Annotated in this window: 51 protein-coding genes, 1 tRNA gene and 1 pseudogene (1 of these 53 running past the window's edge); 28 read left to right on the forward strand and 25 right to left on the reverse strand. The window is 67.5% G+C overall.

Going from position 1 to position 56,189, the window contains the following annotated elements:
• Positions 1-195: pseudogene (locus tag IB269_RS08380) on the reverse strand (efflux transporter periplasmic adaptor subunit); the annotation flags it as partial.
• A gap of 421 nt (positions 196-616) precedes the next feature.
• Here IB269_RS08380 and IB269_RS08385 point away from each other — a divergent pair.
• Complete coding sequence (locus IB269_RS08385; RefSeq protein WP_192366936.1) at positions 617-1,003, forward strand: nuclear transport factor 2 family protein; 387 nt, start codon at positions 617-619, stop codon at positions 1,001-1,003.
• On the opposite strand, the gene IB269_RS08390 is transcribed toward IB269_RS08385, so the two are convergent.
• The 7 genes from IB269_RS08390 to IB269_RS08420 all read right to left on the reverse strand — a co-directional run bounded on the left by IB269_RS08390 (position 1,000) and on the right by IB269_RS08420 (position 8,877).
• Complete coding sequence (locus IB269_RS08390; protein WP_063326869.1) at positions 1,000-2,070, reverse strand: XdhC family protein; 1,071 nt, start codon at positions 2,068-2,070, stop codon at positions 1,000-1,002. The genes IB269_RS08385 and IB269_RS08390 overlap by 4 nt on opposite strands.
• Positions 2,071-2,199: 129 nt before the next feature.
• Entirely contained in the window at positions 2,200-2,931 is a 732-nt protein-coding gene (locus IB269_RS08395) for a CoxG family protein (protein WP_192366937.1), read from the reverse strand.
• Between the two features lie 38 nt (positions 2,932-2,969).
• On the reverse strand, positions 2,970-4,235 hold the full coding sequence (locus tag IB269_RS08400) for a vWA domain-containing protein (RefSeq protein ID WP_192366938.1): 1,266 nt from the start codon (positions 4,233-4,235) through the stop codon (positions 2,970-2,972).
• The gene (locus tag IB269_RS08405) at positions 4,232-5,170 is read right to left on the reverse strand and encodes an AAA family ATPase (RefSeq protein ID WP_192366939.1); all 939 of its coding nucleotides are present in this window, start codon (positions 5,168-5,170) and stop codon (positions 4,232-4,234) included. The genes IB269_RS08400 and IB269_RS08405 overlap by 4 nt, the downstream gene beginning before the upstream one ends.
• 8 nt (positions 5,171-5,178) lie before the next feature.
• Positions 5,179-5,970, reverse strand: coding sequence for an FAD binding domain-containing protein (locus tag IB269_RS08410; RefSeq protein ID WP_192366940.1), 792 nt, complete (start codon positions 5,968-5,970; stop codon positions 5,179-5,181).
• 10 nt (positions 5,971-5,980) lie between these two features.
• Positions 5,981-8,371 (reverse strand): xanthine dehydrogenase family protein molybdopterin-binding subunit, encoded by a 2,391-nt coding sequence (locus IB269_RS08415; protein ID WP_192366941.1) that lies wholly within the window; start codon positions 8,369-8,371, stop codon positions 5,981-5,983.
• Between the two features lie 29 nt (positions 8,372-8,400).
• Positions 8,401-8,877: a (2Fe-2S)-binding protein gene (locus IB269_RS08420; protein ID WP_013803615.1), complete on the reverse strand. Its 477-nt coding sequence runs from the start codon at positions 8,875-8,877 to the stop codon at positions 8,401-8,403.
• Positions 8,878-9,157: 280 nt separating this feature from the next.
• Here IB269_RS08420 and IB269_RS08425 point away from each other — a divergent pair, with 280 nt between their 5' ends.
• The 4 genes from IB269_RS08425 to IB269_RS08440 all read left to right on the forward strand — a co-directional run bounded on the left by IB269_RS08425 (position 9,158) and on the right by IB269_RS08440 (position 13,249).
• A complete protein-coding gene (locus IB269_RS08425; RefSeq protein WP_192366942.1) occupies positions 9,158-10,324 on the forward strand; it encodes a helix-turn-helix domain-containing protein in 1,167 nt (388 codons plus the stop codon).
• A gap of 322 nt (positions 10,325-10,646) precedes the next feature.
• Entirely contained in the window at positions 10,647-11,186 is a 540-nt protein-coding gene (locus IB269_RS08430; RefSeq protein ID WP_013803617.1) for a TRAP transporter small permease subunit, read from the forward strand.
• A 42-nt stretch (positions 11,187-11,228) separates the two neighbouring features.
• Positions 11,229-12,791 carry a TRAP transporter large permease gene (locus IB269_RS08435; protein WP_013803618.1) on the forward strand — a complete coding sequence of 521 codons (1,563 nt, stop codon included), beginning with the start codon at positions 11,229-11,231 and terminating at the stop codon, positions 12,789-12,791.
• Positions 12,788-13,249 carry a hypothetical protein gene (locus IB269_RS08440; protein ID WP_013803619.1) on the forward strand — a complete coding sequence of 154 codons (462 nt, stop codon included), beginning with the start codon at positions 12,788-12,790 and terminating at the stop codon, positions 13,247-13,249. Before IB269_RS08435 ends, IB269_RS08440 begins: the two co-directional genes overlap by 4 nt.
• Before the next feature lie 83 nt (positions 13,250-13,332).
• Here IB269_RS08440 and IB269_RS08445 read toward each other — a convergent pair whose 3' ends face one another.
• The 5 genes from IB269_RS08445 to xseB form a co-directional block, all read right to left on the reverse strand.
• A complete protein-coding gene (locus IB269_RS08445) occupies positions 13,333-14,412 on the reverse strand; it encodes a TRAP transporter substrate-binding protein (RefSeq protein WP_013803620.1) in 1,080 nt (359 codons plus the stop codon).
• A gap of 159 nt (positions 14,413-14,571) precedes the next feature.
• Positions 14,572-15,666 (reverse strand): TRAP transporter substrate-binding protein DctP, encoded by a 1,095-nt coding sequence (gene dctP / locus IB269_RS08450; protein ID WP_192366943.1) that lies wholly within the window; start codon positions 15,664-15,666, stop codon positions 14,572-14,574.
• A gap of 190 nt (positions 15,667-15,856) precedes the next feature.
• Complete coding sequence (gene dxs, locus IB269_RS08455) at positions 15,857-17,737, reverse strand: 1-deoxy-D-xylulose-5-phosphate synthase (protein ID WP_034391284.1); 1,881 nt, start codon at positions 17,735-17,737, stop codon at positions 15,857-15,859.
• 39 nt (positions 17,738-17,776) lie between these two features.
• On the reverse strand, positions 17,777-18,727 hold the full coding sequence (locus IB269_RS08460) for a polyprenyl synthetase family protein (RefSeq protein WP_012204164.1): 951 nt from the start codon (positions 18,725-18,727) through the stop codon (positions 17,777-17,779).
• Positions 18,728-18,735: 8 nt separating this feature from the next.
• Positions 18,736-18,972, reverse strand: coding sequence for an exodeoxyribonuclease VII small subunit (xseB, locus tag IB269_RS08465; RefSeq protein ID WP_012204163.1), 237 nt, complete (start codon positions 18,970-18,972; stop codon positions 18,736-18,738).
• Positions 18,973-19,312: 340 nt separating this feature from the next.
• Between xseB and IB269_RS08470 the strand changes: the two genes are divergently transcribed.
• From IB269_RS08470 to flhC, 5 genes are all read left to right on the forward strand, one after another.
• Positions 19,313-20,452, forward strand: a complete 1,140-nt coding sequence (locus tag IB269_RS08470) for an aromatic ring-hydroxylating oxygenase subunit alpha (RefSeq protein WP_192366944.1) — start codon at positions 19,313-19,315, stop codon at positions 20,450-20,452.
• A gap of 309 nt (positions 20,453-20,761) precedes the next feature.
• Positions 20,762-21,667: a DMT family transporter gene (locus IB269_RS08475; protein ID WP_034391274.1), complete on the forward strand. Its 906-nt coding sequence runs from the start codon at positions 20,762-20,764 to the stop codon at positions 21,665-21,667.
• Between the two features lie 94 nt (positions 21,668-21,761).
• Positions 21,762-22,667 (forward strand): sulfurtransferase, encoded by a 906-nt coding sequence (locus IB269_RS08480; RefSeq protein WP_192366945.1) that lies wholly within the window; start codon positions 21,762-21,764, stop codon positions 22,665-22,667.
• Positions 22,668-22,987: 320 nt separating this feature from the next.
• Positions 22,988-23,314: a flagellar transcriptional regulator FlhD gene (gene flhD, locus IB269_RS08485; RefSeq protein WP_012204159.1), complete on the forward strand. Its 327-nt coding sequence runs from the start codon at positions 22,988-22,990 to the stop codon at positions 23,312-23,314.
• Positions 23,315-23,341: 27 nt separating this feature from the next.
• On the forward strand, positions 23,342-23,884 hold the full coding sequence (flhC, locus tag IB269_RS08490) for a flagellar transcriptional regulator FlhC (protein ID WP_012204158.1): 543 nt from the start codon (positions 23,342-23,344) through the stop codon (positions 23,882-23,884).
• A gap of 51 nt (positions 23,885-23,935) precedes the next feature.
• Here the strand turns inward: flhC and IB269_RS08495 are convergent, their stop codons facing one another.
• Entirely contained in the window at positions 23,936-26,044 is a 2,109-nt protein-coding gene (locus tag IB269_RS08495) for a PTS sugar transporter subunit IIC/EAL domain-containing protein (protein WP_141829457.1), read from the reverse strand.
• A 102-nt stretch (positions 26,045-26,146) separates the two neighbouring features.
• Positions 26,147-28,996 carry a phosphoenolpyruvate carboxylase gene (gene ppc / locus IB269_RS08500; protein ID WP_013803627.1) on the reverse strand — a complete coding sequence of 950 codons (2,850 nt, stop codon included), beginning with the start codon at positions 28,994-28,996 and terminating at the stop codon, positions 26,147-26,149.
• A 112-nt stretch (positions 28,997-29,108) separates the two neighbouring features.
• Between ppc and hemC the strand changes: the two genes are divergently transcribed.
• From hemC to IB269_RS08535, 7 genes are all read left to right on the forward strand, one after another.
• Positions 29,109-30,047 (forward strand): hydroxymethylbilane synthase, encoded by a 939-nt coding sequence (gene hemC / locus IB269_RS08505; protein WP_013803628.1) that lies wholly within the window; start codon positions 29,109-29,111, stop codon positions 30,045-30,047.
• A gap of 13 nt (positions 30,048-30,060) precedes the next feature.
• A complete protein-coding gene (locus IB269_RS08510) occupies positions 30,061-30,870 on the forward strand; it encodes a uroporphyrinogen-III synthase (protein WP_192366946.1) in 810 nt (269 codons plus the stop codon).
• Positions 30,867-32,009 carry a uroporphyrinogen-III C-methyltransferase gene (locus IB269_RS08515; protein WP_192366947.1) on the forward strand — a complete coding sequence of 381 codons (1,143 nt, stop codon included), beginning with the start codon at positions 30,867-30,869 and terminating at the stop codon, positions 32,007-32,009. Before IB269_RS08510 ends, IB269_RS08515 begins: the two co-directional genes overlap by 4 nt.
• A 19-nt stretch (positions 32,010-32,028) precedes the next feature.
• A complete protein-coding gene (locus tag IB269_RS08520; protein ID WP_012204152.1) occupies positions 32,029-33,336 on the forward strand; it encodes a heme biosynthesis HemY N-terminal domain-containing protein in 1,308 nt (435 codons plus the stop codon).
• 228 nt (positions 33,337-33,564) lie between these two features.
• Entirely contained in the window at positions 33,565-34,158 is a 594-nt protein-coding gene (locus IB269_RS08525; protein ID WP_192366948.1) for a cytochrome b, read from the forward strand.
• A 92-nt stretch (positions 34,159-34,250) separates the two neighbouring features.
• Positions 34,251-34,823, forward strand: a complete 573-nt coding sequence (locus IB269_RS08530; protein WP_192366949.1) for a YceI family protein — start codon at positions 34,251-34,253, stop codon at positions 34,821-34,823.
• A 69-nt stretch (positions 34,824-34,892) separates the two neighbouring features.
• Entirely contained in the window at positions 34,893-35,471 is a 579-nt protein-coding gene (locus IB269_RS08535) for a YceI family protein (RefSeq protein WP_012204149.1), read from the forward strand.
• Here IB269_RS08535 and IB269_RS08540 read toward each other — a convergent pair.
• The gene (locus IB269_RS08540) at positions 35,458-35,691 is read right to left on the reverse strand and encodes a hypothetical protein (protein WP_192366950.1); all 234 of its coding nucleotides are present in this window, start codon (positions 35,689-35,691) and stop codon (positions 35,458-35,460) included. The two genes, IB269_RS08535 and IB269_RS08540, sit on opposite strands and share 14 nt — an antisense overlap.
• Positions 35,692-35,782: 91 nt before the next feature.
• On the opposite strand from IB269_RS08540, the gene IB269_RS08545 reads away from it, so the two are divergent.
• Complete coding sequence (locus tag IB269_RS08545) at positions 35,783-39,973, forward strand: midcut-by-XrtH protein (RefSeq protein WP_192366951.1); 4,191 nt, start codon at positions 35,783-35,785, stop codon at positions 39,971-39,973.
• Between the two features lie 30 nt (positions 39,974-40,003).
• On the opposite strand, the gene IB269_RS08550 is transcribed toward IB269_RS08545, so the two are convergent.
• On the reverse strand, positions 40,004-41,524 hold the full coding sequence (locus IB269_RS08550) for a PLP-dependent aminotransferase family protein (RefSeq protein WP_225614066.1): 1,521 nt from the start codon (positions 41,522-41,524) through the stop codon (positions 40,004-40,006).
• Between the two features lie 101 nt (positions 41,525-41,625).
• Between IB269_RS08550 and IB269_RS08555 the strand changes: the two genes are divergently transcribed.
• Genes IB269_RS08555 through IB269_RS08565 form a run of 3 tightly spaced genes read left to right on the forward strand, consistent with a single transcriptional unit; the run spans position 41,626 to position 43,065 of the window.
• Complete coding sequence (locus IB269_RS08555) at positions 41,626-42,255, forward strand: FMN-binding negative transcriptional regulator (RefSeq protein WP_034391253.1); 630 nt, start codon at positions 41,626-41,628, stop codon at positions 42,253-42,255.
• A gap of 34 nt (positions 42,256-42,289) precedes the next feature.
• Complete coding sequence (locus tag IB269_RS08560; protein WP_065346822.1) at positions 42,290-42,637, forward strand: antibiotic biosynthesis monooxygenase family protein; 348 nt, start codon at positions 42,290-42,292, stop codon at positions 42,635-42,637.
• A 20-nt stretch (positions 42,638-42,657) separates the two neighbouring features.
• A complete protein-coding gene (locus IB269_RS08565) occupies positions 42,658-43,065 on the forward strand; it encodes a DUF2809 domain-containing protein (protein ID WP_013803637.1) in 408 nt (135 codons plus the stop codon).
• A gap of 15 nt (positions 43,066-43,080) precedes the next feature.
• Here the strand turns inward: IB269_RS08565 and IB269_RS08570 are convergent, their stop codons facing one another.
• The 3 genes from IB269_RS08570 to IB269_RS08580 are packed head-to-tail and all read right to left on the reverse strand — an operon-like array spanning position 43,081 to position 44,633.
• Positions 43,081-43,434, reverse strand: a complete 354-nt coding sequence (locus IB269_RS08570) for a hypothetical protein (protein WP_012204143.1) — start codon at positions 43,432-43,434, stop codon at positions 43,081-43,083.
• Positions 43,435-43,453: 19 nt separating this feature from the next.
• Positions 43,454-43,702, reverse strand: coding sequence for a DUF1272 domain-containing protein (locus IB269_RS08575; RefSeq protein WP_012204142.1), 249 nt, complete (start codon positions 43,700-43,702; stop codon positions 43,454-43,456).
• 37 nt (positions 43,703-43,739) lie between these two features.
• Positions 43,740-44,633 carry a cation diffusion facilitator family transporter gene (locus tag IB269_RS08580; RefSeq protein ID WP_192366953.1) on the reverse strand — a complete coding sequence of 298 codons (894 nt, stop codon included), beginning with the start codon at positions 44,631-44,633 and terminating at the stop codon, positions 43,740-43,742.
• A 246-nt stretch (positions 44,634-44,879) separates the two neighbouring features.
• Here IB269_RS08580 and IB269_RS08585 point away from each other — a divergent pair, with 246 nt between their 5' ends.
• The 3 genes from IB269_RS08585 (at position 44,880) to galU (ending at position 49,502) form a co-directional block, all read left to right on the forward strand.
• Positions 44,880-45,506: a VOC family protein gene (locus IB269_RS08585; RefSeq protein ID WP_034391240.1), complete on the forward strand. Its 627-nt coding sequence runs from the start codon at positions 44,880-44,882 to the stop codon at positions 45,504-45,506.
• A 184-nt stretch (positions 45,507-45,690) separates the two neighbouring features.
• A complete protein-coding gene (locus IB269_RS08590; protein ID WP_012204139.1) occupies positions 45,691-48,603 on the forward strand; it encodes a valine--tRNA ligase in 2,913 nt (970 codons plus the stop codon).
• A gap of 11 nt (positions 48,604-48,614) precedes the next feature.
• Positions 48,615-49,502 carry a UTP--glucose-1-phosphate uridylyltransferase GalU gene (galU, locus tag IB269_RS08595; protein ID WP_063326888.1) on the forward strand — a complete coding sequence of 296 codons (888 nt, stop codon included), beginning with the start codon at positions 48,615-48,617 and terminating at the stop codon, positions 49,500-49,502.
• An 85-nt stretch (positions 49,503-49,587) separates the two neighbouring features.
• Here galU and IB269_RS08600 read toward each other — a convergent pair whose 3' ends face one another.
• The 3 genes from IB269_RS08600 to cysM all read right to left on the reverse strand — a co-directional run bounded on the left by IB269_RS08600 (position 49,588) and on the right by cysM (position 51,427).
• On the reverse strand, positions 49,588-49,815 hold the full coding sequence (locus IB269_RS08600) for a sulfurtransferase TusA family protein (RefSeq protein ID WP_012204137.1): 228 nt from the start codon (positions 49,813-49,815) through the stop codon (positions 49,588-49,590).
• A gap of 26 nt (positions 49,816-49,841) precedes the next feature.
• Positions 49,842-50,444: an NUDIX hydrolase gene (locus IB269_RS08605; protein ID WP_141829477.1), complete on the reverse strand. Its 603-nt coding sequence runs from the start codon at positions 50,442-50,444 to the stop codon at positions 49,842-49,844.
• Between the two features lie 77 nt (positions 50,445-50,521).
• Positions 50,522-51,427, reverse strand: coding sequence for a cysteine synthase CysM (cysM, locus tag IB269_RS08610; RefSeq protein ID WP_017407070.1), 906 nt, complete (start codon positions 51,425-51,427; stop codon positions 50,522-50,524).
• 39 nt (positions 51,428-51,466) lie between these two features.
• Between cysM and IB269_RS08615 the strand changes: the two genes are divergently transcribed.
• A tRNA-Leu gene (locus tag IB269_RS08615) sits at positions 51,467-51,551 on the forward strand.
• 644 nt (positions 51,552-52,195) lie between these two features.
• Here IB269_RS08615 and IB269_RS08620 read toward each other — a convergent pair.
• Positions 52,196-52,417, reverse strand: coding sequence for a hypothetical protein (locus IB269_RS08620; RefSeq protein WP_012204134.1), 222 nt, complete (start codon positions 52,415-52,417; stop codon positions 52,196-52,198).
• Between the two features lie 255 nt (positions 52,418-52,672).
• Between IB269_RS08620 and IB269_RS08625 the strand changes: the two genes are divergently transcribed.
• Positions 52,673-53,050 (forward strand): CidA/LrgA family protein, encoded by a 378-nt coding sequence (locus IB269_RS08625; protein WP_192366954.1) that lies wholly within the window; start codon positions 52,673-52,675, stop codon positions 53,048-53,050.
• The gene (locus tag IB269_RS08630; protein WP_192366955.1) at positions 53,047-53,793 is read left to right on the forward strand and encodes an LrgB family protein; all 747 of its coding nucleotides are present in this window, start codon (positions 53,047-53,049) and stop codon (positions 53,791-53,793) included. Before IB269_RS08625 ends, IB269_RS08630 begins: the two co-directional genes overlap by 4 nt.
• 120 nt (positions 53,794-53,913) lie before the next feature.
• Here IB269_RS08630 and IB269_RS08635 read toward each other — a convergent pair whose 3' ends face one another.
• The gene (locus IB269_RS08635) at positions 53,914-54,861 is read right to left on the reverse strand and encodes a LysR substrate-binding domain-containing protein (protein WP_012204131.1); all 948 of its coding nucleotides are present in this window, start codon (positions 54,859-54,861) and stop codon (positions 53,914-53,916) included.
• 240 nt (positions 54,862-55,101) lie between these two features.
• Here IB269_RS08635 and IB269_RS08640 point away from each other — a divergent pair, with 240 nt between their 5' ends.
• Positions 55,102-56,189, forward strand: partial view of an acyl-CoA dehydrogenase gene (locus IB269_RS08640; protein WP_034391229.1) — the 5' portion only. Its footprint extends 109 nt past the window's final position; only the first 1,088 of its 1,197 coding nucleotides appear in the window; the start codon lies at positions 55,102-55,104; its stop codon lies off the right edge, out of view.

The raw sequence follows: 56,189 nt of genomic DNA on the forward strand, positions 1-56,189 counted from the left end.
CCCGCCACCCGGGCCGGGCGCACCGGCCGAGGCCTGCTCGCCCTGCGCCGGCGCCCGCTTGTTCCACCACCACAGCCCGCCCCCCGCCACCAGGGCCAGTGCCACCACGCCCCACATCAGGGCGGGCCGTACCCGGCCGCGCTGGCGTACGCCGTGGGCATCTGCAACAAAGGGGCTGCTTGACAGGCGTTTCATGGTCACTGCGGGAAGTCGTGGGAGGAAACCGTGGGTCCGGCCCCGGAACAGGGAACGGCGGCGGATGCGGCTATGGTAGCCAGTCCCATGCTCTCCAAAACGAGGCAGATCGCCGTTTTACGCAGGCATTACCCCCGCTTTACCCCGGCTTTACCCGCTCTGACATGGTCGTTTTCGGAACAGGTCGAGCACCCGTCGGCAGGGTCTCAGACAGGGCATGGCGCTCAAAACACTGTTGACCCAGGCACGGCCAATGCCGGGCGCATCGGCCGAAAAGTCCATTGAAAACAAGGCATTGCACCGCACCCCGGCGCGGGCCGCGCCTCGCCCCCGGTTGGACTGCCCCCCGCGCTTGTGGCTACGATGCGCGGCCGCCGGCCTGCAAGCGCAGGCCGCCATCCATCCGTCCCAGGAGAACACCATGACGACTGCCAACCCACGCCTGACCGACCACCCCGAAGAAGCCGCCGTGCGCTTGCCGCTGGAGCTGTACATGCGCGGCCATGCCGAGGACAACAGCGCCCACATGCGCGCCGCCTTCATGCCCACCGCCCGCATCGAAAGCGTGCGAGAAGGCCCGCTGACCTCCTGGGACATCGACACCTATTGCGCCCGCTTCAAGGGCCAGCCCGCCGCCGACGAGGCCACGCGCCGCCGCAGCATCGACGCCATCGACATCGGCGGTACGGCGGCCAGCGCCAAGATCACCCTGGTGCACGGTGCCATCACCTTCATCGACTACTTCGTGCTGCTCAAGACGGAAGCGGGCTGGAAGATTGCCAACAAGGCCTTCCATGCGGTGGTCTAACCCACCCCGCACACCAGCGGCGTGATGCCCTCGGGCCCGTCATCCTCCAGCGGCTGCGGGGGCTGGGCTGCGGCGAGCTTGCCTTCTTCCACGGTCATGCCGCGCGGCAGGGCCACGCCGTTCTTGGCGGCCAGGACCTCGGCCATGATGCTGACGGCGATTTCGGGAGGCGTCTTGCTGCCTATGTACAGGCCGATGGGGCCGCGCAGGCGCGCCAGTTGCGCGTCGCCCAGGCCGAAGTGCTCGCTCAGGCGCTGCAGGCGCAGCGCGGTGTTGCGGCGCGAGCCGATGGCGCCGACGTAGAAGGCCGGGGATTCCAGGGCTTCCATGAGGGCCAGGTCGTCGAGCTTGGGGTCGTGCGTGAGGCCGATGATGCAGGTGCGCGCATCGGCGCGCATGGTGCGCACGAGGTCGTCGGGCATCTCGCGCGACAGCTGCACGCCGGCCACGCTCCAGTGGCGGCTGTATTCCTCGCGCGGGTCGCAGACGGTGACCGCAAAGCCGTTGAACAGCGCCATGGTGGCCAGGTATTCGGACAGCTGGCCTGCGCCGATGAGCAGCATGCGGTACTCGGGCCCGAAGCTGTTGGCGACCTGCTGTCCGTCATGCACCAGCGGCTCGGGCGCATCGCTGACCTGCTGGGCGACCTGGCCGGTGGCCTTGTCCACGGTGCGCCGCACCATGCGGCCTTCGTCCAGCCATTGGACGAGTTGCTGCAGCGCAGCAGCGTCGGGATTGAATTCGAGCAGCAGCTCCAGCGTGCCGCCGCAGGGCAGGCCGAAGCGGTGGGCCTCGTCGGCGCTGACGCCGTAGCGCAGCAGCCGGGGCGCGCCGTCGCGCAGGGCGTCGGCGTCCGAGGCGTGGCTGTAGCGGGCGATCAGGTCGTCCTCGATGCAGCCGCCGGACACGGAGCCGACCACGGCGCCCGAAGCCCCCAGCGCCATGATGGAGCCGATGGGCCGGGGCGACGAGCCCCAGGTACGCACCACCGTGGCCAGCAGCGCGCGCTCGCCCTGAGCGCGCCATTGCGCGAGGTGGCGCAGAACATGAACATCCAGGTTTTCCATTGCAAATCTCCACGCCGGCACCTGGCTTGCCTGTGCAGCTGGGCGCCTGGCGTTTTTCGGCGGCTATTGTGCTGCGCCAGCGCGCATCGTTCAGGGTGGGTGGAAAAAGCCGTGGGTCGGCGCAAGGACTCAGTACCGCGAGAGCAGCCAGCCGGCGCCCAAAACGACGACGATGGCCAGCCCCCAGCACCACAGCGGGATGGCGCGGCGCGAGCGTTCCTCGGCCTCGGTGGCCGGTGCGGCATCCAGCGGCGTGGCCACGCCGGCTGCGGCGTCGTGCTCCCAGGCCTGGGCGTCCACGGTGGGCTCGATGTGACCGGTTTCATCGGCCAGGCCGGCAGGCAGGTGGGACAGGTCGGCGGTGTCGCCTGCATCGGCAGGCGCTGCCGGCGCGCGCGGGTGGCGCTGCTGCATCAGCGTGTCGAAGCGCGCGAAGAAGTCGTCGGCCATGTTGCGGGCGGCGCCGTCGATCAGCCGCTGGCCCAGCTGGGCGATCTTGCCGCCGACCTGGGCCCGCACGCTGTAGCTGAGCAGGCAACGCGGCTGGCCTGCGGCGTCAGCGGGCTCGGGGGTGAGGGTGACGTCGGCCTCGCCCTTGCCGAAGCCGGCCACGCCGCCCTGGCCTTCAAAGGCGATGCGGTAGCGCTCGGGCGGCGTGATGTCGGACAGCGTGACCTTGCCGCTGAACTTGGCCGATACCGGCCCCACCTTGACCGCCATGCCCACGGCGTACTGGTCATCGCCCAAGGGTTCGAAGCGGTCGCAGCCGGCCAGGCAGGCCTTGAGCGTTTCTGGATCGTTGAGCGCCTCCCAGGCCTGCTGCTGGCTGACGGCAAGGGAACGGCTGGCTTGCATTTCCATGGCAATTCCTTTCTGCGATGGGGGTGGCCGCAAGCGGCTCAGCGGCCTGGCGCCGCCAGCAGCCGCGCCAGGTGACCGGCCAGCTGCTGCAGCGATTCCAGGTTGTGTACCGCAAGCATGGCATGGGCATGACGATGCAGCACGGCCGCCCCCTGGGCCAGTGGGGCATACCCGTCAAAGCGCAGCAGCGGGTTGAGCCACAGCAGCCGCGCGCTGTGGCGGCGCAGCCAGGCCAGTTCGCGGTCCAGCTCGGCGGCATCGCCGGTGTCCAGGCCGTCACTGATGATGAGCACCAGGGTGCGCCGGCCCACCAGGCATGAAACCCGGTGGCGCGCATGCAGGCGGCGCAGTTCGCCCAGGCTGCTGCCCAGGCGGGTGCCGCCGCCAAAGTCGGCAATGGCGGCGTTGGCGCGCTCGAGCATGGCGTCGGTATCGGCCTGGGCAAAGGCCGGGCCCAGGTCGCGCAGCTCGGTGCCGAAGCTGAAGACCTGGCGGCGCAGGCCCGCATGGCGCTGCGTGCCGGTGGCCGCGTGCAGAAAGGCCAGCAACAGCCGCGCATAGCGCTCCATGGAGCCCGAGACATCGACCAGGGCCAGCCAGGGCAGCGGCAGGCGCCGGCGTTCGCGCCGCAGCAGCTGCAGCATTTCGCCGCCATGGTGCGATGCCGCACGCAGGCTGGCAGCCCAGTCGGGCACCGCGCCGCGCTGGCCGGTGCGCGTGCGGCGGCTGCGGTAGCGGGGCAAGGGAAGGGCAATGTCCCTGGCCAGGCGCTGCACCAGCAGGTATTCGCTGGCGCTGAGCTGGTTGAAGTCGGCATGGCGCAGGCGGTGGCGCTCGCTGGCCGTCATGGCGGCGTCCAGCTTCAGCTCTTCATCGACGGCGGCCCTACCCTCGCCTGCCTGGCGGGGCGACAGGGCTTCCTGCACGCGCGGGCGGTGGCGCGGCGCGGACGGCCGGGGCGCCTGCGGCAGCAACTGGGCCAGCAGTTGCCGGGCCACGTCGGGATTGCGGAAGTAGGCGTCGAACAGTTCGCGGAACACGGCGCGGTCCTGGGCGTTGCTCACAAATACGGCCTCCAGCGCTGCGGCCATGTCCTCGCGCGCCAGGCCGACAAGGGACAGGGCCTGCTGGGCCAGCGCCATGCGCCCGCCATCCACGGGCACGCCCGCGCGGCGCAGCGCACGCGCAAAGCCGACCAAGTTGCCGGCGAGCTTGCCGCTGCGCGCATCGCCCAGCCAGCTGGTGCGCTCGCCCCCATCGGCGGCACCGGCGGCACCGGCGGCACCGGCTGCACCAGCCGTCACGGCGCGGGCTCCGGCGCCAGCAGTTGCTGCAGCCGCTCGGGCGTGAGCGCGGCCACGTCCTCGCGCTGCTTGAAGAGGATGCCGGCCGTGTCGTGCACGACTTCGGGATCGACCACCAGGGTGTCCAGCGCCACCAGGGCCTTGGCCCATTCCACGCTTTCGGCAATGCCGGGCACCCGCTGGAAGGCGTCGGCAAAGGGCTGGCTGCGAAGCCGTCCCACGAAGCTCGCCACCTGGGCGGTCAGGGCCTGCCCGGCCCCGGGCACCAGGGCGCGCACGATGGCCAGCTCGCGCTCGCGCCCGGGATAGTCCAGCCAGTGGTAGAGGCAGCGGCGCTTGACGGCGTCGTGCAGGTCGCGCGTACGGTTGCTGGTGAGCACGGTCACGGGCGGCACGCGCGCCGCCACCGTGCCCAGCTCGGGAATGCTGACCTGGTACTCGCCCAGGTATTCGAGCAGGAAGGCCTCGAAGGGCTCGTCGGCGCGGTCGATCTCGTCGATCAGCAGCACGGCGCCGGGCTCGGGCTGCTGCAGGGCCTGCAGCAGCGGGCGGCTTACCAGATAGCGCTCCTGGTACACCTCCTGCTCGGCGCGCTGCAGTCGGTCCTGCTGCGGTGCGGCCGCGGGCTGCGTCGAGGCCAGCTCGGCCGCGCGCAGGTGCAGCAGCTGGGCCGCGTAGTTCCATTCATACAGCGCCTCGCGCTGCTCCATGCCGTCATAGCACTGCAGCCGGATCAGGCGGCGCGCCAGCACGCGTGCCAGCGCCTGGGCCAGCGCGGTCTTGCCAACGCCGGGCTCGCCCTCCAGCAGCAACGGCCGCTGCAGCCGCAGGGCCAGGAAGACGGCCGTGGCCAGGCGCCGGTCGGCGAAATAGCCTTCGGCCTGCAGCGCGGCGACCAGGGCGTCTATGGAGGCAATGGCTTGCTCGGAAGGCATCCGCCGTGTCACCCCAGCATCTGCGATACCGCACGCTGCGCCTGCACGCTGATCAACTGCGCCCGGTAGCGCGCGCTGGCATGCAGGTCGCTGTTGAGGTCGGCATGGTCGATCAGCACCTGGGCGGCCGCGTCGGGCGTGAAGCTCTGGTTGAGCGCGGCCTCCAGCCCCGCATGGCGGAACACGCTGAGCCCGGCGCCCGTGATGGCCACGCGCACGCCGCTGTCGGTCTGGGCGACGAAGACGCCCACCAGGGCGAAGCGCGAGGCGGGCTGCTTGAACTTGAGGTAGGCGGCCTTCCTCGGCACGGGAAAGCGCACGGCCGTGATCAGCTCGCCGCTGCCCAGCGCCGTGGTGTACATGCCCTGGAAGAAGTCGTCGGCCGCGATCTCGCGCCGGTCGGTGACGACGGTGGCGCCCAGGCCCAGCACGGCGCTGGGGTAGCAGGCAGCGGGGTCGTTGTTGGCCAGCGAGCCGCCGATGGTGCCGCGCGCGCGCACCTGGCGGTCGCCGATGCCGCCTGCCAGCTCGGCCAGGGCCGGGATGGCGGCCTGGACCTGCGGGTTGGCGGCCACGTCGGCATGGCGCGTCATGGCGCGGATTTCCACGGTCTGGCCGTTGACGGCGATGCCGGCCAGGCCCTGGACGCGGTTCAGGTCCACGATCTGTTCGGGCCGCGCCAGGCGCAGGCGCATCGATGGCAGCAGGCTCTGGCCGCCGGCCAGGTACTGGCCTCCCTGCGCGGCCAGCGCGGCAGCGTCGGCCGTGGTGCCCGGGGCTTCATAGGTGAATGCGTACATGGCGCTCTCCTCAGGAGGTGGCTGCGGCGTCGATGGCCGACCAGACACGGTGCGGGCTGGCCGGCATGTCCAGGTCCCTGACACCCAGGGGATGCAGTGCGTCAAGCACGGCATTGATGACGGCGGGCGGCGAGCCGATGGCCCCCGCCTCGCCGCAGCCCTTGGTGCCCAGCGGGTTGTGCGTGCAGGGCGTGCAGACGGTGCCGAGCTTGAATTCGGGGAAGTCGTCGGCGCGCGGCATGGCGTAGTCCATGAAGCTGCCGGTGAGCAGCTGGCCGGTCTCGCGGTCGTAGACGCAGTTTTCCAGCAGCGCCTGGCCTATGCCCTGGGCCACGCCGCCGTGCACCTGGCCCTCGACGATCATGGGATTGATGATGGTGCCGAAGTCGTCCACGGCGCTGAAGCGGTCCACGCGCACCACGCCCGTGGCCGGGTCCACCTCGACCTCGCAGATGTAGGTGCCTGCGGGAAAGGTGAAGTTGGTGGGGTCGTAGAAGGCGGTTTCGTTGAGGCCGGGCTCCAGCTTGTCCAGCGGATAGTTGTGCGGCACATAGGCGGTGAGCGCGATCTGGGCGAAGGGGATTTTCTTGTCCGTGCCACGCACCGTGAACTCGCCGCCCGCGAAGTCGATGTCGGCGTCGCTGGCCTCCATCAGGTGGGCCGCGATCTTCTTGGCCTTGGCCTCGATCTTGTCCAGCGCCTTCATGATGGCCGCGCCGCCCACGCTGATGGAGCGCGATCCGTAAGTGCCCATGCCGAAGGGCACGCGGCCCGTGTCGCCGTGGACGATGTCCACGTTCTCCACGGGTATTCCCAGGCGCGCGGCCACCACCTGGGCAAAGGTGGTCTCGTGCCCCTGGCCGTGGCTGTGCGAGCCCGTGAACACGGTGACGCTGCCCGTGGGGTGCACGCGCACCTCGCCGCATTCGAACAGGCCGGCCCGCGCGCCCAGGGCGCCCGCGATGTTGCTGGGCGCCAGGCCGCAGGCTTCGATGTAGCTGCTGTAGCCCAGGCCGCGCCTGAGGCCCCGCGCCTCGCTGTCGGCACGGCGCGCGGCAAAGCCGGCCACGTCGGCCAGGGCCTCGGCCTTGTCCATGCAGGCGCCATAGTCGCCCACGTCGTACTGCAGGGCCACGGGCGTCTGGTAGGGGAAGCTGGTGACGAAGTTGCGCCGCCGGATCTCGGCCTGCGACAGGTTCAGCTGCCAGGCGCAGCGGCTGACCAGGCGCTCCAGCAGGTAGGTGGCCTCGGGCCGGCCCGCGCCCCGGTAGGCATCGACGGGTGCGGTGTGGGTGAACCAGGCATCGACCTCCACATAGACCTGGGGCGTGGCGTACTGGCCCGCCAGCAAGGTGGCATAGAGGATGGTGGGCACGGCGCTGGCGAAGGTGCTCAGGTAGGCGCCCAGGTTGGCATCCGTGTGCACGCGCATGGCCAGGAACTTGCCGCTGGCGTCCATGGCCATCTCGGCATGGCTGACGTGGTCGCGGCCATGCGCGTCGGTGAGGAAGGACTCGCTGCGGTCGGCCGTCCACTTGATGTTGCGGTTGAGCTTTCGCGCACCCCAGGTCAGGCAGACATCCTCGGCATACAGGAAGATCTTGGAGCCGAAGCCGCCGCCCACGTCGGGCGCGATCACGCGCACCTTGTGCTCGGGCAGGCCCATGACGAAGGCCGTCATCAGCAGCCGCTCGACGTGCGGGTTCTGGTTGGCCACGTACAGCGTGTACTCGTCATTGGCGCGGCTGTAGCTGCCGATGGCCGCGCGCGGCTCCATGGCATTGGGGATCAGCCGGTTGTTGACCAGGTCCAGCTGGGCGACGTGGGCGGCACCGGCGAACACGGCATCCACGGCGGCCTTGTCGCCGATGGCCCATTTGTAGCAGTGGTTGTCGGGGGCGATGTCATGCACCACCGCGCCGGGCACGCTGCCGGCCGCCGCGTCGGCCACCAGCACCACGGCGGGCAGCGGGTCGTAGTCCACCTCCACCAGCTCGGCCGCGTCGCGCGCCTGCTCAAGCGTCTCGGCCACGACCATGGCGACCTGGTCGCCCACGTAGCGCACGGTGTCCAGCGCCAGGATGGGATGCGGCGGCTCCTTCATGGGCTCGCCGTTGGTGCTGGTGATCAGCCAGCCGCAGGGCAGGCCGTTGATCTTGTCGGCCGCCACGTCGGCGCCCGTGAGCACGCCGATGACGCCGGGCGCGGCCTTGGCCGCATCGGTGGAAACGGAGCGCACACGCGCATGCGCGTGCGGCGAGCGCACGAACACCGCATGGGCCTGGGCGGCCAGCGCGATGTCGTCGGTGTACTGGCCCGCGCCCGTGAGGAAGCGGTAGTCCTCCTTGCGCTTGACGGGCTCGCCGATGTGGGGGAGCTTGGAAAAGTCGGATGCACCCATGGCTGTCTCCTTGTGGTGACCTGCGGCGCTCAGGCCGCAGGCCCTGCCATGGCCTGGCTGCCCTTTTTCACGGCGGCCACGATGTTCTGGTAGCCCGTGCAGCGGCACAGATTGCCCTCCAGCGCCTCGCGGATCTCGCGATCGCCCGCGCACGGCTGGCGCTGGCACAGGTCCACGGCGCTCATGACCATGCCTGGCGTGCAAAAGCCGCATTGCAGGCCGTGGCACTCCTTGAAGGCGGCCTGCATGGGGTGCAGGCCGCCGTCGATATCCGCCAGCCCTTCGATGGTGCGCACCTCGCAGCCCTCAGCCTGCACGGCCAGCATGGCGCAGGACTTGACGGCGTGGCCGTCGACGATGACGGTGCAGGCCCCGCACTGGCTGGTGTCGCAGCCCACATGCGTGCCGGTCAGGCGCAGGTGCTCGCGCAGCGCATGCACGAGCAAGGTGTTGGGCGGAACGTCGATGCGCTGCGCGCGCCCGTTGACGGTGAGCTGGACATTCATCGTGCTGTCTCCTGCCTGTGATCGGCGGTGATCTGGAACGTGGGGGAACGCCGGGAACCTCGCCTGCCATGGTCGCCCTGCCCGCAGGCGCCCGTTCTAGGGTTGACCCGCAAGCCCGGGCCGGGCGGCGCGGATATTCTCAAAATGACACAGTTGCCTGCGCAGCCTCCGTCATCAGCGGCCGGGTCTTCGCCTGCGCCCGCTTCTGCGCCCCGCTTCTGCACCCGCCTGCCAGCCCGTTCGCAATCCCTTGCCAGCCAGCCACAGGAGTTCCCGTCCCATGTTCTCCCTGAGCCCCGACGCCGCGCAGCCCTGCCCCGCCGATCCGCGCCACCAGCAGGTCGCCCGGGCCCGCAGCCTGGTTTTCGGCGATCAGGCGCTGGCCGGTTCACCGCCCGGCATCGCACCCTGGCTGTGGCGCTCCTGGCAGCGCTGCCTGGCGGCAGGCCGCCGCCCGGACGAGCGCGTGGTCTACGAAGCATTGGGGCCGCATGCGCTGCGCCAGACCCGTGATGGCCATGAGGTGCTGCTGCAGGCCGCGCGCCCCGTGATGGCCCAACTGGTGGGCGCCGTGGGCGCCATGCACTACTTCAGCCTGCTGACCGATGCACGCGGCACGGTGCTGGAGGTGCAGGGGCCGCTGGAGCGCAGCGACATCCGCGTGCAGGCCATCGCCCGCGTGGGCGTGGACCTGTCCGAGCAGGGCGTGGGCACCACGGCCATTGGCGCGGCCCTGGCCGAGCACAGCCCCGTCTGGCTGCACCGGGCCGAGCATTTCTTCGAGGCCAACCGCCACTACAGCTGCGCGGGTGCGCCGCTGTCCGGCCCGGACGGCCGCTGCCTGGGCATGCTGGACATCACGGGCGTGGATGTGCCGGAGCGGCCCGAACTCATGCACCTGGCGCTGCGCTGCGCCCGCGCCATCGAGGACCGCCTGCTGCGCGCCCTGCCCCATGCCCTGCTGCTGCACCTGAACTGGCCCGGCGGGCCGCTGGGCCAGGAGGGCGAAGGCCTGCTGGCCGTGGACGCCGAAGGGCATGTGGCGGGCAGCAATACCCTGGCCCGCCAGCTCGTGCCCCAGCCGCTGTCGCTGCCGGGCCAGCCACTGCACTGCAGCGAACTGCTGGCCATGCCCTGGACGGCGCTGGTGGACCATGCGCGCCAGCGCCCCAACGAGCCGCTGCGCCTGCCGCTGTGGTCGGGCCTGCGGCTGCAGGCCCTGGTGCAGCCCGGCCCCCAGCTGCGCCAGCTGCTGCCTGCGCTGGGCACGGCAGCGCTGGCCGCCGCCGCCCAGCCCAGCCCGCTGCGCGCCAGCGAGGGCGTGCTGATCGAGCAGGCCCTGCAGGACGCCCAGGGCAATGTGACCCGGGCCGCCCGCGCGCTGGGCATCAGCCGCGCCACGCTGTACCGCAAACTGGGGGCCCGCAAGCCGGTTTCACCGCCCTGAAGGCCGGTGTACTGGGGTTCCTACCGATTTCTTAGGGGGTGGATACGGCCGCGAACCCTGGCGGGTCTTCGTAAAATCCAGGCTTTCCGGTCCAGGCGCCGACAAGAGCGCAGCGCACAGGCCTACAGGCCGCCGCTTGAAGGACCCCACAGCCTATCCTTTGGAGACACCATGCAGGCTCTATGCACAACACCCCAGTCCCACGGCGCAAGCCAGGCACCGGCACGCCCGGCACGTTCCACCGCTCCCGCGGGCGCAAGCCTCTCCATCTAGCCATCGGCCCCAGCGGGCCTATTTTTTTGTTCATACAAGGAGAGCAAGCGTGTCAGGACTCCTCAAATTCGCCATGGGCATGGACTGGGTATCCACCAAACTCAGCAAGGTCGCGGGCTGGGCCGTGCTCGCTGCCGCACTGATCTCCGCAGGCAATGCGGTCACGCGCTACGGGCTGGACATGAGCTCCAACGCCTGGCTGGAGATCCAGTGGTACCTGTTCGGCACCACGGTGATGCTGGGCGCGCCGCTGGTGCTCAAGCTCAACGAGCATGTGCGCGTGGACATCATCTACGGCAAGCTGCGCGGCAAGGGGCCGGTCTTCGTGGACCTGTTCGGCCTGATCTTCTTCCTGCTGCCGGTGATGGGCCTGCTCACCTGGCTGACCTGGCCCTTCTTCTGGAACATGTTCGTGACCAAGGAGATGTCCGGAAACATCGGCGGTCTGATCCGCTGGCCCGCCGGCCTGCTGCTACCCCTGGGCTTTGGCGCCATGTTCCTGCAGGGCGTGGCCGAGATCATCAAGCGCGTTGCCTATCTCAACGGCAGCTACGCGATGACGACGCACTACGAGAAGCCGGTTCAGTAACCCCGGCCCCGCTCCCACCGACTTCTCCAGGACGACACCAGAATGCACATGGAAAACTTTGCCCCGATCATGTTCACGGGGCTGATCGTGATCATGCTGATCGGCTTCCCCGTCGCGTTTTCGCTCGCGGCGCTGGGCCTGTTCAGCGGCTTCTTCGCCATCGAAATGGGTTGGTTCCCCGCCAACTTCATGTCCACCCTGCCGATCAACATGTTCGGCATCCTCTCCAATGACCTGCTGCTGGCCATCCCCTTCTTCACACTGATGGGCGCGGTGCTGGAGAAATGCGGCCTGGCCGAGGACATGCTCGACTCCATGGGTCAGCTGTTCGGCCCCGTGCGCGGCGGCCTGGGCTACTCGGTCATCATCGTGGGCTTCATCCTGGGCGCCATCACGGGCACCGTGGCCGGCCAGGTGATCGCCATGGCCATGATCTCGCTGCCGGTGATGATGCGCTATGGCTACAACATGCGCTACGCAACGGGCGTGCTGGCGGCCTCGGGCACCATCACGCAGCTGGTGCCGCCCTCGCTGGTGCTGATCGTCATGGCCGACCAGCTCGGCCGCTCGGTGGGTGACATGTACAAGGGCGCCTGGGGCCCGGCCATCCTGCAGGTGCTGATCTTCGCCATCTACACCTTCATCCTGGGCCGCATCCGCCCCGAGTACGTGCCCGGCCTGCCCCGCACGGCACGCACGCTGCACGGCTGGGCGCTGTGGGGCAAGTGCCTGCGCGGCATCATTCCCTCGGCCATCCTGATCTTTGCGGTGCTGGGCTCCATGGGCGGCCTGCCCTTCATGGACCATGCCATCGCCACGCCCACCGAAGCCGGCGCCATGGGCGCTGTGGGCTCGTTGATCCTGGCGGCCATCCACAAGCGCCTGAACTGGCAGCTGCTCAAGGAGGCCATGGACGGCACCATGCGCCTGACGGCCATGGTGGTCTTCATCCTGATCGGCTCGCGCGTGTTCTCGCTGGTGTTCCAGGGCGTGGACGGCGCCATCTGGATCGAGCACATGCTCACCGACCTGCCGGGCGGCCAGATCGGCTTCCTGATCGTGGTGAACATCTTCATCTTCTTCCTGGCGTTCTTCCTGGACTTCTTCGAGATCGCCTTCATCATCTTGCCCCTGCTGGGCCCGGTGGCGCACAAGCTGGGGATCGATCTGGTCTGGTTCGGCGTGCTGCTGTGCGTGAACATGCAGACCTCGTTCATGCACCCGCCCTTCGGCTTTGCGCTGTTCTACCTGCGCGGCATCTCGGACACGCTGTTCAAGGAAAAGCGCATTGACCGGCCCGTCAAGTCCAGCGACATCTACATGGGTTCCATTCCCTGGGTGGTGATGCAGCTGATCCTGGTGGCCATCGTGATCTTCTTCCCGCAGACCGTGACCGTCTTCCTCGACAAGGAGGTGGTCGTGGACCTGGACAAGGTCCAGCTGGAGATGCCGGCCGACATGCAGCCGCAGGGCGGCAGCATCGACCTGGACAATCCGTTCGGCGCGTCCGCAGATACACCGCCCGCCGATACGCCACCCGCTGACACGCCCGCAGCGCCCGATGCTGCACCGGCTCCGGCTGAACCGGCAGCGCCCGCGCAATGACGCAGGAGCCGTCCACTGCGGCGCTGGAAAGCGCCGCCTACCCTCCGCTGGTGCGCGTGATGGCCGTGGCCATCGTGCTTGCACTGGCGGCCTTCGCTGCCTGGTCGGCGCCCGCATTGAGCGATGCGCAATGGTCGTTCGCCAGCCTGAGCACCTATGCGCTGGCCGCCGTGCTCATCGCCTGGGTGGGCTGGTGGATGGTCTTCAGCCGCACCCGATACCAGGACGGCGAGCTGACCCAGACCTGGCTCTGGGACAAGCGCGTGCAGGCGCGCGAGGTGGCCACCTTCAAGATCGTGCACTGGCCCTGGCTGCAGGGCTTGGTGGCGCCGCGCATGCTGGTGCGAAGGCGCAACGGCTCCATCGCCTGGATGCATTCGGCCGACCCGCGCCTGCTGGTCGCCTTCGGCGAAGCCGTAGTGCAGCAAGGCATGCAGCCCGCAGCGGCACAAACCTGAAGCCGCGCCAAAGAAAAAGCCCCGCTGGTATTGCGCCAGCGGGGCTTTTTTGTCGCGCAGCAGGCCTTGCGGCCTGCCTGCGCTCACAGCTTCTGTTGCTGCATGAAGCGGTCGAAGGTGCCTTCGGTGAAGCGGAACCAGGCGTTCTGGTCGGCCAGGAACTTGGCGTAGTCGGTGTAGACCTTCTTCCACTCGGGATTGGTGTTGTTCAGGTCGGCATAGATCTGCTGGGCCGACTTGAAGGCGGCCGTCATCACGTCCTGCGTGAACGGGCGCAGCTTGGTGCCCGAGCCCACCAGCTGCTTGATGGCAACGGGGTTCTTGGCGTCGTACTTGGCCAGCATGGTCACGTGGGCGTGCGAGGCGGCAGCCTCCACCACGGCCTTGTATTCGGCCGGCAGGCCTTCCCAGGCCTTGGTGTTGATGTAGAAGTCCAGCTGCGGACCGCCTTCCCACCAGCCGGGGTAGTAGTAGAAGGGCGCGACCTTGTTGAAGCCCAGCTTCTGGTCGTCATAGGGACCCACCCATTCCAGCGCGTCGATCGTGCCCTTTTCCAGCGCGGGATAGAGGTCGGCGCCGGGGATGGACTGGGGGATCACACCGAAGGGCTCCAGCACCTTGCCCGCAAACGGGTTGGTGCGGAACTTCAGGCCCTTGAGGTCGGCGACCGACTTGATTTCCTTGCGGAACCAGCCGCCCATCTGCGCGCCCGTGTTGCCGCCGGGCAGGTTGATGATGTTGTACTTGGCGTAGAACTCGCGCATGAGCTTGAGGCCGTTGCCCTCGTACATCCATGCGTTCATCTGGCGGGCGTTCAGGCCGAAGGGAACAGCGCAGCCCAGGCAGAAGGTAGGGTCCTTGCCGTAGAAGTAGTAGGGAGCGGTGTGGGCCATTTCCACGGCCGCGCTCTGCACGCCGTCCACCACGCCGAAGGCCGGCATCAGTTCGCCGCCTGCGTGCACCGAGATCTGGAACTTGCCGCTGGTGGCTTCACTGACCTTCTTGGAGAAGACTTCCGCCGTGCCGTAGATGGTGTCCAGGGACTTGGGGAAGCTCGATGCCAGGCGCCAGCGGATCGCCGCTTGCGCATGCACGGCGGGGGCTGCACCAGCAGCCAGGATGCCGGCGATACCGGCGTTTTTGAGGATGGAACGACGATCCACTTCACTCTCCTTGATGAACGGAATTTCTGGGCGGGCTGCCAATCTGTGTCAGCTTGTATGACCGCCTGAAAATGTACATGAGGAGAGGGCAGGCACCGCCCCCAAATGGGCTGTGCCTTCTAGGAACTTCTACCTACGAAACGCCCGCAACTCTCGCGCTCACAGCCGCACCACGCTCATGTAGCTGCTGTAGCGGAATTCGGAAAAACGGTCCCACAGCAGCTGGTCGCGCTGGAAGCTGCGCAGGCTGTGGTGGATCTTCTTGAACTGGGGTGACTTGGCGTCGTTCTCGGCCAGCACTTCCATGGAGGCCTTGAAGCCCGCATCCATGAAATCCTTGGGAAAGGCGCGCAGCTGGACCTTGTCGCCCAGCAGCTTCTTGAGGGCCCCAGGATTCAGCGCCACATAGCGCGAGGTCATCTCGCGCGCGGCCACGGCGGCAGCGGCATCGACCATGGCGCGGAACTCGGGCAGCAGCGACGCATAGGCCTTGGTGCTGATGAAGAAGGACAGCTCGGCGCCACCCTCCCACCAGCCCGGGTAGTAGTAGTAGGGGGCGACCTTGCTGAAGCCCAGCTTCTGGTCATCGTAGGGGCCGACGAATTCGGCCGCGTCCAGTGTGCCCTTCTCCAGTGCCTGGTAGGTGTCGCCCACGGGAATGTTGTGGGCGACCACGCCTAGCTTGTGCATGGTGTCGCCAAACAGGCCGCCGCCTAGGCGCATGCGCAGGCCCTTGAGATCGGACAGGGTCTTGATCTCCTTGCGGAACCAGCCGCCCATCTGCGTGCCGGTGTTGCCCGCGCTCAGGCTCTTGATGCCGTACTGGGCATAGAAGTCGTCCATGAGCTTGCGGCCGCCGCCGTGCTCCATCCAGGCGTCCATCTGGCGCGCGGTCAGGCCGAAGGGAATGGCGCAGCCCAGCGCGAAGATGTAGTCCTTGTCGGTGAAGTAGTAGGGTGCCGTCAGCGCCATCTCCACGGTGCCGTTCTGTATGCCATCGACGACGCCGAAGGCCGGCATCAGCTCGCCGGCCGGGTGCACGCTGACCTCGAACCGCCCGGCAGACAAGGCCTTGAGCGTGCGCGCAAAGGTCTCGGCCGAGCCCAGGATGGTGTCCAGCGACTTGGGAAAGCTCGCAGCCAGCCGCCAGCGCACCGTGCCTGCCGCCGCATCCTGCGCGTGGACTGCGGGTACGGCCGCCGCTGCCAGCACGCCGGCCATGCCTGCATGTTTGATGAGTGAGCGACGGTCCATGGATGGCTCTCCCTGATGGCCTTTTTCAGCAAAAAAAACGCACGTCTGCACGTGCGTTCGCTACTGTAGCAGGCGCCAGCCCTGCCAACGGTCCCGCAGCGCGCCTGAAGAGGCTCCCGCAGGCCGCCCGGCGCCAGCTGGCGCGGCCTGCGGCGCATCTGACGGAAAGCTTGCGGGGCGCCAGCCCTGCTCAGGCTACCGCGCGCTCGGGTGCCAGATGGGCGCGCACCGAGGCCTCGATGCCCGCCGCATCCAGGCCCTGCAGGGCCAGCAGCTTGGCGGGATCGCCGTGCTCGATGAACTCGTCGGGCAGGCCCAGCTGCAGCAGCTGGCGCGTGATGCCGGCGGCCTGCAGCGACTCGGCCACGGCGCTGCCTGCGCCGCCCATGATGCAGCCCTCTTCCACGGTGACGATGAGCTCGTGCGTGGAGGCCACCTGGCGCAGCAGTTCCTCGTCCAGCGGCTTGGCCCAGCGCATGTTGACCACGGTGGCGTCCAGCGCCTCGGCTGCGGCCAGGGCCGGGTACAGCAGGGTGCCGAAGGCCAGGATGGCGACCTGCTTCTTGGCAGACTCGCGGCGCACCTCGCCTTTGCCGAAGGGCAGGCCCTCCAGGCTCTCCAGCGGGGCCACACCCACGCCCGCGCCACGCGGGTAGCGCACGGCCACGGGATGGTCCTGCTCGTAGGCGGTGGTGAGCAGCTGGCGGCATTCGCGCTCGTCGGCCGGGCAGGCCATGCTCATGTGCGGAATGCAGCGCACGAAGGCGATGTCATACGCACCTGCGTGCGTGGCGCCATCGGCGCCGACCAGGCCCGCGCGGTCCAGCGCAAAGACCACGGGCAGCTTTTGCAGCGCCACGTCGTGGATCAACTGGTCGTAGCCGCGCTGCAGGAAGGTCGAATAGATGGCGACCACGGGCTTGAGGCCCTCGCAGGCCATGCCGGCCGCGAAGGTGACCGCATGCTGCTCGGCAATGCCCACGTCGTAGTAGCGGCCCGGAAAGCGCTTGTGGAATTCCACCATGCCCGAGCCCTCGCGCATGGCGGGGGTGATGCCCACCAGGCGCTGGTCCTTGTCCGCCATGTCGCACAGCCAATGGCCGAAGACCTGGGTGAAGGTCTGCTTCGGGGGCGTGGCCGGCTTGACCAGGCCCACGCTGGGATCGAACTTGCCGGGGCCGTGGTAGGCCACGGGATCGGCCTCGGCCAGCTTGTAGCCCTGGCCCTTCTTGGTGACCACGTGCAGGAACTGCGGGCCCTTGAGGCTCTTGATGTTCTCCAGCGTGGGGATCAGCGAATCGAGGTCATGCCCGTCGATGGGGCCGATGTAGTTGAAGCCGAAGTTCTCGAACAGCGTGGCCGGCACGACCATGCCCTTGGCCTGCTGCTCCAGCCGCTTGGCCAGCTCCAGCAGCGGCGGCACCTGCTTGAGCACGCTCTTGCCCATGTCGCGTGCCTTGGCGTAGAACTGCCCGCTCATGAGCTGGGCCAGGTAGCGGTTGAGCGCGCCCACGGGCGGGCTGATGCTCATGTCGTTGTCGTTGAGGATGACCAGCAGGTTGGCATCGGTCACGCCGGCGTTGTTCAGCGCCTCGAAGGCCATGCCGGCCGTCATGGCGCCGTCGCCGATGACGGCGATGGCGCGGCGGTCCTCGCCCTTTTGCTTGGCGGCCAGGGCCATGCCCAGGGCGGCCGAGATGCTGGTGGAGGAGTGCGCTGTGCCGAAGGTGTCGTACGGGCTCTCGGCGCGCTGCGGAAAGCCCGACAGGCCGCCGAACTGGCGCAGCGAGGCCATGCGCTCGCGCCGGCCCGTGAGGATCTTGTGCGGATAGGTCTGGTGGCCCACGTCCCAGACCACGCGGTCGTAGGGCGTGTCGAACACCGCATGCAGCGCCACCGTCAGCTCCACCGTCCCCAGGTTGGAACTCAGATGCCCGCCGGTCTTGGAGACGCTGTCGAGCACATAGGCACGCAGTTGCTGGGCCAGGGTCTTGAGTTCGGCACGCGACAGACGCCTCAGATCCGCGGGATCGTCGATGGTCTGCAGCAGGGAGTAGGTGTTCGTGGTCATGCTAGGTATCTTGGAGCGGCAAGGCCGCGGTCCGTATTGTCAGTGGGTGCGGCTCACCACCATGTCGGCAAGCGCCGCCAACGCGCGGGTATCAGGCAGGCCGCTGCGCGCCAGCGCCGCGTGCGCCAGGGCGCACAGCTCGTCGGCATGGGCGCGGGCCTGGTCCAGGCCCAGCAGCGAGACGTAGGTCGGCTTGTCGTTGGCCGCGTCCTTGCCGGCCGTCTTGCCCAGGGTGGCCGAGTCGGCCACCACGTCGAGGATGTCATCCACCACCTGGAAGGCCACGCCCAGCGCCTGCCCGTAGTCGGACAGCGCCTGCCAGGCCTGGGCATCCACGCCCTCCTTGCAGGCCGCGCCCATGAGCACGCTGGCATGCAGTAGGGCGCCGGTCTTGAGGCGGTGCATCTCGCGCAGCTGGGCCTCGCTCAGTTGCAGGCCCACGCTGGCCAGGTCGATGGCCTGGCCACCGGCCATGCCCTGCGCGCCTGCGGCACGGCCCAGCAGCCGGCACAGCCGCGCCTGCAGGGCGTCAGGCATGCTGCCGGCCTGATCGGGCTCGGGAACGAGCAGCTCGAAGGCCAGCGCCTGCAGCGCATCGCCAGCCAGCAGGGCCGAGGCTTCGCCGAACTGCACATGCACCGTGGGCTTGCCACGGCGCAGCACGTCGTTGTCCATGCAGGGCATGTCGTCGTGCACCAGCGAATAGGCATGGATCAACTCCACCGCGCAGCCGGCACGCACGGCGGCGGGCTGCAGGCCATCGACGGCCTCGGCGGCGGCCCAGACCAGCAGCGGGCGCAGGCGCTTGCCGCCATCGAGCACGGCGTAGCGCATGGCCTCGCCCAGGCCTGCGGGCGCATCCACGCCCACCCATTGCGACAGCGCGCTTTCGGTGCGCGCCAGGCGATCGGTCATCCAGCAGGGGAAATCCAGCGCGCCGGGGCCGGCAGGCTGGGAAACATCGGAAGCGCAAGTCATCACGGCACTCATGGCAATCTTCAATCCTGGCTCCACGGGGCCAGCGTCCCCTCGTCAAGCACCTTGACCTGTTCCTGCACCGCGTCGAGCTGGCCGCGGCAATAGCCGAGCAGCTGCGCCGCGCGCTGGTAGCCTGTCAGCATCTGCTCCAGAGGCAGCTGGCCCGACTCGATCTGCGCGATGAGCTGCTCCAGCTCCTGCAGCGCGGATTCGTAACTGGTGGGCTCGGCAAGAGCCTTGGGAGCAGCCTTGGGCATGGTGCGATGGCGGTGCGTTGTGGGGAACCGACGATTCTAGGCGCCCCTCCATGACCGTGCCGCCAATAACCGGACAGCCCTTGACAGGAGGCATCCGGCGCGCGCAATACACGTACCGGGCATCCGGAAATAACCCCACGGGCTATAATCCCATTCCCCGTCAAACCGGCCCCTTGCCTGGGCATACGGTCGGGCTCATCGACAAGAGACAGCGCCTCGGGCGCCGCTTCTTTTCACGTCGTGAAGCCTGCCTCCATGTCCAGGAACGGCCGGTTTTGCTTTTTCCAATCCCGTGCGCACGCGCACCCTCCCTGTGGGGAGTCTTTAGGTCAGGTCACCCATGTCTGATTTAAGTCTTCAACTGCAGCAGGCCGCAAGCCAACTACCAGTTTCCAGTTACTTCGACCCTGCGTTGTTCCAGCGCGAGTTGGAGACCATCTTTCAACGCGGCCCGCGCTACGTGGGCCACCAACTGGCCGTTCCCGAGATAGGCGACTACTACGCCCTGCCCCAGGAAAAGGAAGGCCGCGCTCTGGTGCGCAATGCCGGGGGGCAGGTGGAGTTGATCTCCAACGTCTGCCGCCACCGCCAGGCCGTGATGCTCAAGGGCCGGGGCAATCTGATGACCGAAGGCAAGGGCCATGCGGGGGGCAACATCGTCTGCCCGCTGCACCGCTGGACCTACAGCACCAGCGGCGAGCTGCTGGGCGCACCGCACTTCAGCCACGATCCCTGCCTGAACCTGAACAACTACCGGCTGCGCGAGTGGAACGGCCTGCTGTTCGAGGACAACGGCCGCGACATCGAGTCCGATCTGGCCGGCATGAAGCTGCGCGAGCAGCTGAGCTTCGAGGGTTTCGTGCTCGACCATGTCGAGATGCACGAGTGCAACTACAACTGGAAGACCTTCATCGAGGTCTACCTCGAGGACTACCACGTGGGCCCCTTCCACCCGGGCCTGGGCAACTTCGTGACCTGCGACGACCTGCAGTGGGAGTTTGCCAAGGAGTACTCGGTGCAGACCGTGGGCGTGGCGCCCGGCTTTGCCCAGCCCGGCTCGGACACCTACAGGAAGTGGCACGACGTGCTGCTGGCCTACCGCAACGGCGAGCTGCCCGAACGCGGCGCGATCTGGCTGACCTACTACCCCCACATCATGGTGGAGTGGTATCCGCACGTGCTCACGGTCTCGACCCTGCACCCGCTGGCGGTGGACCGGACGCTGAACGTGGTCGAGTTCTACTACCCCGAGGAGATCGCGGCCTTCGAGCCTGAATTCGTGCAGGCGCAAAAGGCTGCCTACATGGAGACCTGCATCGAGGACGACGAGATCGGCGAGCGCATGGACGCCGGCCGCAGGGCACTGTATGAGCGCGGCGACAACGAAGTCGGACCCTACCAGAGCCCCATGGAAGACGGCATGCAGCACTTCCATGAGTGGTATCGCGGCGTGATGGGTGACGCAGTCCCCGCACGCTGATCTGCTCCGGCTCTCCCGACGGCCCGCATTCGTGCGGGCCGCTTGCATCGGGCCGTCAGTATTGAGCGGCAGGCCCGCCGCCCAGCTCCTCTGAATGCAAGCGCCCTGATGTGCCCAATGGGCAGGGCTGGCGGCGGCAATGCATCCCGAGGCAAGTCCAATGTCTTGGCTTATGCAATACAGTTCCTTGCGCGTGTCCCTGCCACGGCCCTGGGCCGTACGCAGCCAGGCGGCATGCGCCAAAAACAAAACCCAACCCTTTTCTCGTCCAGCGCCGCGGTCCTTTTGCGGCTCTATCCGGTCATTTATATGCAAGCCCTGTGGATGGTGGCGGCCGCATTCGTCTTTGCGGTCATGAGTGTGTGTGTGAAGTTCGCCTCCCAGGATTTCAACGCGGCGGAAATCGTCTTCTACCGCGGGCTGGTCAGCATGGTGGCGCTGTGGTGGCTGGCGCGCCACCAGGGCATCTCGCTGGCCACGCGCTACCCGCGCGAGCATGCCTGGCGCAGCTTCGTGGGCGTGACGTCCATGGGCGCCTGGTTCTACTCCATCGGCCATCTGCCGCTGGCCACGGCCGCCACCTTCAACTCCATGAGCAGCATCTGGATGGCGGTCTTTCTGATCGGCCAGGGCCTGCTGCTGCGCCACCAGCTGCGCCGCCAACCCGAATCGCATGCGCTGCGCGCGCTGCCGCCGTTTCCCTGGAGCCTGGTCGCCACCGTGGCCCTGGGCTTCGTGGGCGTGATCCTGGTGCTGCGCCCCAGCGCGGCGCCGCAGGAATTCGTGGCCAGCGCGGGCGGCCTGATCGGCGGGGTGTTCGCCGCCATGGCCTATATGCAGGTGGCCACGCTGTCGCGCATGGGCGAGCCCGAGGCGCGCGTGGTCTTCTACTTCGCACTGGGCTCGGCCGTGGCCGGTGCCCTGGCCATGTGCTTCACGGGCGTGTCCGCCTGGCCGGGCTGGCGCGCGTTGTGGCTGCTGCCCGTGGGTGTGCTGGCCGCCGTGGCCCAGGTCTGCATGACGGCGGCCTACGCCTCGGCCAGCAACAGCCGCAACACCCTGGTCGTGGCCAACCTGCAGTATTCGGGCATCGTCTTCGCGGCCCTGCTGAGCCTGGCGATGTTCGGCGAAAGCGTGCCGCTGATCGGCTGGGCCGGCATTGGCCTGATCGTGGCCAGCGGCGCCCTGGCCACGGCCCTGCGTTCGCGCGGCTGACGCCGCCGGCCCGCATGGGGCCGTCGCATAATGGATCGGATCTTTTTGCCGCAGGCGCACCACCGCCTGCACAGGCCTTCGGAGTTCCGCATCCATGACTTCCAACACCTCCTACCAGACCCTGATCTCCGTCCAGGAGCTGGCCGCGCTGCAGGCCAGCGGCCGTCCGCTGATGGTCTTCGACTGCAGCTTCGACCTGACCCAGCCTGCGGCCGGCAAGGCCCAGTATCTGCAGGCGCATGTTCCAGGCGCCGTCTTCGCCGACCTGGACCATGACCTCAGTGCCAAGCATGGCGTGCCCGGCGCTCATGGCAGCGTGGCGGCCAGCGAGCAGGCCGCCTCGGGCGGCCGCCATCCGCTGCCCAACCGCGAACGCTTTGCCGTGTGGCTGTCCAGCATCGGTTTTTCCAACGACATGCAGGCCGTGGTCTATGACCGCAATGGTGCCAACCACTGCGGGCGCCTGTGGTGGATGCTGCAATGGGCCGGCCATGGCGATGTGGCCGTGCTCGATGGAGGTCTCCAGGCCTGGCAGGCCGCAGGCCAGCCTGTGGCATCGGGCGAGGAAAGCGCGCGCTTCCAGTCCAACTTCGAGCTGCGCGAGCCGCTGCAGCAACTGGCAACGGCGCAGCAGGTGCTCGATGCACTGGGCAGCGCAGGCCAGACCGTGGTCGATGCACGCGCCCCGGCCCGCTACCGCGGGGAGGTCGAGCCGCTGGACCCTGTGGCCGGCCACATCCCGGGCGCGCTCAACCGGCCCTTCACCGAGAACATCGCCGCCGACGGCCGCTTCAAGCCTGCCGCCCTGCTGCGCGCGGAGTTCGACCAGCTGCTGGCAGGCCGCGATCCTTCCAGCGTGGTGCACCAGTGCGGCAGCGGCGTGAGCGCGCTGCCCAACCTGCTGGCCATGCGCATTGCGGGACTGCCGCCTGCAAGGCTGTTCGCGGGCAGCTGGAGCGAGTGGTGCAGTGACCCGAAGAGGCCGGTGGAGCGCGGCTAATTCGGCTTATGCCTCCCCTTGGGGAGGCTGCACAATGACAGCACTGTGTCAAAAGGCCGACATGCAACAACACCACTGCAGCGGCCTGCTCCCAAGCCCCCGGACGGCGGGGCCCGAGCGAAATCGAGTCATCCAAACCTTGCTACAGGTGTAAGGTAAATCTTACAAACGCCGTCTCACAACCAGACATCCGGCGCAGACCTGCCCCGACTTCAACGGCGAAGGGCCCTCCTCCACAATCCATCTCAACAGATCGCAACAGGTTGAACATCTTGTTTCTACCCGGGCGTTGCGGCTGCCGAGATGCAAAGGATGGTCCTATGAACAATGAACAGCTGCTTGCCGAAATCCGCGAAGCCAACCTCACTTACCTGATGCTGGCCCAGACCCTGATCCGCCAGGACAAGGCCGAAGCGGTGTTCCGCCTGGGACTGAACGAAGAATCGTGCGACCTGCTGGCCGCACTGTCGGCAGCCCAGGTGCTGAAGCTGGCCTCGCGCAACACCTTGCTCGCCAGCTTCCGGGTGGACGACGAAATGGTCTGGAGCTTGCTGACCAACCACAGCAGCAACAAGATCGGCAACGGTGCGACCAACACGCTGCACGCCAACATCCTGATGGCCAGCCGCGTCTCCGAAGTCCTCTGATCCGCCTGAAGAACTCTGGAGCCCGCCATGTCCACCCCCGCCAAAAGTGTCCTGAACGAGTCCAAGCAGATCGAGCGCGCCGCCATGCTCATCGAGATGGGTGCACGCATGCAGGTGCTCGAATCCGAGACCACGCTGTCCTACGAGCGCCTGATCCGCCTGTACAAGGAGATCGCCGGCAAGTCGCCTTCCAAGGGCCAGCTGCCGTTCTCGACCGACTGGTTCCTGACCTGGCAGGAGAACATCCACAGTTCGCTGTTCCTGAATATCTACGAATACCTGTCCAAGGGCGCCGAGCTGGATGCCGTTGAACAACTGACCAAGGCCTACCGTCTCTATACCGAGCAGATCCAGGCCGCCGAGCTGGAAGCGCTGCTGTCCTTCACCCGCGCATGGCGCCTGGTGAAGTTCGTCGACGCGCAGATGCTGACCCGCACCCAGTGCACGGTGTGCAAGGGCCAGTTCGTGACCGAGCCCTACGAGAACGAGCGCCACTACCAGTGCGGCCTGTGCAATCCGCCCGCACGCGCCGGCAAGAGCAAGAGCGCCGGCTCGCTGATGCTGCACTGATGATCTGCACTGCGCATCGCACCCGCGATGCCGCCACAGGAATCCAGGAATCTAGACCGTCCCGCCGCCTGCCCTGGCGGCGCAGTCCCTGGCGAACTGCGGCAGTTTCTCGCCCGGCAGGGCGCGGCTGAAGTACCAGCCCTGCACCAGCAGATCGCCCTCGAAGCCCAGGGCCTGCAACTGCGCCTCGGTCTCCACGCCCTCGGCCACCACGTTCAGCTGCAGCGCCTCGCAAAAGCGCAGCAGGCCGTCCAGCACCAGCTCGCCCTTGGCATGGCCGCTGGCCACGACGAAGCTGCGGTCGATCTTGATGGCATCCACATCGAACTGGTGCAGGTAGCTCATGGACGAGAAGCCGGTGCCGAAGTCATCGATGGACACCTTGGCGCCCAGCGCATGGATCTGCCCTATGGCGCGGCGGATCGCCTCCACGTCGCCCACCATTTCTTCCTCCGTGATCTCCACGCCGACCTGCCCCCTGGCCTGGGCCAGCAGCAGCATCAGGCGCGAGCAGTGCTCGGGCGAGGTCAACGTGGCACCCGACACATTGATGCTGATCGGCATGGCAAAGCCCTCCTGGCGCCAGTGCCGGCTCTGGCGCACGGCCGCGCCCGCCACCCACAGGTCCACCTCGCGCATCAGCCCCGCATCGGCCAGCCAGCGCAGGAAACTGCCGGGCTGCTGCAAGCGGCCCTGCGCGTCCCGCGCGCGCAGCAGGGCCTCGCAGCCCAGGCACAGGCCGCTGCGGTGCGAGACCTGGGGCTGGAATTCCAGGTGGAACTCGTACTCGCTGATGCGCCGGATATGCGCCAGCATGGTCTCGCGCCGGGCCTGCGCCTGGTGCGCCTGCACCAGCGGATCGCGCACGATCAGGCCGGCCTCTTCGGGCAGGCGCGAGAACGTGGTGTCCAGCGCGTGCAGCACGATGGCACCGTCGTCCTGGCCCAGCCGGTCGATGGCCCGCACGTAGGGCGCATAGATCAGCGCTCCCAGGGCCGTCAATGCCAGTTGCAGCACCACGGCCGCCATGTCCCCGCCCGTGCTCACATAGGCATTGAAGACCACGGGCGCAGTCAGCGGCAGCACCATGGAGGCCGGTGCCACCCAGCCGGCCTGCACCACCGTGACGGCCACGACCAGGTTGATGGCGGGTACCGCGAGAAACGGCACGAGCAGGCGCAGGTTCAGGATGATCGGCAGCCCGAACAGCAGGATCTCGTTGACGTTGAGCAAGGAGATGGGCAGCGCCGCCAGCGCCAGCACGCGCAGGCCCCGCCCCCGGCAAAACAGCAGCACGGCAAGCGCCAGCGACAGCGTTGCGCCGGAGCCGCCAATGAAGACGAAGGAGCCCATCAGCCCGCCGCTGAGCGCCCAGGGCGCCTGCAGCCCCTGCGCCATGGCGGCGGCATTGGCCACCACCGCCTGGTCCAGCACCTGGAAGAAGGGCTGCATGGCGTAGTAGCCCTGGACACCGAAGAACCAGAGCACGGAATTGAGCAGTGCCAGCGTCAGCCCGCTGCGGTAGGGGGTCTCTGGGCCCGCGATGGCCAGCGGCAGTTCGGCCCGCGTGAGATCCGGCAGCACCTGTTGCAGGCCCAGCAGCAGCAGCACGAGCAGCACGGCGACAAGGGCGCCGGGAACGACGAGGTTCATGACCTCGCGCACGTTCTCGCTCACGAAGCCGGTGCGCGCGATGCGCGTCCAGCGCAGCCGGCTCAGGCGCGCCATCAGGGGCACGGTGATCAGGGGGGAGGCGATGGAGATGAACAGCACCAGGGTGGCCGCCGCGCGCGGATGCTCGCTCAGCAGATAGATGGCCATCTGCACATGCGCGAAGCACAGAAAGGTCACCGGCAGGCGCGGCAGCCGGTGGCGTATGGAGAGCATGTAGCCGATGGACGCGGCCACCAGCAGCGGCAGGATGCTGCCGATCTCCGCGTGCAGGCCCGCAAGCACCCGCACCACGGGTTCGGGCTGGCCGGACATCTGCGCCAGCGCCGACAGGATGAGGAACAGGGCCGAGACCAGCAGACAGGGAACCAGCCAGAGCAGGCCCTCGCGTATGGCCCGCATGGAGTTGGCGCCGGCCAGCCTGGCCAGGCGCTGTGTCAGGAACAGTTGCACGTCCGGAAAGCCGGCCCGTGACGTCTTGTTGCCCATGGCTCCCACCCTTTTCTTCCCGGCAGAAGTCAGGCGCTCCTGTCCGGAGCACATCGTACAACGCCGGCCGCAAAGGGCTGTTGCGGCCTGCAGAGAGCAGGATCAGCCCGTGTTGCGCACCCCGGCCGCGATGCCGTTGATGGACAGGTGGATGCCGGTCTTGATGCGCTCATCGGTCTGGCCAGCGCGCCAGCGGCGCACCAGCTCCACCTGCAGATGGTGCAGCGGATCGATGTAGGGGAAGCGATGGCGGATGGAGCGCGCCAGCGCTTCGTTGTGGGCCAGGCGCTGCTTGTCGCCCGTGATGCGCGCCAGCGCATCGACGGTGCTGTGCCACTCGGCCTCGATGGCGCTGAAGATGCGCCGGCGCAGGCGCGCGTCCGGCACCAGGTCGGCATAGCGCGAGGCCAGGTTCAGGTCGCTCTTGGCCAGCACCATGTCCATGTTGGACAGCAGGGTACGGAAGAACGGCCACTGGCGGTACATCTTCTGCAGCAGGGCCAGCTGGGCCTTGCCATCCTTGCCCGGCTGGTCGATGAAGGCCTTGACCGCAGCGCCAAAGCCATACCAGCCCGGCAGCGTGAGCCGGCACTGGCCCCAGCTGAAGCCCCAGGGAATGGCGCGCAGGTCCTCGATCTTCTGCGAGGGCTTGCGCGAGGCCGGGCGCGAGCCGATGTTCAGCTCGGCAATCTCGCGGATGGGCGTGCTGCTGAAGAAGTAGCTGGTGAAACCGGGGGTCTCGTACACCAGGGCGCGGTAGGCGCCCATGCTGGCGTCGGACAGGAAGGCCGCCGCATCCAGGAAGGCGCGCGTGGCCGGCTTGGTCGGCTGCAGCAGCGTGGCCTCCAGCGTGGCGGCCACCAGGGTCTCCAGGTTGCGCCGGCCGATCTCGGGGTTGGCGTACTTGGAGGCGATGACCTCGCCCTGCTCGGTCAGCCGGATCTGGCCGCGCACCGTGCCCGGGGGCTGGGCCAGGATGGCCTGGTAGCTGGGGCCGCCGCCCCGGCCCACCGTGCCGCCGCGGCCGTGGAACATGCGCAGGCTGATGCCATGGCTGTCGGCCAGCTCGTCGAACAGCTCGACCAGCGAGATCTCGGCGCGGTACAGCTCCCAGTTGCTGGTGAAGATGCCGCCGTCCTTGTTGCTGTCGCTGTAGCCCAGCATGATGTCCTGCTCGCCGCCGCTGCGCTGCACCATGGCCGCCACGCCGGGCAGCTGGAAGTAGCGGCGCATGATGGGCGAGGCGCTGCGCAGGTCGCCAATGGTCTCGAACAGCGGCACGACGATCACATCGCAGATGGCGCCGTCGTCCAGCGTGCCGCGCAGCAGCCCGGCCTCCTTTTGCAGCAGCAGCACTTCCAGCAGGTCGCTCACCGATTCGGTGTGGCTGATGATGCAGTGGCGTATGGCCTCGGCGCCCAGGGCCGCGCGCAGGCGGCGCGCGGTCTCGAAGATGGCCAGTTCGCCGCGCGCATGCTCGGAATAGTCGGCGCCCACCACGCGCAGCGGCCGCGCCTCTTCCAGCAGGCGCACCAGCAAGGCGCACTTGGCGTCTTCCTGCAGGCCCGAGTAGTCGGGCTCCAGGCGCGCGGCAGCCAGCAGCTCGGCCACCACTTCCTCATGCTTGTCCGAGCTTTGGCGCAGGTCCACCGTGGCCAGGTGGAAGCCGAAGACCTGCACGGCGCGCATCAGCGGACGCAGGCGCTGGGGCGCCAGCACCTCGCCGTGGTTGCGGCTCAGGGAATCATCGATGACGCGCAGGTCGGCCAGGAACTCCTCGGGCGAGGCATAGGCGTTCTGCGGCGCCACGGCATGGCGCGCGGCCTCGCCGCCCGTCAGGCCCTTGAGCGTGGCGGCCAGGCGCGCGTAGATGCCGGTGAGCGCGCGGCGGTAGGGCTCGTCGGAGCGGTGCTCGTTGGTGTCGGGCGAGCGCTCTGCCAGCGCCTGCATCTCGGTGGACACATCGGTCAGGCGCTGGGACAGCGACAGCTCGCCGCCCAAATAGTGCACCTCGCGCAGATAGTGGCGCAGCGCCACGTCGGCCTGGCGCGACAGCGCCAGCTCCAGGCTCTGGGCCGTGACATTGGGGTTGCCGTCACGGTCGCCGCCGATCCAGTGGCCCATGCGCAGGAAGCTGTGCACGGGCAGGGTGTTGCCCAGCTCCTGCTCCAGCTGCGCATACAGCTTGGGGATCTCGCGCAGGAAGGTGGCTTCGTAGTAGGACAGCGCGTTTTCGATCTCGTCGGCCACGGTGAGCTTGGAGTAGCGCAGCAGGCGCGTCTGCCACAGCTGGCTGACGCGGGCGCGCAGCTGGGCCTCGTTGCGTTCCAGCTCGCGCGGGGTGAGCGCGTCCTTGGCGCTGTTATACAGCTGGGCGCGGGCCACGATGTCCTCGCGTGCGGCCAGCAGTTGGGAGATGTCGCGCTCGGCCACCAGAATGCTCTGGCGCTGCACTTCCGTGGGGTGGGCCGTGAGCACGGGTGCCACATAGCTCTTGGCCAGCGTCTGCGCCACGGTGCCGGCCGAGATGCCGGCCCAGCGCAGCCGCGCCAGCGCCACTTCGATGCTGCCCTCCTGCGTATTGCCCGCGCGCTCGTGCACGGCGCGGCGGCGGATGTGGTGGCGGTCCTCGGCCAGGTTGGCCAGATGGCTGAAATAGGTGAAGGCGCGGATCACGCTCACCGTCTGGTCCGTCGTCAGGCCCTTGAGCAGACGCTTGAGCGCGCGGTCGGCGGTCTCGTCGGCATCGCGGCGGAAGGTCACCGACAGCTGGCGCACCTGCTCGATCAGCTCGAAGGCCGCCACGCCTTCCTGCTCGCGGATCACATCGCCCAGAATGCGCCCCAGCAGGCGTATGTCCTCGATCAGCGGCAGGTCCTTGTCCGTCTTGCGGACAGGCTTGTCATCACGCCTGTCATCTCGCGCATTGCTCTTGCGGGGGGCGGTGGCCATCAACGAATCTCCTGGAATCGGTCAGCGTATCGGTTTGCTTGGGCTTCGGTCCTGGTGCCGGGTTTACTGCGGCGCAGCATGCTAGCATCCCGCGCTCCCCCCGAGGCACCTGATGAACACCAAACCACTTCTCCCCCACTCCATCGTGATCGCCACGCGCGAGAGCCAGCTGGCACTGTGGCAGGCCGAGCATGTCCAGGCGCTGCTGCGCGCCCGGGGGCATGAAGTGGAATTGCTGGGTATGACCACCAAGGGCGACCAGATCCTGGACCGCACGCTGTCCAAGGTGGGCGGCAAGGGCCTGTTCGTCAAGGAGCTGGAAGTGGCGCTGGAAGAAGGACGCGCCCACATCGCCGTGCACTCGCTCAAGGACGTGCCCATGGAGCTGCCCGAAGGCTTTGTGCTGGCCTGCGTGATGGAGCGCGAAGACCCGCGCGACGCTTTTGTCTCCAATCGCTACGCCACGCTGGCCGAGCTGCCGCAGGGCGCCGTCGTCGGCACATCGAGCCTGCGCCGCCAGGCACTGCTGCAGGCCCTGCGCCCCGACCTGAAGATAGAGCCGCTGCGCGGCAACGTGAACACCCGCCTGCGCAAGCTGGACGAAGGCCACTACGACGCCATCGTGCTGGCCGCCGCAGGCCTGATGCGCCTGGGCCTGGCCGACCGCATCCGCGCCAGGTTCGAGCCCACCGGCATGCTGCCGGCCGCAGGCCAGGGCGCGCTGGGCATCGAGGTGCGCGCCGACCGCCAGGACCTGATCGACGCGCTGGCCCCGCTGGCCCACCAGACCACCTGGCTGACCGTGACCGCCGAGCGCGCCGTCAGCCGCTGCATGGGCGGCAGCTGCTCCATGCCGCTGGCGGCGCACGGCACATTCGACGGCCAGCAACTGCGCCTGGACGCAGCCTGGGGAGACCCGGAAGGCCGGCTGCCGCTGGTGCAGGTGCACGCCGATGCCACCGTCACCGACTTCGCCAGCGCCGACGCGCTGGGCCAGCACGTGGCTGCGCTGCTGCAGGCGGCGGGCGCCCAACCGGCCCCCAAGCTCTAGACGGCACGCCCACATGCCACCGCGCATACTCGTCACCCGCCCGGCCCATGACGCAGCCGCGTGGGTGGATGCGCTGCAGGCCCGTGGCCTGCCGGCCCAGCCGCTGGCGCTGATGGCCATAGGCCCCTGCCGCGATGCGGCAACGCAACAGGCCTTGCAGGCCGCCCGCAACGCGCTGCGCGAAGGCCCAGGCTACCGCGCCGTGATGTTCGTCAGCGGCAATGCCGTCCAGCATTTCTTCGGCACCGACCCCGCACGGCTTCCGGCCTCCACCCGCGCCTGGACGCCCGGCCCCGGCACCGCCCAGGCGCTGCTGGCCCTGGGCATTGCGCCAGCACAGATCGACGGCCCGCCACCGGACGCCGCCCAGTTCGAATCCGAAACGCTATGGCAGCGCGTGCATGACCAGATCCATGCGGGCGACCGCGTGCTCATCGTGCGCGGCGACAGCCAGGCAGGAGCGCCCAGGACCGTGCCGGCCACGGCAGGCGCCGGCCGCGATTGGCTGGCCGCCCGACTGCGCGAGGCCGGTGCCCAGGTCGAAATGCTGGCCGTCTACCAGCGCGAACTGCCTGCCTGGGATGCAGCCCAGACGGCACTGGCACGCCTGGCGGCCGAAGATGGCTCGCTCTGGCTGCTCAGCAGCGCCGAATCCGTTGCCAACCTGCAACAGCTCTTGCCGGGCCAATCCTGGCAAAAGGCGCGAGCGCTTGCTACGCACGAGCGAATCGCCGCCCAGGCCAAACAACTGGGATTCGGATATGTCAAGCAATGTCGGCCGGCTCTGGAGGACGTGGTTGCGTCGATAGAATCGACGCCATGAGTTCCGACGCAGCGCAAGACCGCCCCACCCCGCAGGACCTGACGCCCCCAGCCTCCGCCGCAGCATTCGCTGCCGGCTCCGCCCAAAGCAGCCCCGCTGCAGACCTGCGCAGCGGCTCCTCTGCCCTGGTCCTGGGCGTGGGCGCCGTGGCCGTGGCGGCGCTCATTGCCTGCGGCATGCTCTGGCAGCGCCTGGGCAATATCCAGGAACAGTTGGCCCGCCAGTCCGCGCAGTCCGGCTCCCAGTCGGTCGAGGCCCGCACCCTGGCGCGCGACGCCCAGGACCTGGCCCGCGACAGCGCGGCGCGCACCTCGGTCATGGAAGCGCGCATTGCCGAGCTGTCGCTGCAGCGCACGCAGCTCGACGAACTCCTGCAAAGCATGTCGCGCTCGCGTGACGAGAACCTGGTGGTGGACATAGATTCCTCCATCCGCCTGGCCCAGCAGCAGGCCGAGCTGTCCGGCAGCCTGCAGCCGCTGGTGGCCACGCTCAAGAACGCCCGCCAGCGCATAGAGCGCGCCGCACAGCCCCGTCTGGCTCCCGTGATGCGGGCGCTGGACCGCGACCTGGAGCGGCTGGCCCGCATGAGCGTGACCGACACCGCCGGCCTGCTCACGCGCATCGAGGACCTGGTGCGCCTGGTCGACGAGATGCCCCTGCTCAACGCCGTGGCCCAGCCACGCGCCAGCCGCCATCGCGGCGTGGCCGGCCAGACGGCCCGCCAGCCCGAACCGGCCCCCATCAAGGGCAGCCCCACCGAGTGGAGCTGGTGGCAATCCTGGGGTGAGCGCGGCTGGACGGCCGTGCGCGAAGAGGCCCAGGACCTGCTGCGCGTCAGCCGCATCGACCACCCGGACGCCATCTTGCTGGCTCCCGAGCAGGCCTATTTCCTGCGCGAGAACCTCAAGCTCAAGCTGCTGAACTCGCGCCTGGCCCTGCTGTCGCGCCAGTGGGATGCGGCGCGTGCCGACCTGGCCGCCTCGGGCATGGCCGTGAACAAATACTTCGATCCTGCCGCGCGCCGCACCCAGATCGTGCAGGCCCAGCTGCAGCAGATCCAGGCCAATCTGCGCACCACCGAACAGCCTGCGCTGCAGGAAACCCTGGCGGCGCTGGCAACAGCCGCCGCAGGCCGCTGAGCAGCCGGGAGACAGACGAATGCGCGCTGCACTGTGGTTGATCGGTTTGTTCGGCATGGCCGTTGCGGCCGCCTTGTTCGCGGGCTCCAACCAGGGCACGGTGACCCTGTTCTGGGCGCCCTACCGGCTGGACCTGTCCCTGAACCTGGCCATTGCCATCATCGTGCTGGCCTTCGTGCTGCTGTATGCCGCGCTGCGCGCCCTGGCCGCGCTGCTGCAGATGCCGCACCAGGCACGGCGCTGGCGCAGCCAGCAAAAAGAGCGCGCCATGCACCACAGCCTGCTGGAGGCCCTGTCGCACCAGCAGGCCGGCCGCTTCCTGCGCGCACGCAAGTCGGCACTGGCAGCGCTGGCGATGGAGGAGTCCCTGGCCGAGGCCCATGCCGCCGTGCCACACGGCACGCGGCTGCGTGCGGCCGCCCACATGGTGGCCGCCGATGCCTCCCACGCCCTGCAGGACAGCCCGCAGCGCGACCACCACTGGCGCGAAGTCCTGGCCAATGCACCGGCCCAGGGCAATGCCCAGGAGCAGGAAATGCGCGAAGGCGCCCAGATGCGCGCCGCGCGCTGGGCCCTGGACGACCGCGACGCAGCTGACGCGCTGCGCCGCCTGGCCGAACTGCCCCAGGGCGCGGCACGCCGCACGATTGCGCTGCGCATCCGCCTGAAGGCCTCGCGCCTGGCCGGCCAGACATCGACGGCGCTGGACACGGCGCGCCTGCTGGCCAAGCACCGCGCCTTCTCGCCAGCGGCCGCCGCCAGCGTGGTGCGCGGCCTGGTGCTGGAGAGCATCAACGAGGCACGCGACACCACGCAGCTGCAGCACTTCTGGCTGTCGCTGGACGGTGAGGAACGTGCCATGCCCGAGATCGCGCTGCCGGCCGCATCGCGCCTCATGGCCCTGGGCGGCGAGGCCGCGCAGGCCCGCGCCTGGCTGCTGCCCGTGTGGGAACGCCTGCTGTCCCATGCCGGCCCGCGCAGCGAATCGCATCTGCCGCGCCTGGTCCAGGTGCTGGAGCCCTGCCTGGACGGCCTGGACGGCACCTGGCTGGCACGCATCGAGGCGGCCACCAACAGCCACCCACGCGAACCCCGCCTGCAATACCTGGCCGGCATGGCCTGCGTGCAGCGCCAGCTCTGGGGCAAGGCCCAGCAACTGCTGCTGCGCGCTGCGCCCCATCTGCAGGAAAGCGCACTGCGCACCCGTGCCTGGCAGCGCCTGGCCCTGATGGCCGAGCACCGGGGCGATGCCGACGCAGCAGCCGCCGCCTGGAAGCAGGCGGCGCAGGCCGTGGTCATGCTGCCCGCCGATCCCGCCCGGCCCTGAACTCCTGCAGCCCGCGCGTAGTGCGGGTGCTGCGGGTACCACCGGTGCTGCGGCCTTCATCTTTTTTGAATTGAGCCGTCAATACCGCTGAACTCTTTTGGATTTGCCGCTTCCTACACTGCACGTTGTCCGCAGTGCACGAAGTTCTCGCAGAGCGCACCGCACCCTTTTTGCCATCCAGGGCCCCTTCACAGGGGCCCTGAACGGTTCCAAAGCCTGCCGCCATCCATGACAGAGTCCTCAGCCCGCGCCAACGCGCCAGCAAAATCCTCCTCCAGAGCCACGCGCTATACCGGCGTGGCCATGGCCGCCCACTGGGTGCTGGCACTGGGCCTGATCGCCGCCCTGGGCCTGGGCTGGTACATGACCGGCCTGCCGTTCTCCCCTTCGCGCCTGAAGCTGTACAACTGGCACAAGTGGCTGGGCGTCACGCTTTTGACGCTGAGCCTGCTGCGCCTGCTCTGGCGCCTCACCCACCGCCCGCCCGAGCTGCCGCCCGCCGTGGCCCGTGCCATGCCGCAATGGCAGCACTGGGCCCACAACGGCACCCACCACGCCATGTACCTGCTGTTCTTCGCCGTGCCCCTGCTGGGCTGGGCCTACAGCTCGGCGGCCGGCTTTCCCATCGTCTTCCTCGGCATGCTGCCCCTGCCTGACTTCGTGAGCGCCAGCCCCGAACTGGCGGAAACCCTCAAGCCCCTGCACGGCTGGGCGGCCTGGGCCCTGGTCGTGCTGATTGCCATGCATGTGGGCGCCGCCCTCAAGCACCAGTTCATCGACCGCGACGGCCTGATTTCCCGCATGCTGCCGGGCCGCGCCTGAACCTTTCGCCAACCTCTCGCCAGCCAGGGCCGGTGTCCATCCGGCCCCAGCCACCCCCTGACCGGACCTTCCCGACCCCTAGGAGTCTCGCCATGCGCTTTTCCTCCACGCTGACCACCATCGCCCTGGCCGCTGCGGCCCTGGCTTCCCAAGCGGCACTGGCCGAGCAAAAGCTCGTGCCCGCCCAAAGCACCGTGAACTTCACGGCCAAGCAGATGGGCGTGCCCCTGCAGGGCCACTTCAAGAAGTTCGATGCCCAGGTCCAGTTCGACACGGCCAAGCCCGACACCAGCAAGATCCGCTTCACCGTGGACACCGGCAGCGCCACCATGGGCGCCAAGGAAACCGACGCCGAACTGCCCAAGGCGGATTGGTTCAACGTCGCCAAATTCCCGCAGGCCGTGTTCGACTCCACCGCCGTCAAGGCGCTGGGCGGCGGCAAGTACCAGGTGGACGGCAAGCTCAGCATCAAGGGCCAGGTCCAGAACGTGAGCATTCCCGTGCAACTGGCCCAGTCCGGCACCACGACCACTGCCACCGGCACGCTGCCGCTCAAGCGCCTGCAATTCAAGATCGGCGAAGGCGAATGGGGCGATACCTCCATGGTGGCCGACGAGGTGCAGGTGCAGTTCAAGCTGGCACTGACCGGCGTGGGCAAGCTGTAAGCCGCGTCCCTGCCCAAGATCGGCCATTTTCTTTCCCGTTTCGTGCAACCCCAACCTAGGAGTTCTTTCATGCGCACTTCCGTGTTTGCCCTGGCCATTGCCGGCCTGTTCGCCACCGCTGTCCAGGCTGCTCCCGCAACCTACGCCATCGACCCGACGCACACCTTCGCCACGTTCGAGATCGACCACAACGGCGCCTCGACCAACCGCGTGCGCTTCGACAAGAAGAGCGGTACCGTGGAATTCGACCGTGACGCCAAGGCCGGCAAGGTCGAAGTCGTGCTGGAAATGGAATCGCTGAGCTCGGGCACCGCCGCCTTCGACAAGCACCTCAAGAGCGCCGACATCTTCAACGTGGCCAAGTTCCCCCAGGCCAAGTTCGTCTCCGACAAGTTCGTCTTCGACGGCGACAAGCTCAAGGAAGTCACCGGCCACCTGACCATCCTGGACAAGACCCAGCCCGTGACCATCAAGGCCAACAAGTTCACCTGCTACCCCAACGCCATGCTGCAAAAGCGTGAGACCTGCGGCGGCGACTTCGAAGCCGTGATCGACCGCACCGCCTTCGGCGTGAACTACGGCGTGGACTATGGCTTCCCCAAGCAAGTGCGCCTGGTGATGTCCATCGAAGCGGTCAAGCAGCAGTAAACCCGCATTCGCCGCAGTGCCTTTCAGGGCGCTGCCGCCCAAAGCCCGTGATCCGCAAGCCGGTCACGGGCTTTTTTTTGCCTTTTCTGAATTCCCGGAAAAGACCTTGCCAATGCCCTCCATTCGCACCCGCTCCACAGAGGAACAGCGAGCACATTGGCAGCCTTTGCAAATGCATCAAATTGATAGCGATTTCACGGTCATTGAGAAGTCGCAGCATAACGATTCCTCGATATCGATAGATACAAATAGACATACTCCAAAAAACTTACTTTAAATTTCATTTTCCGATCACTCCCTGGCATTCACCCATGAAGCAGATCTCCATTGCCCCCGCCGTTGTCGCCGCCATTGCCGCCCATTCATTCCCAATGGCCGCCAATGCCCAGAGCATCACGGTCGCTCCGGCTGCCGCCGTCGCGGCAACCGCGATTCCGGTGGACAACCCTTGGAGTCTGTTGGCCCTTGCCATAGGCTTGGCCATGGCCGCCTGGCTGGTGCTGCGCAACCGGCAGCACCGGGCACTCTTCATGGCGCTGTGCACCAGCGCCATCGTGTGCGCCACGCTGTGGCACAGCCCCGATCTGCGTGCCCAATTGACGGGCAGCTTTACCAACCCGGCGGGCGAGACACGGCCATTGCTCGTTGCGCAAATTGTCAATGGCGGCAATATCAATGGATTTTCTGCAGAAGATTTCACCAATGATTCCGGTGTGGCACTCAAAATCACCGCCATTCAGCCACCGAATTTGAATCAGTGTTTTCCCTCGGGCTTCACCCATCTCATGCCGCCAGGGGCACCGCCCGCATCGCCCCCGCCTCTTTGCGCCGTGGGCAACACCATCGCGCCCAATGGCACATGCCGGGTGAATGTGGAAACCATTTGCCGCGCCGAGGCGGCCCAGGCCACGGCTGGCGCCAGCCCCACCACGCTCAGCGTTCCCGGCGCGGGCCTGTCATTTGCCGCAGGCAGCACCGGCACGGTGAACGTCAGCAACAGCGGCGGCTCGGCAGCGCTCAATGTGCAGGCCACCATTCCCGCAGGCAGCGGCATCACCATCTCCTCCAACAGCTGCGCGGCAACGCTGCCTGCGGGCTCCAGCTGCGCCATCACCCTGACGGCACCCGCGGCGGAAGGCCCGACCCCGGTCAGCATTGCCGGCAGCAACGCCGCAGCCACCACCACCCCGGTCACCGTGACAGGTGGCCCGGCCCCGACCACCACGCTGAGCATTCCCGCCACGCCACTGTCGTTTGCGGCGGGCAGCACGGGATCGGTGACCATCACCAACAGCGGCGGCGCAAATGCGCTCAATGTGCAGGCCAGCATTCCTGCGGGCAGTGGCATCACGGTGTCCAACACCACCTGCCCTGCCGCCCTGGCACCCTCTGCCAACTGCACGATCACGTTGACCGCGACCTCGGCGGAAGGCCCGACCGCCATCGGCTTCGGCGGCAGCAATACGGCGTCCACTTCCGTGCCGGTCACGGTGTCGGCAACCGGCACGCCCACCACGCTGAACATTCCTGCGACGTCCGTGTCCTTCGGAGCGGGCGGCGCCGGCTCGGTGACCATCACCAACAGCGGCAGCGCACCTGCGCTCAATGTGCAGGCCGGCATTCCGGGGGGCAGCGGCATCACGGTGTCCAACACCACCTGCTCCGCCATCCTGGCTCCCTCGGCCAGCTGCACGATCACGCTGACAGCCCCCTCGGCGGAAGGCCCGACCTCCATCGGCTTCGGCGGCAGCAACACGGCTTCCACGTCCGTGCCCGTCACGGTGACGACTGCCGTCCTGCCCGCCACGCTGACCATTCCCTCGGCGTCCCTGTCCTTCGGGGCGAACGGTGCTGGCTCGGTGACCATCACCAACAGCGGCAGCGCACCTGCGTTCAATGTGCAGGCCAGCATTCCGGCGGGCAGCGGCATCACGGTGTCCAGCACCACCTGCGCCGCCATCCTGGCTCCCTCGGCCAATTGCACGATCACGCTGACAGCCCCCTCGGCGGAAGGCCCGACCAACATCGGCTTCGGCGGCAGCAATGCGCCCGCCGCTACCGCACAGGTCACGGTCACCGCACCCGTCGCGCCAACCGCGCCTACCGTTCCCCCGGCACCCGTGCTGTTCGGCGCCTACGGCGCAGGCTCGGTGACCATCACCAACAACGGAACGGCGCCTGCGTTCAATCTGCGGGCCATCATTCCGGTCGGCAGCGGCATCACGGTAGCCTCCTCCACCTGCCCGGCGTCACTGCCGGTGGGCGCAAGCTGCACCATCACACTGACGGCGGCAGGACCGGAAGGACCCACGAACATCGGCGTTGGCGGCAGCAACACGCCGGCCACGACGGTGCCTGTCACGGTGACGACCCCTGTCACGCCGACTACGCTGAACATTCCCACTGCCCCCGTGTCCTTCGGCACTGGCGGCGCCGGTTCGGTGACCATCAACAACAGCGGAAGCGCACCCGCGTTCAACGTACAGGCCACCATTCCGGCCGGCAGCGGCATCACGGTGTCCAACACCACCTGCGCCGCCATCCTGGCCCCCGCTGCCAGCTGCACGATCACGCTGACGGCCGCTGCGGCCGAAGGCCCGACCGACATCAGCTTCGGCGGCAGCAACACGCCGGCCACGACCGTGCCTGTGACAGTGACTGCCCCCGTCGCGCCGACTACGCTGGACATTCCCACCGCCCCCGTGTCCTTCGGCACCGGCGGTGCAGGTTCGGTGACCATCACCAACAGCGGAAGCGCACCCGCGTTCAACGTACAGGCCACCATCCCGGCCGGCAGCGGCATCACGGTGTCCACCACCACCTGCCCCGCCATCCTGGCCCCCGCTGCCAGCTGCACGATCACGCTGACGGCCGCTGCGGCCGAAGGGGCGACTGCCATCAGCTTCGGCGGCTCCAACACACCGGCGACGACGGTGCCGGTCACGGTGACGGCCCCCGTCACGCCGACCACGCTGGACATTCCCGCCGCACCCGTGTCGTTTGGCACCAGCGGAGCGGGCACGGTGACCATCACCAACAACGGGCCCGCACCGGCGTTCAACGTGCAAGCCACCATTCCGGTCGGCAGCGGCATCACGGTGGCGTCCAGCACCTGTCCCATCTCCCTGGCCCCCGGGGCCGACTGCACGATCACGCTGACGGCTGCGGCCGCAGAAGGCCCGACCGCGGTCATCTTTGGCGGCAGCAATACGCCCACCACGACCGTGCAGGTCACGGTGACGGTGCCCGTTCCCACGGCCACGCTTTCGATACCCAGCGCTCCGCTGTCGTTCGCTGCGGGCGGTTCGACAACGGTCCTCATCAGCAACACCGGCGCTTCTGCGGCCTTCAACGTGACCGCCACGGCGCCGGCCGGTAGCGGAATCACCGTGCAGTCGAACACGTGCGGTGCCGCACTCGCCTCTCTGGCCAGCTGCGGCATCACCCTGACTGCGGCCGCCGCCGAAGGCCCCACGGCCATCAGCTTCGGCGGCAGCAATACGCTGGCCACGACCGTGCCGGTCACGGTGACGGCGCCCGTCACCCCGACCACGCTGGGCATGTCCACCACGCCCGTGTCGTTCAACACAGGGGGAACAGGCTCGGTGACCATCACCAACGACGGTGGGGCTCCTGCGCTCGACGTTCAGGCCACGATCCCGCTGGGCAGCAACCTCACCGTGTCCGCCAACACCTGTGGTTCATCGCTGGCTCCGGGACTCAATTGCACCATCACGCTGACTGGAGGCACGGTCGAAGGTCCTACGCAGGTCAGCTTTGCCGGCAGCAACACGTCTGCCACGAACGTGGCATTCACGGTGACGGCGCCCAGCACCTCGACCACGCTGGGAATCTCCGCATCGACCCTGACGATTGCTACTGGCGGCACGGGCTTCGTGACCATCACCAACACGGGATCGAATGCCGCCGCCAATATCGGCGCCACCATCCCCGGCGGCAGTGGGCTGTCCGTTTCCGGCAACACCTGCGGGCTGTCGCTGCCGGCCGGGGGGACTTGCACGGTGACCTTCACCGCAGGTTCGGACGAGGGGCCGACCAATGTCACCATCCAGGGCAGCAACACCGACACCGCAGCCGTGTCGATCACGGTCTCGGGTTCCATCGACATTGGCGCCTACCACCTCGATGGCAGCTGTGGTGTGCTTGGCGTCCTTGGCCCCGGCTTCACCCTCACGGCAGGCTCTGCGCCGCTTCCCGTCGGCACCACGGTGACCATCATCGGTTCGGGAGTTGCCAACATCGGTGTGTTCAGTGTGACGGGAGGCACAGCCAACGTGGCGGTACTTTCCGCAACCTCCCGCCAGGTCACCCTGACCTCGGCACTGCCGGCAGGGGCCACGATCGCGTTCAGAACCACGCTGTCCATCAGCGTCGCCTTCACGCTGAATGGCTCGACGACGCTGCCCAACGGCTATGCGGGCACAGGCGGGAAGCCCGCTGGTAGCGTGAGTTCCACGCTCGTTCTCTGCAGCGCCAGCTGATTGCAGGCGCTGCGGCAGTACCCGGAAACCTCAGCGTCGGCAAGGCGGGGCCTCGAAGGCCCCGCCTTTTTTCTGTCCATCCCGCACCACGCCCGCCAGCCTGCGCACCCCTTGCTCGATGGCCTGCGGCTGCAGGCTCGCATAACCCAGGACCAGCCCGGCGCAGGACTGGCGGCGATGGGCATCACCGGCCGCATAGAGCGGCGAGATGGGGCGAACGCCCACGCCACGCTCTCGCGCCAGCCGCACCAGGGCAATCTCATCGCGCTGATGCACGGCAGGCACCCAGGCCACCACATGCAGGCCGGAGGCCGAGCCTTCGACCTGCACCGCGCCCGGCAGGTGCCGCTCCAGCGCCTGCAGCAATGCCGCCCGCCGGCCTTCGTTGCGACGGCGGGCGGCGCGCACATGGCGCTCGTAGCTGCCGTCCTCGATCAGCGCGGCCAGCACCAGCTGGTCCAGGCGCGGCGCATGCCGGTCGGCCAGCCGCCGGGCTTCCCGGAACACGGGCACCAGGGACGGCGGCAGCACCAGGTAGCCCATGCGCATCTGCGGGGACAAGGCCTTGGAGAAAGTGCCGACATGGATGACGCAGCCCATCTCGTCAATGGACTGCAGGGCGTCGATGGGGCGCAGCCCGTAGCGGAATTCGCCGTCGTAGTCGTCCTCCAGAATCCAGGCACCCGTGGCGCGCGCCCAGGCCAGCAGTTGCTGCCTGCGGCCTATGGGCAGCACGCCGCCCAGCGGAAACTGGTGCGAGGGCGTGACATAGGCCAGCCGCGCCTGGCGCCCGGCCAGCGCCGAGGTATCCAGGCCCTGTTCATCGACGGCCATTTCCTGCAGGCATGCGCCCTGGGCCTCGAACACGCGGCGCGCCATCAGGTAGCAGGGCTCTTCCATCAGCACGGTCTCGCCCGGATCGACCAGCACGCGTGCACACAGGTCGATGGCCTGCTGCGAGCCCTGCACCACCACGATCTGTTCGGCCGAACAGACAAGCCCCCGCGCCCTGCGCAGATAGCCTTGCAGCGCCATGCGCAGCGCCGGCTCGCCTTCGGGCGCGTCGTAGGACAGGGAAGACTGGCGCTGCACGATGGCGCGGTTGTAGGCGCGCCGCCAGGCCAGCGTGGGAAAGTCGTCAAAGGCCAGGGCGCCGTAGAGAAAGTCGATCGGGGCCGGCCCACCATCGCCTGCTGCCGGCGGCAGGGCTGACGCCAGCGCATCCACCCGCTGCCCATAGGAAGACAGCCGGGGACGGCCATGCTGCTGGGCCGCTGCCGGCATGCTGCGCGCACGGCTGCGCTGCGCCGCGCCAGCCGCCACGCGCGCCCTGCTGCCTGGAGCGGTCTCCAGATAGCCTTCGGCCGCAAGCTGCTCGTAGGCGGCTGTGACGGTGGTGCGCGACACGCCCAGGTCCAGCGCCAGGGCGCGGGTGGAGGGCAGGCGTGCGCCCACGGCCAGGCTGCCGTCGGCCACCTGTGATTTCAGCCATTCGTGGAGGGTGCGGGCGCCGGGCGCTGCACCGGCATGGCGGGTGAAAGCGGATTTCAACTGGTCTGCCAAAAAATCACAAAACTGGATTTTTCATTGTGCCAGGGATGGTGGATAGTCCGGTTTCCCCCGATGCCGGCACACCAGCCCAGGAAGCGCCCATGTACACGCCCGCCCATTTCTCCCTCACCGATTCCGACAGCCTGCACGGCCTGATCCGCAGCCACCCCCTGGGCACGCTCGTCACCCAGGCCAACGGCGTGCTGGACGCCAACCACCTGCCGTTCCTGCTGGATGCGGACCCAGGGGAGATGGGCACGCTGAGCGCCCATGTGGCCCGCGCCAATCCCATCTGGCAGCAGTGCCGCGACGGCGCCGAGGTGCTGGTCGTCTTCCGTGGCGCCGAAGGCTATATATCGCCCAGCTGGTATCCAAGCAAGCACGAGACGCACCGCCTGGTGCCCACCTGGAACTACGAGGCCGTGCATGTGCACGGGCAAATCAGCATCCATGACGACGAGAGATTCGTGCGCGGCCTGGTCGGCCGGCTCACGCGGGTCCATGAGGCATCGCAGGCCCAGCCCTGGAAGATGTCCGACTCGCCGCGTGAATTCATCGACGGCATGCTGCAGGCCATCGTCGGCCTGCAGATCCGCATCACCCGCCTGGAGGGCAAGGCCAAGCTCAGCCAGAACCGGCAGGCCCGCGACCTGGAAGGCGCCATCGGCGCGCTGCGCGAGCGCGGACAGGAGCCGCTGGCCGGTGCCATGGATGCGGCGCCGCGCATCTAGCGCCTGCCACCCTCACACAGATTGCCAACCACCCATGTACACATCCACCTTCACCTTCGCGCCAGGCGAATACGACGCGCCATTCCATGCCCTTGACGGCCGGATCGCCGAGATCGCCCGCGCCATCCCCGGCTACCTGGGCGAAGAGGCCTGGGAGAACCCCGCCACAGGCCTGGTCTCCAACGTCTACTACTGGCAGACCTGGGAGGCGCTGCAGCAACTGATGCGCCACCCTGCGCACCTCGAAGCCAAGCAGCAACAGGCGCGCTGGCTCAAGGGCTACCAGGTGGTGATCGCCCAGGTGGTGGGCAGCTACGGCGATGGCGGGATAGCGCACCCGCTGGCCACCACTGCGCAAGGCACTGCGCACCCGGCTCGCTGACCGGACCCGCTTTTGGCCCGATGATGGCGGCCATGCGATGGCGTTTTGATCCTGTTTCCCTGGCGTGGGCGGTGGCCCTGTTTGTCTTGCTTGTGCTGCTGGCCACCGTCGGCGCACGCTGGGGCTGGGTGCGCAGCTTCTTCGGCGACGTGATGGCCGTGGCCTGGGTCTATGCCGTGTTCAAGACCGTGATCGCCGCGCGCGTGCTGCCGCTGGCGTCGGCCGCGCTGGGCGTGGGCCTGCTGGTGGAGCTGGGCCAGTTCCTGGCATCGACCTTCCAGTTGCACATTCCCAACCGCGCTTTGCGCATCGTGCTGGGCAGCACGGCCGACTGGTGGGATGTGCTGGCCTATGTGATGGGTTTTGCAGCCGTGCTGGCGGTGGAGGCTGCGTTCCGTGGCCGCAGGCGCCCCGTCTTCACGGCATAAACCCGCAGCGGTCCGCTACGGCTCTGGAACAAGCTCCTCGACAACGGATTCGCAGTGGATTTTCAGCCGCCCATAGTGGGACAGCTGCAAGAACAGATGCTGCGCCCTTGCTGACGAAGGCCTCTTCGTATCCCGCTGCAGCACTTCGCAGCGGTCCAGGCAGTCATCCATCTCTGCGGCTGCGTCGCGCTGGACATTGGCAAAGTACGCCTGCACGGCAGGAAAGTTGACGATCCGTTCAAAGCGGATGGCTACCCTGGCCTGCGGCCTGTCGAACACGGCATAGAGAAAGAAGCACAGTTCCACGCTCCGGGCCGCCACATCCAGGCGCACCTGCTCCAGCAATCCATCGTGGTACTGGTACTGCAATCGATGGCTCCGCGCCGGATCAGGCCCGTACAGCGCAACCGCCGGCCTTGAGCACCCGCTTCGTCGAGGCCGGATACCGCTCCAGCTTGTCCGCCGGCCGGCGCGGCCTGGCCACCAGCTCGCCACCGCAGTTGGGGCAGGCGCCGTGCAGCACATGATCCGCACAGCCGGCACAGAACGTGCACTCGAAGGTGCAGATGCGAGCCTCGGCAGACTCTGGCGGCAGGTCCTTGTCGCAGCATTCGCAGTTGGGTCGAAGCTCAAGCATCGGTGTACTCCGGGTGTGGTCCATGAAGACTGGCATCCTAGTGGATGTGCTCTGCCGCGGAGCGATCCTCGCTCTCCATCTGCAGCGTCGTATGGTGCAGGTCGAAGCCGGCCTGCAGCCTGTCCTCGATATCGCGGCGCACCTGCTCGCCGTCCGCGCCGGGCAGCAGCACCACATGGCCGGTCAGCATGGGCTTGTTCTGCGTGACCGCCCACAGGTGGACATCGTGGATCGCTGCCACGCCCGCCGTGCCCGAAATCGTCTCGCGCACCGCCTGCAGGCTCATCCCTGAGGGCACGCCTTCCAGCAGGATGTTGATGCACTCGCGCAACAGGGTCCACGTCCGCGGAAATACCATGAAGCCAATGCCCACGGCCACCGCCGAGTCGATCCACCGCCAGCCCGTCAGCCAGATCAGCGCGGCACCGGCGAGCACGCCGACCGAGCCCAGCATGTCCGCCCATACCTCCAGGTACGCGCCCTTCACGTTCAGGCTCTCGTCCTTGCCGCCAGACAGCAGGCGCATGGAGAGCAGGTTGATCACCAGGCCCACGGCCGCCACCGCCATCATGCCCAGGGACTGGATTTCTGCAGGTGCCGACAGCCGGCGGTAGGCCTCATACAGGATGTAGAAGGCCACGCCCAGCAGCACCAGCGCATTGATGGCGGCAGCCAGGATCTCGAAGCGCGCATAGCCGTAGGTGCGCAGCAGGTCGGCTGCCTTGCGGCCGGCACGTATGGCCACCAGAGCCAGCAGCAGCGCCATCGCATCGGTCAGCATGTGCATGGCGTCGGAGATCAGGGCCAGGCTGCCCGTGACCATGCCGCCGATGATTTCCACCACCATGAAGGTGCCGGTCAATCCGAAGGCAAACCAGAGACGGGATTCCGGCAGGGCACGCACGTCGCCGTGCTGATGGCTGTCGCTCATGAGATTCCTTGACTTGAAAACGGTTGTGAACAGAGGGCCGCTGCACCGATGGCGTCCATGGCAGGCAGGGGCACGGACCTCCATGAGAAAGTGTGAAGTGACTTGAAGGTCAAGTGCTGCCGGCAACTCGGCACCGCAGGTGAACCAAACACCGCAGCGCGCATATCCCTGCATCCATCGCAACATTTCATTTAGGTAAATTGATTACGAATAGTAGAATCAAAACATCCACCAAGGAGACATTCGATGAACACAAGCGCCCGTCCCGACCTGTCCACGCTGCCACCGCCCGCCGCCGTGCAGCAGCTGCACCACTACGCCTACAAGGCCCGCGATGCCGAGGAGACCCGCCACTTCTACGAGGACATCCTGGGCCTGCCGCTCTACCACATCATCCAGAGCGACTACGTGCCCAGCACGGGCGAGTACTGCCCCTACACGCACTTCTTCTTCCGCCTGAAGGATGGTTCGTTCATCGCCTTCTTCGACATCGGCGATGACGAAAAGGCCCTGCCCTCGCCCAACACGCCGCTGTGGATCAACCACATCGCCTTCCGCGTGGACACCGTCGAGGAACTGGAGAACACCAAGGCCCGCCTGGTGGCGCATGGCATCGAGGTGCTGGGCGTGACCGACCACCACATCTTCAAGAGCATCTATTTCTTCGATCCCAACGGCATCCGCCTGGAGCTGTCGGCCCAACTGGCCGACGAAGTGCAGATGGCGCGCGAAAGCACCACCGCCCACGCCCGCCTGAACGAGTGGACGGCACGCAAGGAGCAATGGCGCAAGGAACGTGCCGAAGGCAAGGCCGCCCAGCCGCTCAAGCCCCAGAGCAACGACCGGCCCGAGTTCGTGCCCGACGCAGCCTAGAGCGTGTTGTGCACTTTAGAGTGCACAACACGCTCTCAATAAAACCCGGCGAACAGGCAGGCGGACGGGGTCGGTAGAATCCCCGTCAAACCGTCATCCATTTCGCATATGCAGACGGCATCCCTTCAACGGATGCCGTTTTCATTTGCCAAACGCCATTCGCACAATTCCCCGCAAGCAAGCCATGAGCGACACCATTGCCCAGCCAGGCCTCGACAGCCTGTCCAAATCGTTTGAACCCGCAGCCATCGAGGCCCAATGGGGCCCTGAATGGGAAAAGCGCGGCTACGGCGCAGCCGGCGTGCGCGGCACGGGCCAGGCAGATGCATCCCAGCCATCGTTCTCCGTCCAGCTGCCGCCGCCCAATGTGACGGGCACGCTGCACATGGGCCATGCGTTCAACCAGACCATCATGGACAGCCTCACGCGCTACCACCGCATGAAGGGCCACAACACGGTCTGGGTTCCCGGCACCGACCACGCGGGCATCGCCACCCAGATCGTGGTGGAGCGCCAGCTGCAGGAGCAGGGCATCGCCAGCCGCCACGACATGGGCGCGACGCCTCCCGAGGCGCGCAAGAACTTCGTGAGCAAGGTCTGGGAGTGGAAGAACCAGAGCGGCAACACCATCACCGGCCAGATGCGCCGCATGGGCGACAGCGTGGACTGGAGCCGCGAGTACTTCACCATGGACGACAAGCTGTCTTCCATCGTCAACGAGACCTTCGTGCGCCTGTACCAGCAGGGCCTGATCTACCGTGGCAAGCGCCTGGTGAACTGGGACCCCAAGCTGATGTCCGCCGTCTCCGACCTCGAGGTCGAGAATGAGGAAAAGGACGGCTCGCTGTGGCACATCGCCTATCCGCTGGCCGACGGCTCGGGCCAGCTCGTGGTGGCCACCACGCGCCCGGAAACCATGCTGGGCGACGCAGCCCTGATGGTCCACCCCGAGGACGAGCGCTACCAGGCGCTGATCGGCAAGACCGTGATCCTGCCCCTGGTGGGCCGCGAGATCCCCATCATTGCCGACGACTACGTGGACCGCGAGTTCGGCACGGGCGTGGTCAAGGTCACGCCTGCGCATGACAACAACGACTACGCCGTGGGCCAGCGCCACGGCCTGCCGATGATCTGCGTGCTGACGCTGACGGCCACCATCAACGACGAGGCGCCCGAGAAGTACCGCGGCATGGACCGCTTCGTGGCGCGCAAGGCCATCGTGGCCGACCTGGACGCGGCCGGCCTGCTGGTCGAGACCAAGAAGCACAAGCTCATGGTGCCCATCTGCACGCGCACGGGCCAGGTGATCGAGCCCATGCTGACCGACCAGTGGTTCGTGGCCATGAACAAGGTGGGCGAAGGCGATGCCACGGGCAAGTCCATCGCGCAGAAGGCCATCGATGCCGTCTCCAGCGGCCAGGTGCAGTTCGTGCCCGAGAACTGGGTCAACACCTACAACCAGTGGATGAACAACATCCAGGACTGGTGCATCTCGCGCCAGCTGTGGTGGGGCCACCAGATTCCCGCCTGGTACGACGAGGACGGCAAGGTCTACGTGGCCCGCACCGAGGAAGAAGCCCGCGCCCAGGCCCCCGGCAAGACGCTCACGCGCGACGAGGACGTGCTGGACACCTGGTACTCCTCGGCCCTGGTGCCGTTCTCCACCATGGGCTGGCCGAACCAGACCGAGGCGGCCGACGATGACTACAACCTCTACCTGCCCAGCTCGGTGCTGGTCACGGGCTACGACATCATCTTCTTCTGGGTCGCCCGGATGATCATGATGACCACGCACTTCACGGGCCGCGTGCCCTTCCGCCATGTCTACATGCATGGCCTGGTGCGTGACGCCCAGGGCAAGAAGATGAGCAAGTCCGAGGGCAACGTGCTCGACCCCGTGGACCTGATCGACGGCATCGACCTGGACACCCTGCTGGACAAGCGCACGCAGGGCCTGCGCCGCCCCGAGACCGCGCCCCAGGTGCGCAAGAACACGCAAAAGGAATTCCCCGAGGGCATTCCCGCCTACGGTGCCGACGCGCTGCGCTTCACCTTCGCGGCCCTGGCCTCGCTGGGCCGCTCCATCAACTTCGACAGCAAGCGCTGCGAGGGCTACCGCAACTTCTGCAACAAGCTGTGGAACGCCAGCCGCTTCGTGCTGATGAACTGCGAAGGCCATGACTGCGGCCTGCTGCCCCACACCAAGGAGCAATGCCAGGCCGGCGGCGAGTTCGCGGGCTACATGCAGTTCAGCCAGCCCGACCGCTGGATCGCCTCGCAGCTGCAGAAGGTCGAGGCCGAAGTGGCCAAGGGCTTTGCCGAATTCCGCCTGGACAACGTGGCCAACGCGCTGTACGACTTCGTCTGGAACGAGTTCTGCGACTGGTACCTGGAAATCGCCAAGGTGCAGATCCAGACCGGCAACGAGGCCCAGCAGCGCGCCACGCGCCGCACGCTGATCCGCACGCTGGAGGCCATCCTGCGCCTGGCCCACCCCATCATCCCGTTCGTGACCGAAGCCCTGTGGCAGAAGGTCGCCCCGGTCGCCGGCCTGCCCGGCGAGTCCGTGGCCGTGGCCCGCTACCCCGAGGCCCAGCCCGAGAAGATCGACGAGGCCGCCATCGCCTACGTGGGCCGCATCAAGCAGATGATCGACGCCTGCCGCACGCTGCGCGGCGAGATGGGCGTGTCGCCCGCACAGCGCCTGCCGCTGCTGGCCGTGGCCAGCTCGGCCGACGAGGCACAGTTCCTGCGCACCAATGCCGCCGTGCTGCAAAACCTGGCCAAGCTCAGCGAGGTCAAGGTGTTCGACGACGAAGCCGCCTGGGCCGAGGCCGCACAGGCTGCGCCGGTCTGCGTGGTGGGCGAGGCGCGCCTGGCGCTGTTCGTGGAGATCGACGTGGCCGCCGAAAAGGCCCGCCTGTCCAAGGAAGCCGCACGCCTGGAAGGCGAGATCACCAAGGCCAATGCCAAGCTGGGCAACGAGGCCTTCGTGGCCAAGGCACCCCCGGCCGTCATCGACCAGGAAAAGAAGCGCGTGGCCGACTTCGGCGCCACGCTGATCCGCATCCAGGAACAACTCGCCCGCCTGGGTTGAAAGATCCGTTTATGAGCACCCAGACCCGTGTCCGCAAAGCCGTGTTTCCCGTTGCCGGGCTCGGCACGCGCTTTCTGCCCGCCACCAAGGCCTCTCCCAAGGAGATGCTGCCCGTGGTGGACAAGCCGCTGATCCAGTACGCAGTGGAAGAGGCCTACGAGGCCGGCATCCGCGACATGATCTTCGTCACCGGCCGCAGCAAGCGCGCCATCGAGGACCATTTCGACACCGCCTACGAGCTGGAAAACGAGCTGGAGAACGCCGGCAAGCAGGCCATGCTGGAGCTGGTGCGCAGCATCAGCCCCGCCGACATGAACTGCCTGTTCGTGCGCCAGCCGCGCTCGCTGGGCCTGGGCCATGCCGTGCTGTGCGCCGAGCCGCTGGTGGGCAACGAGCCCTTTGCCGTGCTGCTGGCCGACGACCTGATGGTGGGCGAGCCCGGCGGCCCCGGCGTGATGGCGCAGATGACATCGGCCTTCCACAAGCAGGGCCGCTCCCTGCTGGCCGTGCAGGAAGTGCCGCTGGAGCAGACCAAGCGCTATGGCATCGTGGCTGGCGAGCCGGCCGGCGGTTCGCTGATGCGCATCGAGAAAATCGTGGAAAAGCCCGCGCCCGAGAAGGCCCCCTCGCGCATGGGCGTGGCTGGCCGCTACGTGCTGACACCGGCCATCTTCGAGGAGATCCGCAACCAGCCCAAGGGCGTGGGCGGCGAGATCCAGCTGACGGACGCCATTGAACGCCTGATGGCCCATGAAGCCGTCTACGCCTTCCAGTACCAGGGCAAGCGCTACGACTGCGGCAGCAAGGAAGGCTTTTTGCAGGCCACGGTGGAACTGGCGCTGCAGCACGAGGATGTGGGCGCGAGCTTCCGCGAATACCTGCAGGGCCTGAGCATCTGAGGCCGGGCCTCAGAGCCGCCCCTGCCCCATGCAAAAGGCCTGCGAAAGCAGGCCTTTTTCTTTGGAGCGAACCGCGTGCAGCCGCTCAGCGCCGGCGCAGGATATGGATGAACTCCGCACCCACGGTCTGCTGCTCCACCAGTTCATTGCCGGTCTGCTTGGCAAAAGCCTGGAAGTCGCGCAGCGAGCCCGTGTCGGTGGCCACCACCTTGAGCAGCTGGCCGCTGTCCAGTTCGGCCAGCGCCTTCTTGGCCTTGAGAATGGGCAGCGGGCAGTTGAGCCCGCGCGTGTCGATTTCCTTGTGAATTTCCATCGGATGCACCTCTTGAGCCTGGGATTCTAGGCGGCATCGCGGCTGAGGCCGGCAGCAGTGTCTTGATCGGCGCGACTCGCTTGTGCCTCCTGGGCCTGCTCGGCACGCTTCCAGAAGTCACGGATCACAGGATCATGCCCCCGGCTGCGCAGCCACTTGGCCAGCGCCATGCCGGTGCCCGAAGGCCAGGCCTGGACTTTCTCGGGCTCCAGCAGGCGGTACTCCAGCAACTCGGGCGACAGCCGCACCTGGCCGCTGGCGCGCACATGGAAGGCGATGATCACCTGGTTCATGCGCAGGAACTCATGCACGCTGATCAGCTCCAGCGACTCGGCCTGCAGGCCGGTTTCCTCCGCCACCTCGCGTGCCACGCCCTCCTCGGGCGACTCGCCTGCTTCCATGAAGCCCGTGATCAGGCCGAAAACCTTCTCGGGCCAGGCCGCATTGCGCGCCAGCAGCACCTTGCCGTCCAGCTCCACGATGGCGGCCAGCACCGGCGTGGGATTGTTCCAGTGCGTCCAGCCGCACTCGGGGCAGCGCAGGCGCGATACATCGCCGCCGTCCTCGGCCTGAATCACCCACTGCAGGGGCGTTGCGCAGTGCGTGCAATAGCGGGTTTCATAGTGCATGGGGCTGTTCCTGGTTTTTTGCTGTCCTGGCTCTATGCAAACAGGAAGGCCCGCCGGGTGGCGGGCCTGTCGCTGTGTCAGGCGGGGAAGACGCCCGTGGACAGATAGCGGTCGCCGCGGTCGCAGACCACGAAGACGATGGTGGCGTTGTTCTCGCGCTCGGCAATCTGCTGGGCCACCCAGCAGGCGCCCGCCGCAGAGATGCCGGCAAAGATGCCTTCCTCGCGCGCCAGGCGGCGCGCCATGTCCTCGGCATCGTCTTGCCCGACGAGCACGGTCTCGTCGATCAGCGAGGCGTCGTAGATCTTGGGCATGTACTCCTCGGGCCACTTGCGGATGCCGGGGATGCGCGATCCTTCGGCCGGCTGGGCGCCCACGATGCGGATGGCCGGGTTCTTTTCCTTGAGGAACTTCGCCACGCCGGTGATCGTGCCCGTGGTGCCCATGGCGCTCACGAAATGCGTGATCTCGCCGCCGGTCTGCTCCCACAGCTCGGGACCGGTGGTCTCGTAGTGGATGCGCGGGTTGTCGGGGTTGCCGAACTGGTCGAGCACCACGCCCTTGCCCTGGGCCACCATCTGGTCGGCCAGGTCGCGCGCGTATTCCATGCCGCCACTCTTGGGCGTGAGGATCAGCTCGGCGCCATAGGCCTTCATCGTCTGGGCACGCTCGATGGACAGGTCCTCGGGCATGATCAGCACCATCCGGTAGCCCTTGATCGTGGCGGCCATGGCTAGCGCAATGCCGGTATTGCCCGAGGTGGCCTCGATCAGCGTGTCGCCGGGCTTGATGTCGCCGCGCTCTTCGGCGCGGCGGATCATCGACAGGGCCGGCCTGTCCTTGACCGAACCGGCCGGGTTGTTGCCTTCCAGCTTGCCCAGCACCACGTTGCCACGTTCCTGGCGAGACTGCGCACCGATGCGCTGCAATGCCACCAGGGGCGTGCGGCCGATGGCGTCTTCGATGGTCGGATAAATTTTCATAGCCTCACACTGTGCCATAATTCGCCCCTGCGCTAAGTAGCCCGGGTGGTGAAATTGGTAGACGCAGGGGACTCAAAATCCCCCGCCGCAAGGCGTGCCGGTTCGATTCCGGCCCCGGGCACCAGAGATTACGTAGCCGAAAAAGCAGTCCCCTGCTTTTTCGGCTATTTCTTTTCCGGCCGCTGTCTTTACAGCGTCCGCACAAACCTCAAGCCCCTTTGCATCCAGCCGTGTTCAGCGGCTGCACTGCATTTCAAGGCCCTCCAGCCTGCACCGATCCTGCGTCCTCATGCCTTGGGCGGGATGACGCCTGCGCGCTTTTCGCCGCACCGGGCCCAACCTGTGCACAACTTTGGCATCAACCGCCTCTCAAGGCCTGCCAGGCCTGGACCTTGGCCCATGCTGAAGCCTGCTTGAAGCAGCACCATCCCAGCCCGCAGGCAGGGCTGCAGCCCTGCGTCAAATTCAGTACCTTCCCTCTGAAAACCGCCACTTGCACCACCGTCATGCAGCCCTTGCCCAGCGCGGGCACCAGCCCGGTGCGCCCACGGTTCGGTCCTGTAAAAGCCCATGAAGAAAGCCACCCTGAGGTGGCTTTCTTTCTCCACAGATCCATTGAACAACCCTGTGGATAATCAGTGAACAGCAAGTGAACGAGGCGTCCAAGTGCTTGCATTCACTGGCCGCAGGCTAAGCTGCCTGCAAATCAGGCAACCTCCAGATCCAAGGGAAAACCCTCGATTCGAAAGGCGCCTGACACACCTCGCCTCAGGCATCCGTGCGGCGGATCTGCGCGCGCCCTGCCGCCGTGATGTGCCATTGATGGCTGCTGTCCACTTCGACCAGTCCACGCTCGCGCAGCCTCTTGGACAGATGCTCGCGCGCCGCGCTTTCCAGCGACACGGGCTCGCCCATCTCCAGCTTCTTGAGCACTTCGAGTTCATCCACCGTCGGCTCGTACACGGGTGCGTGATATGTGGTTTCGGCCATCGCTACTCCTTCGCTATTCAAAATCTCATGCCCCAGGACTCTAGGGGGCACGGATGAAAACATAGCCTTGGCCCGGGAGCCGCGCAATCGGTGGCCGCACCTTTTTTCGAGTTGTGGGCGATGATTGCACGCTTTGCGGCGGCGTCCCACAGGCGCCAGGGCCAGGCCCCGGCCTGACAACGGGCGATCCACGCTCTTGCCGCACCCGCCCCATTGGCCGCTCCCTCACCATCTGACCCAGGAATTCAGGTTTTCATGCTGTACGCCATCACCGCCTTGTTCGCCTTCCAGTTGCTGGGGGAGGCCATCGTCCAGCTCACGGGGCTGCCGCTTCCGGGCGCGCTCGTGGGCACGCTGCTGCTGCTGGGGGCGCTGCTGCTGCACGGCCACCTGCCCGAGTCGCTGGAGAAGGCCGCCGGCGTGCTGCTGCAGAACATGATGCTGCTGTTCATTCCCGTCATTGCAGGCGTGATGCTGGAGTTCGACCGGCTGTCGCGCGAATGGCAGCCCTTTGTGATCGCCTGCGTGGCGGGTGCGGCCATTACCTTCCTGGCCACGGCCTTCACCTTCCGCTGGTGCCTGGAGCGCCAGCGCGCCCGCGAAGCGGCCGCCAGCCAGGGAGACAAGGCATGAGCGCGCTCACCACCCACTGGCACAGCGCCTGGCAGTCGCTGTCCGGCAACGCCTCCACCGCCCATCTGCCCTGGCTGGTGCTGACCATGGCCGTCTACCTGGCGGCCATGGCGCTGTACCGCAGAAGCGGCAACCATCCGCTCCTGATTCCCGTTTTCACGGCCGTGGTCGTCATCGTGGGCGTGCTGCTGGCCACGGGCACCTCCTATGCCAGCTACCGCAGCGGCGTCTCGCTGCTGGGGCTGCTGATCGGCCCGGCCACCGTCGCGCTGGCAATTCCGCTGTACGCCCAGCGCGAGCGCATACGCGCACTGTGGCTGCCCATCAGCGTGGCGCTGGCCGTGGGCTGCGTGGTGGCGTTGCTGTCGGCACTGCTGATCGGCTGGAGCCTGGGAGCGACGGTGCAGACACTGGTGGCGCTGGCGCCCAAGTCGGCCACCATTCCCATCGCCCTGCCCATGGCCGAGCGCTTTGGCGGGCCGGCCTCGCTGGCGGCCGTGGCCGTGGCCATCACCGGCATTGCGGGCACGATGATGGCGCCGCTGCTGATCCGCATGGTGCGCAGCGATGACCCGGCCGTGCAGGGTTTTGCCCTGGGACTTACGGCCCACGCCATCGGCACGGCACGCGCGCTGCAGGTGAATCCGACCATGGGCGCCTTCTCGGCCCTGGCCATGGGCCTGAACGGCGTGGCCACGGCCGTGGTCATGCCGCTGTGCCTGGCCGTGCTGCCCTGGTTTTGAGCGCGATTGCGGGTTTTCCCCAGAGACACCCCCACAAGCCTGTGGACAAGCGCCGCCAGCAGCAAGGATAAGTCAGTTAAGTGACTGTCATCGTTGAACAATCCAAAGCCTGCTTAATTTTCAGGCAGGCCGGTGCTCCCTGGCGCGCTGCTGCAGCCATGAAGAGAACACGCGCAGAGCGGGCGCGGGTTGCGCATCGGGCGCCAGGGCCGGCGTGACCAGGTAGTAGGCACGGTTGCCGCGCAGTGGCTGGGGGCAGGCAATGATGAGGTCGCCGCGCGCCAGTTCCTGCTCGATCAGCATGGGTGGCATCAGCGCCACGCCCAGGCCCTGGCTGGCCGCCACGGCCAGCATGGAGAACAGCTCCAGCCGCATGCCGTCCAGCGCGCGCGGCGCGGCCACGCCCATGGCATCGAACCACTGCTGCCAGCCGTAGGGCCGCGTGCTTTGCTGCAACAGCGGCATCCGGGCCACGATGTCCGCCCCCACGGGCAGCCAGGCGCGGCCCGGCTCGCGCGCCTGGGCCGTGGCCAGCAGTTGCGGGCTGCACACGGGAACGACCTCTTCGTCCATCAGCCATTGCGCCTGCACACCGGGCCAGCGCGCCACCTGCTCGGGCGTGCCTGCATAGAGCGCGGCGTCGAACACGGTATCGGCGAAAAGGAAGGGCCGCGTCTGCACGTCGATGTGCACCGTGACCTCGGGATGCTCGCGCGCCAGCTGCGGCAGGCGCGGCAGCAGCCAGCGCGTGGCGAAGGTGGGCACGGCCGCCAGGTTGAGCGGCCCGCCTTCGCCCTGGTGGGCCATGATGTCCAGCGTGTCGCGCTCCAGGCCGTGCAGCCAGCGCGAGACCTGCTGTGCGTACTGCGTGCCCGCCTCCGTCAGCAGCACGCCGTGGCGCGTGCGCCGGAACAGCTGCACGCCCAGGAACTCCTCCAGCGCAATGATCTGGCGCGAGACGGCGCTTTGCGTGAGCGACAGCTCCTGCGCCGCACGCGTGTAGCTGATGTGGCGGGCGGCCGATTCGAAGCAGGCCAGGGCTTGGGTGGATGGCAGGGCTCTACGCATATCTCATGAATTCAATGCACTTCAGAGCCTCACATCATAGGGAATAACCCGCAACAACCCATTCATACATGCGTTTTACGCATTCATGGATGAACAAACATCGTTTGCGCCGGGCCCAGGCCCGCTTCTAAGATGCAGCGCAACAACGCTACACGGCGGTGGCCTGCCCGGCACCGCGTTGACACCGCACGTGGCAGCGGCTCCCGCCCTTGACCTCTTTGTTTTTGGAGATACGACACCATGGCCCGCAACAGCTTCCAATGGGATGACCCCTTCCAGCTCGACCAGCAACTGAGCGAAGACGAGCGCATGATCCGCGACGCGGCCCATGCCTACTGCCAGGAGAAGCTGGCCCCCCGCGTGCTGGAAATGTTCCGCCACGAAAAGTCCGACGTGAGCATCTTCCGCGAGATGGGCGAGCTGGGCCTGCTGGGCCCCACCATCCCCACGCAGTACGGCGGCGCGGGCCTGAACTATGTCAGCTACGGCCTGGTGGCGCGCGAGATCGAGCGCGTGGACTCGGGCTACCGCTCCATGGCCAGCGTGCAAAGCTCGCTGGTGATGGTGCCCATCAATGAATTCGGCACCGAAGACCAGAAGAACAGGTACCTGCCCAAGCTGGCCAGCGGCGAGTTCATCGGCTGCTTCGGCCTGACGGAACCCGACCACGGCTCCGACCCCGGCAGCATGTCCAGCCGCGCCTACAAGGTGGACGGCGGCTACCGCCTCAAGGGCAACAAGATGTGGATCACCAACAGCCCCGTGGCCGACGTGTTCGTGGTCTGGGCCAAGGAAGTGACCGAGGACGGCCATGTGGGCGAGATCCGCGGCTTCATCCTGGACAAGGGCATGAAGGGCCTGTCGGCCCCGGCCATCCACGGCAAGGTGGGCCTGCGCGCCTCCATCACGGGCGAGATCGTGATGGACGATGTCTTCGTTCCCGAGGAAAACGCCTTCCCCGAGGTGCGCGGCCTCAAGGGCCCCTTCACCTGCCTGAACAGCGCACGCTTCGGCATCGCCTGGGGCGCCCTGGGCGCAGCCGAGTTCTGCTGGCACACGGCGCGCCAGTACACGCTGGACCGCAAGCAGTTCGGCCGCCCCCTGGCTGCCAACCAGCTGATCCAGAAGAAGCTGGCCGACATGCAGACCGAGATCACCCTGGGCCTGCAGGCCGCGCTGCGCGTGGGCCGCATGAAGGACGAGCACCAGAACGTGATCGAGATCACCTCGCTGATCAAGCGCAACAACTGCGGCAAGTCGCTGGACATTGCCCGCATGGCGCGCGACATGATGGGAGGCAACGGCATCAGCGACGAGTTCGGCGTGGC

Source organism: Delftia sp. DLF01, from assembly GCF_014852125.1.
Classification (GTDB): domain Bacteria; phylum Pseudomonadota; class Gammaproteobacteria; order Burkholderiales; family Burkholderiaceae_C; genus Comamonas; species Comamonas acidovorans.

Excerpts from the sequence above, each read along its gene's own strand:
- IB269_RS08385 (WP_192366936.1), top strand. The coding sequence starts at position 617 with ATGACGACTGCCAACCCACGCCTGACCGACCACCCCGAAGAAGCCGCC.
- IB269_RS08390 (WP_063326869.1), bottom strand. The coding sequence starts at position 2,070 with ATGGAAAACCTGGATGTTCATGTTCTGCGCCACCTCGCGCAATGGCGC.
- IB269_RS08395 (WP_192366937.1), bottom strand. The coding sequence starts at position 2,931 with ATGGAAATGCAAGCCAGCCGTTCCCTTGCCGTCAGCCAGCAGCAGGCC.
- IB269_RS08405 (WP_192366939.1), bottom strand. The coding sequence starts at position 5,170 with ATGCCTTCCGAGCAAGCCATTGCCTCCATAGACGCCCTGGTCGCCGCG.
- IB269_RS08410 (WP_192366940.1), bottom strand. The coding sequence starts at position 5,970 with ATGTACGCATTCACCTATGAAGCCCCGGGCACCACGGCCGACGCTGCC.
- IB269_RS08415 (WP_192366941.1), bottom strand. The coding sequence starts at position 8,371 with ATGGGTGCATCCGACTTTTCCAAGCTCCCCCACATCGGCGAGCCCGTC.
- IB269_RS08420 (WP_013803615.1), bottom strand. The coding sequence starts at position 8,877 with ATGAATGTCCAGCTCACCGTCAACGGGCGCGCGCAGCGCATCGACGTT.
- IB269_RS08425 (WP_192366942.1), top strand. The coding sequence starts at position 9,158 with ATGTTCTCCCTGAGCCCCGACGCCGCGCAGCCCTGCCCCGCCGATCCG.
- IB269_RS08435 (WP_013803618.1), top strand. The coding sequence starts at position 11,229 with ATGCACATGGAAAACTTTGCCCCGATCATGTTCACGGGGCTGATCGTG.
- IB269_RS08440 (WP_013803619.1), top strand. The coding sequence starts at position 12,788 with ATGACGCAGGAGCCGTCCACTGCGGCGCTGGAAAGCGCCGCCTACCCT.
- dctP (WP_192366943.1), bottom strand. The coding sequence starts at position 15,666 with ATGGACCGTCGCTCACTCATCAAACATGCAGGCATGGCCGGCGTGCTG.
- dxs (WP_034391284.1), bottom strand. The coding sequence starts at position 17,737 with ATGACCACGAACACCTACTCCCTGCTGCAGACCATCGACGATCCCGCG.
- IB269_RS08460 (WP_012204164.1), bottom strand. The coding sequence starts at position 18,727 with ATGAGTGCCGTGATGACTTGCGCTTCCGATGTTTCCCAGCCTGCCGGC.
- xseB (WP_012204163.1), bottom strand. The coding sequence starts at position 18,972 with ATGCCCAAGGCTGCTCCCAAGGCTCTTGCCGAGCCCACCAGTTACGAA.
- IB269_RS08470 (WP_192366944.1), top strand. The coding sequence starts at position 19,313 with ATGTCTGATTTAAGTCTTCAACTGCAGCAGGCCGCAAGCCAACTACCA.
- IB269_RS08475 (WP_034391274.1), top strand. The coding sequence starts at position 20,762 with ATGCAAGCCCTGTGGATGGTGGCGGCCGCATTCGTCTTTGCGGTCATG.
- IB269_RS08480 (WP_192366945.1), top strand. The coding sequence starts at position 21,762 with ATGACTTCCAACACCTCCTACCAGACCCTGATCTCCGTCCAGGAGCTG.
- flhD (WP_012204159.1), top strand. The coding sequence starts at position 22,988 with ATGAACAATGAACAGCTGCTTGCCGAAATCCGCGAAGCCAACCTCACT.
- flhC (WP_012204158.1), top strand. The coding sequence starts at position 23,342 with ATGTCCACCCCCGCCAAAAGTGTCCTGAACGAGTCCAAGCAGATCGAG.
- IB269_RS08495 (WP_141829457.1), bottom strand. The coding sequence starts at position 26,044 with ATGGGCAACAAGACGTCACGGGCCGGCTTTCCGGACGTGCAACTGTTC.
- ppc (WP_013803627.1), bottom strand. The coding sequence starts at position 28,996 with ATGGCCACCGCCCCCCGCAAGAGCAATGCGCGAGATGACAGGCGTGAT.
- hemC (WP_013803628.1), top strand. The coding sequence starts at position 29,109 with ATGAACACCAAACCACTTCTCCCCCACTCCATCGTGATCGCCACGCGC.
- IB269_RS08510 (WP_192366946.1), top strand. The coding sequence starts at position 30,061 with ATGCCACCGCGCATACTCGTCACCCGCCCGGCCCATGACGCAGCCGCG.
- IB269_RS08515 (WP_192366947.1), top strand. The coding sequence starts at position 30,867 with ATGAGTTCCGACGCAGCGCAAGACCGCCCCACCCCGCAGGACCTGACG.
- IB269_RS08520 (WP_012204152.1), top strand. The coding sequence starts at position 32,029 with ATGCGCGCTGCACTGTGGTTGATCGGTTTGTTCGGCATGGCCGTTGCG.
- IB269_RS08525 (WP_192366948.1), top strand. The coding sequence starts at position 33,565 with ATGACAGAGTCCTCAGCCCGCGCCAACGCGCCAGCAAAATCCTCCTCC.
- IB269_RS08530 (WP_192366949.1), top strand. The coding sequence starts at position 34,251 with ATGCGCTTTTCCTCCACGCTGACCACCATCGCCCTGGCCGCTGCGGCC.
- IB269_RS08535 (WP_012204149.1), top strand. The coding sequence starts at position 34,893 with ATGCGCACTTCCGTGTTTGCCCTGGCCATTGCCGGCCTGTTCGCCACC.
- IB269_RS08540 (WP_192366950.1), bottom strand. The coding sequence starts at position 35,691 with ATGCTGCGACTTCTCAATGACCGTGAAATCGCTATCAATTTGATGCAT.
- IB269_RS08545 (WP_192366951.1), top strand. The coding sequence starts at position 35,783 with ATGAAGCAGATCTCCATTGCCCCCGCCGTTGTCGCCGCCATTGCCGCC.
- IB269_RS08555 (WP_034391253.1), top strand. The coding sequence starts at position 41,626 with ATGTACACGCCCGCCCATTTCTCCCTCACCGATTCCGACAGCCTGCAC.
- IB269_RS08560 (WP_065346822.1), top strand. The coding sequence starts at position 42,290 with ATGTACACATCCACCTTCACCTTCGCGCCAGGCGAATACGACGCGCCA.
- IB269_RS08565 (WP_013803637.1), top strand. The coding sequence starts at position 42,658 with ATGATGGCGGCCATGCGATGGCGTTTTGATCCTGTTTCCCTGGCGTGG.
- IB269_RS08575 (WP_012204142.1), bottom strand. The coding sequence starts at position 43,702 with ATGCTTGAGCTTCGACCCAACTGCGAATGCTGCGACAAGGACCTGCCG.
- IB269_RS08580 (WP_192366953.1), bottom strand. The coding sequence starts at position 44,633 with ATGAGCGACAGCCATCAGCACGGCGACGTGCGTGCCCTGCCGGAATCC.
- IB269_RS08585 (WP_034391240.1), top strand. The coding sequence starts at position 44,880 with ATGAACACAAGCGCCCGTCCCGACCTGTCCACGCTGCCACCGCCCGCC.
- IB269_RS08590 (WP_012204139.1), top strand. The coding sequence starts at position 45,691 with ATGAGCGACACCATTGCCCAGCCAGGCCTCGACAGCCTGTCCAAATCG.
- galU (WP_063326888.1), top strand. The coding sequence starts at position 48,615 with ATGAGCACCCAGACCCGTGTCCGCAAAGCCGTGTTTCCCGTTGCCGGG.
- IB269_RS08600 (WP_012204137.1), bottom strand. The coding sequence starts at position 49,815 with ATGGAAATTCACAAGGAAATCGACACGCGCGGGCTCAACTGCCCGCTG.
- IB269_RS08605 (WP_141829477.1), bottom strand. The coding sequence starts at position 50,444 with ATGCACTATGAAACCCGCTATTGCACGCACTGCGCAACGCCCCTGCAG.
- cysM (WP_017407070.1), bottom strand. The coding sequence starts at position 51,427 with ATGAAAATTTATCCGACCATCGAAGACGCCATCGGCCGCACGCCCCTG.
- IB269_RS08620 (WP_012204134.1), bottom strand. The coding sequence starts at position 52,417 with ATGGCCGAAACCACATATCACGCACCCGTGTACGAGCCGACGGTGGAT.
- IB269_RS08625 (WP_192366954.1), top strand. The coding sequence starts at position 52,673 with ATGCTGTACGCCATCACCGCCTTGTTCGCCTTCCAGTTGCTGGGGGAG.
- IB269_RS08630 (WP_192366955.1), top strand. The coding sequence starts at position 53,047 with ATGAGCGCGCTCACCACCCACTGGCACAGCGCCTGGCAGTCGCTGTCC.
- IB269_RS08635 (WP_012204131.1), bottom strand. The coding sequence starts at position 54,861 with ATGCGTAGAGCCCTGCCATCCACCCAAGCCCTGGCCTGCTTCGAATCG.